The 57,671-nt window shown below is 58.5% G+C and carries 47 protein-coding genes, 1 rRNA gene, 1 other RNA gene and 2 pseudogenes (1 of these 51 running past the window's edge); 26 read left to right on the top strand and 25 right to left on the bottom strand.

The annotated features are described in order from the left end of the window. From AC1D19_RS10635 to AC1D19_RS10575, 13 genes are all read left to right on the top strand, one after another. Nucleotides 1-750, top strand: partial view of a (Fe-S)-binding protein gene (locus AC1D19_RS10635; RefSeq protein ID WP_477763175.1) — the 3' portion only. 75 nt of this gene lie to the left of the window's left edge; 750 of the gene's 825 nt are visible here — the last part of the coding sequence; the start codon falls outside the window, past its left edge; the stop codon is at nt 748-750. Beyond that, the gene (locus AC1D19_RS10630; protein ID WP_477763174.1) at nt 747-2,201 is read left to right on the top strand and encodes a LutB/LldF family L-lactate oxidation iron-sulfur protein; all 1,455 of its coding nucleotides are present in this window, start codon (nt 747-749) and stop codon (nt 2,199-2,201) included. Before AC1D19_RS10635 ends, AC1D19_RS10630 begins: the two co-directional genes overlap by 4 nt. Further along, entirely contained in the window at nt 2,201-2,872 is a 672-nt protein-coding gene (locus tag AC1D19_RS10625) for a LutC/YkgG family protein (RefSeq protein WP_477763173.1), read from the top strand. The genes AC1D19_RS10630 and AC1D19_RS10625 overlap by 1 nt, the downstream gene beginning before the upstream one ends. Continuing rightward, a complete protein-coding gene (locus AC1D19_RS10620) occupies nt 2,869-5,679 on the top strand; it encodes an FAD-binding and (Fe-S)-binding domain-containing protein (RefSeq protein ID WP_477763172.1) in 2,811 nt (936 codons plus the stop codon). The genes AC1D19_RS10625 and AC1D19_RS10620 overlap by 4 nt, the downstream gene beginning before the upstream one ends. Nucleotides 5,680-5,880: 201 nt before the next feature. After that, on the top strand, nt 5,881-6,156 hold the full coding sequence (locus AC1D19_RS10615; protein ID WP_477756288.1) for a hypothetical protein: 276 nt from the start codon (nt 5,881-5,883) through the stop codon (nt 6,154-6,156). 326 nt (nt 6,157-6,482) lie between these two features. After that, nucleotides 6,483-6,761: a hypothetical protein gene (locus tag AC1D19_RS10610; protein ID WP_477756287.1), complete on the top strand. Its 279-nt coding sequence runs from the start codon at nt 6,483-6,485 to the stop codon at nt 6,759-6,761. Nucleotides 6,762-6,855: 94 nt separating this feature from the next. Next, nucleotides 6,856-7,249: a transfer-messenger RNA gene (gene ssrA / locus AC1D19_RS10605) on the top strand. Between the two features lie 186 nt (nt 7,250-7,435). Continuing rightward, nucleotides 7,436-8,692, top strand: coding sequence for an integrase domain-containing protein (locus tag AC1D19_RS10600; protein WP_477763171.1), 1,257 nt, complete (start codon nt 7,436-7,438; stop codon nt 8,690-8,692). 1,030 nt (nt 8,693-9,722) lie between these two features. Next, on the top strand, nt 9,723-11,123 hold the full coding sequence (locus tag AC1D19_RS10595; protein WP_477763170.1) for a YfjI family protein: 1,401 nt from the start codon (nt 9,723-9,725) through the stop codon (nt 11,121-11,123). Further along, nucleotides 11,107-11,466, top strand: coding sequence for a hypothetical protein (locus AC1D19_RS10590; RefSeq protein WP_477763169.1), 360 nt, complete (start codon nt 11,107-11,109; stop codon nt 11,464-11,466). Before AC1D19_RS10595 ends, AC1D19_RS10590 begins: the two co-directional genes overlap by 17 nt. Then, nucleotides 11,444-12,424 carry an integrase domain-containing protein gene (locus tag AC1D19_RS10585; RefSeq protein ID WP_477763331.1) on the top strand — a complete coding sequence of 327 codons (981 nt, stop codon included), beginning with the start codon at nt 11,444-11,446 and terminating at the stop codon, nt 12,422-12,424. Before AC1D19_RS10590 ends, AC1D19_RS10585 begins: the two co-directional genes overlap by 23 nt. Beyond that, nucleotides 12,421-12,717, top strand: coding sequence for a hypothetical protein (locus AC1D19_RS10580; RefSeq protein WP_079301747.1), 297 nt, complete (start codon nt 12,421-12,423; stop codon nt 12,715-12,717). Before AC1D19_RS10585 ends, AC1D19_RS10580 begins: the two co-directional genes overlap by 4 nt. A 165-nt stretch (nt 12,718-12,882) precedes the next feature. Then, a complete protein-coding gene (locus AC1D19_RS10575; protein WP_436263424.1) occupies nt 12,883-13,899 on the top strand; it encodes a hypothetical protein in 1,017 nt (338 codons plus the stop codon). Between the two features lie 268 nt (nt 13,900-14,167). Here the strand turns inward: AC1D19_RS10575 and AC1D19_RS10570 are convergent, their stop codons facing one another. From AC1D19_RS10570 to AC1D19_RS10550, 5 genes are all read right to left on the bottom strand, one after another. Next, nucleotides 14,168-14,875 carry a M48 family metallopeptidase gene (locus AC1D19_RS10570; RefSeq protein ID WP_477763168.1) on the bottom strand — a complete coding sequence of 236 codons (708 nt, stop codon included), beginning with the start codon at nt 14,873-14,875 and terminating at the stop codon, nt 14,168-14,170. After that, nucleotides 14,876-18,139, bottom strand: coding sequence for a type I restriction endonuclease subunit R (locus AC1D19_RS10565; protein ID WP_477763167.1), 3,264 nt, complete (start codon nt 18,137-18,139; stop codon nt 14,876-14,878). After that, entirely contained in the window at nt 18,136-18,297 is a 162-nt protein-coding gene (locus AC1D19_RS10560; protein WP_477763166.1) for a Fic family protein, read from the bottom strand. Before AC1D19_RS10560 ends, AC1D19_RS10565 begins: the two co-directional genes overlap by 4 nt. A gap of 170 nt (nt 18,298-18,467) precedes the next feature. Further along, nucleotides 18,468-19,766 (bottom strand): restriction endonuclease subunit S, encoded by a 1,299-nt coding sequence (locus AC1D19_RS10555; protein WP_477763165.1) that lies wholly within the window; start codon nt 19,764-19,766, stop codon nt 18,468-18,470. After that, nucleotides 19,759-22,299, bottom strand: a complete 2,541-nt coding sequence (locus tag AC1D19_RS10550; RefSeq protein WP_477763164.1) for a type I restriction-modification system subunit M — start codon at nt 22,297-22,299, stop codon at nt 19,759-19,761. The genes AC1D19_RS10555 and AC1D19_RS10550 overlap by 8 nt, the downstream gene beginning before the upstream one ends. Nucleotides 22,300-22,502: 203 nt before the next feature. Between AC1D19_RS10550 and AC1D19_RS10545 the strand changes: the two genes are divergently transcribed. After that, nucleotides 22,503-23,423 carry a restriction endonuclease gene (locus AC1D19_RS10545; protein ID WP_477763163.1) on the top strand — a complete coding sequence of 307 codons (921 nt, stop codon included), beginning with the start codon at nt 22,503-22,505 and terminating at the stop codon, nt 23,421-23,423. A 462-nt stretch (nt 23,424-23,885) separates the two neighbouring features. On the opposite strand, the gene AC1D19_RS10540 is transcribed toward AC1D19_RS10545, so the two are convergent. Continuing rightward, a complete protein-coding gene (locus AC1D19_RS10540) occupies nt 23,886-24,149 on the bottom strand; it encodes a hypothetical protein (protein WP_477763162.1) in 264 nt (87 codons plus the stop codon). Nucleotides 24,150-24,432: 283 nt separating this feature from the next. Here AC1D19_RS10540 and AC1D19_RS10535 point away from each other — a divergent pair. Further along, a pseudogene (locus AC1D19_RS10535) lies at nt 24,433-24,851 on the top strand (isochorismatase family protein). Between the two features lie 71 nt (nt 24,852-24,922). Here AC1D19_RS10535 and AC1D19_RS10530 read toward each other — a convergent pair. After that, a complete protein-coding gene (locus AC1D19_RS10530; protein WP_095942455.1) occupies nt 24,923-25,174 on the bottom strand; it encodes a helix-turn-helix transcriptional regulator in 252 nt (83 codons plus the stop codon). Between the two features lie 416 nt (nt 25,175-25,590). Here AC1D19_RS10530 and AC1D19_RS10525 point away from each other — a divergent pair, with 416 nt between their 5' ends. Beyond that, the gene (locus AC1D19_RS10525) at nt 25,591-25,941 is read left to right on the top strand and encodes a DUF6124 family protein (RefSeq protein WP_477763161.1); all 351 of its coding nucleotides are present in this window, start codon (nt 25,591-25,593) and stop codon (nt 25,939-25,941) included. A gap of 1 nt (nt 25,942) precedes the next feature. Beyond that, complete coding sequence (locus tag AC1D19_RS10520; protein WP_150727517.1) at nt 25,943-26,191, top strand: hypothetical protein; 249 nt, start codon at nt 25,943-25,945, stop codon at nt 26,189-26,191. 54 nt (nt 26,192-26,245) lie between these two features. Here AC1D19_RS10520 and AC1D19_RS10515 read toward each other — a convergent pair whose 3' ends face one another. Further along, nucleotides 26,246-27,154: a YeeE/YedE thiosulfate transporter family protein gene (locus AC1D19_RS10515; protein ID WP_477763160.1), complete on the bottom strand. Its 909-nt coding sequence runs from the start codon at nt 27,152-27,154 to the stop codon at nt 26,246-26,248. A gap of 141 nt (nt 27,155-27,295) precedes the next feature. Between AC1D19_RS10515 and AC1D19_RS10510 the strand changes: the two genes are divergently transcribed. Then, nucleotides 27,296-28,702 (top strand): DUF2252 domain-containing protein, encoded by a 1,407-nt coding sequence (locus AC1D19_RS10510; RefSeq protein ID WP_477763159.1) that lies wholly within the window; start codon nt 27,296-27,298, stop codon nt 28,700-28,702. A gap of 154 nt (nt 28,703-28,856) precedes the next feature. Here AC1D19_RS10510 and AC1D19_RS10505 read toward each other — a convergent pair whose 3' ends face one another. From AC1D19_RS10505 to pmrG, 3 genes are all read right to left on the bottom strand, one after another. Then, nucleotides 28,857-29,867 carry a metallophosphoesterase gene (locus AC1D19_RS10505; protein ID WP_477763158.1) on the bottom strand — a complete coding sequence of 337 codons (1,011 nt, stop codon included), beginning with the start codon at nt 29,865-29,867 and terminating at the stop codon, nt 28,857-28,859. 329 nt (nt 29,868-30,196) lie between these two features. Then, complete coding sequence (locus AC1D19_RS10500; protein WP_477763157.1) at nt 30,197-31,030, bottom strand: phosphatase PAP2 family protein; 834 nt, start codon at nt 31,028-31,030, stop codon at nt 30,197-30,199. A gap of 34 nt (nt 31,031-31,064) precedes the next feature. Beyond that, the gene (pmrG, locus tag AC1D19_RS10495; RefSeq protein WP_477760550.1) at nt 31,065-31,736 is read right to left on the bottom strand and encodes a lipopolysaccharide core heptose(II)-phosphate phosphatase PmrG; all 672 of its coding nucleotides are present in this window, start codon (nt 31,734-31,736) and stop codon (nt 31,065-31,067) included. Between the two features lie 259 nt (nt 31,737-31,995). Here pmrG and AC1D19_RS10490 point away from each other — a divergent pair. Next, nucleotides 31,996-33,057 (top strand): annotated as a pseudogene (locus AC1D19_RS10490) (methyl-accepting chemotaxis protein); the annotation flags it as partial. Next, on the top strand, nt 33,052-33,915 hold the full coding sequence (locus AC1D19_RS10485; protein WP_477763330.1) for a methyl-accepting chemotaxis protein: 864 nt from the start codon (nt 33,052-33,054) through the stop codon (nt 33,913-33,915). The pseudogene AC1D19_RS10490 and the gene AC1D19_RS10485, both read left to right, overlap by 6 nt. A gap of 73 nt (nt 33,916-33,988) precedes the next feature. On the opposite strand, the gene AC1D19_RS10480 is transcribed toward AC1D19_RS10485, so the two are convergent. The 7 genes from AC1D19_RS10480 to mdaB form a co-directional block, all read right to left on the bottom strand. Next, complete coding sequence (locus AC1D19_RS10480; RefSeq protein ID WP_218429176.1) at nt 33,989-34,294, bottom strand: helix-turn-helix domain-containing protein; 306 nt, start codon at nt 34,292-34,294, stop codon at nt 33,989-33,991. After that, nucleotides 34,287-34,652 (bottom strand): type II toxin-antitoxin system RelE/ParE family toxin, encoded by a 366-nt coding sequence (locus AC1D19_RS10475; RefSeq protein WP_477763156.1) that lies wholly within the window; start codon nt 34,650-34,652, stop codon nt 34,287-34,289. Before AC1D19_RS10475 ends, AC1D19_RS10480 begins: the two co-directional genes overlap by 8 nt. A gap of 168 nt (nt 34,653-34,820) precedes the next feature. Further along, entirely contained in the window at nt 34,821-36,278 is a 1,458-nt protein-coding gene (locus AC1D19_RS10470) for an N-acyl-D-amino-acid deacylase family protein (protein ID WP_477763155.1), read from the bottom strand. Between the two features lie 65 nt (nt 36,279-36,343). Beyond that, the gene (locus AC1D19_RS10465; protein WP_477763154.1) at nt 36,344-37,789 is read right to left on the bottom strand and encodes a SulP family inorganic anion transporter; all 1,446 of its coding nucleotides are present in this window, start codon (nt 37,787-37,789) and stop codon (nt 36,344-36,346) included. Nucleotides 37,790-37,990: 201 nt separating this feature from the next. Further along, nucleotides 37,991-38,884 carry an NAD-dependent epimerase/dehydratase family protein gene (locus AC1D19_RS10460; protein WP_477756487.1) on the bottom strand — a complete coding sequence of 298 codons (894 nt, stop codon included), beginning with the start codon at nt 38,882-38,884 and terminating at the stop codon, nt 37,991-37,993. 103 nt (nt 38,885-38,987) lie between these two features. Next, nucleotides 38,988-39,899, bottom strand: a complete 912-nt coding sequence (locus AC1D19_RS10455; RefSeq protein ID WP_477763153.1) for a LysR family transcriptional regulator — start codon at nt 39,897-39,899, stop codon at nt 38,988-38,990. A 66-nt stretch (nt 39,900-39,965) separates the two neighbouring features. Beyond that, on the bottom strand, nt 39,966-40,556 hold the full coding sequence (mdaB, locus tag AC1D19_RS10450) for an NADPH:quinone oxidoreductase MdaB (RefSeq protein WP_477763152.1): 591 nt from the start codon (nt 40,554-40,556) through the stop codon (nt 39,966-39,968). Between the two features lie 163 nt (nt 40,557-40,719). Here mdaB and AC1D19_RS10445 point away from each other — a divergent pair, with 163 nt between their 5' ends. Continuing rightward, complete coding sequence (locus tag AC1D19_RS10445) at nt 40,720-41,034, top strand: putative quinol monooxygenase (protein ID WP_477763151.1); 315 nt, start codon at nt 40,720-40,722, stop codon at nt 41,032-41,034. Here AC1D19_RS10445 and AC1D19_RS10440 read toward each other — a convergent pair. Further along, the gene (locus tag AC1D19_RS10440; protein ID WP_477763150.1) at nt 41,024-41,788 is read right to left on the bottom strand and encodes a sulfite exporter TauE/SafE family protein; all 765 of its coding nucleotides are present in this window, start codon (nt 41,786-41,788) and stop codon (nt 41,024-41,026) included. The genes AC1D19_RS10445 and AC1D19_RS10440 overlap by 11 nt on opposite strands. Nucleotides 41,789-41,991: 203 nt before the next feature. Between AC1D19_RS10440 and AC1D19_RS10435 the strand changes: the two genes are divergently transcribed. The 4 genes from AC1D19_RS10435 to AC1D19_RS10420 all read left to right on the top strand — a co-directional run bounded on the left by AC1D19_RS10435 (nt 41,992) and on the right by AC1D19_RS10420 (nt 44,369). Further along, nucleotides 41,992-42,876, top strand: coding sequence for a LysR family transcriptional regulator (locus AC1D19_RS10435; protein WP_477763329.1), 885 nt, complete (start codon nt 41,992-41,994; stop codon nt 42,874-42,876). 42 nt (nt 42,877-42,918) lie between these two features. Then, nucleotides 42,919-43,497: an NAD(P)H-dependent oxidoreductase gene (locus AC1D19_RS10430; RefSeq protein ID WP_477756020.1), complete on the top strand. Its 579-nt coding sequence runs from the start codon at nt 42,919-42,921 to the stop codon at nt 43,495-43,497. A gap of 49 nt (nt 43,498-43,546) precedes the next feature. Next, on the top strand, nt 43,547-43,918 hold the full coding sequence (locus tag AC1D19_RS10425) for a MerR family transcriptional regulator (RefSeq protein WP_477756019.1): 372 nt from the start codon (nt 43,547-43,549) through the stop codon (nt 43,916-43,918). 106 nt (nt 43,919-44,024) lie between these two features. Then, nucleotides 44,025-44,369 (top strand): cupin domain-containing protein, encoded by a 345-nt coding sequence (locus AC1D19_RS10420; RefSeq protein WP_007988984.1) that lies wholly within the window; start codon nt 44,025-44,027, stop codon nt 44,367-44,369. A gap of 140 nt (nt 44,370-44,509) precedes the next feature. Here the strand turns inward: AC1D19_RS10420 and mmsB are convergent, their stop codons facing one another. Both mmsB and AC1D19_RS10410 read right to left on the bottom strand, forming a co-directional pair. After that, a complete protein-coding gene (gene mmsB, locus AC1D19_RS10415; protein WP_150728379.1) occupies nt 44,510-45,397 on the bottom strand; it encodes a 3-hydroxyisobutyrate dehydrogenase in 888 nt (295 codons plus the stop codon). A 10-nt stretch (nt 45,398-45,407) separates the two neighbouring features. Further along, complete coding sequence (locus AC1D19_RS10410) at nt 45,408-46,934, bottom strand: CoA-acylating methylmalonate-semialdehyde dehydrogenase (protein WP_477756017.1); 1,527 nt, start codon at nt 46,932-46,934, stop codon at nt 45,408-45,410. 150 nt (nt 46,935-47,084) lie between these two features. Here AC1D19_RS10410 and AC1D19_RS10405 point away from each other — a divergent pair, with 150 nt between their 5' ends. After that, nucleotides 47,085-48,032: a LysR family transcriptional regulator gene (locus AC1D19_RS10405; RefSeq protein WP_477756016.1), complete on the top strand. Its 948-nt coding sequence runs from the start codon at nt 47,085-47,087 to the stop codon at nt 48,030-48,032. A gap of 7 nt (nt 48,033-48,039) precedes the next feature. On the opposite strand, the gene recD is transcribed toward AC1D19_RS10405, so the two are convergent. The 4 genes from recD to rrf all read right to left on the bottom strand — a co-directional run bounded on the left by recD (nt 48,040) and on the right by rrf (nt 57,547). Continuing rightward, complete coding sequence (recD, locus tag AC1D19_RS10400) at nt 48,040-50,142, bottom strand: exodeoxyribonuclease V subunit alpha (protein ID WP_477763149.1); 2,103 nt, start codon at nt 50,140-50,142, stop codon at nt 48,040-48,042. Next, a complete protein-coding gene (gene recB, locus AC1D19_RS10395; RefSeq protein ID WP_477763148.1) occupies nt 50,139-53,828 on the bottom strand; it encodes an exodeoxyribonuclease V subunit beta in 3,690 nt (1,229 codons plus the stop codon). Before recB ends, recD begins: the two co-directional genes overlap by 4 nt. Beyond that, nucleotides 53,828-57,277 carry an exodeoxyribonuclease V subunit gamma gene (gene recC / locus AC1D19_RS10390; protein WP_477763147.1) on the bottom strand — a complete coding sequence of 1,150 codons (3,450 nt, stop codon included), beginning with the start codon at nt 57,275-57,277 and terminating at the stop codon, nt 53,828-53,830. Before recC ends, recB begins: the two co-directional genes overlap by 1 nt. 154 nt (nt 57,278-57,431) lie before the next feature. Then, nucleotides 57,432-57,547, bottom strand: a 5S ribosomal RNA gene (gene rrf / locus AC1D19_RS10385). Nucleotides 57,548-57,671 lie beyond the last annotated feature (124 nt).

The following is a 57,671-nucleotide window of genomic DNA, read 5'->3' as shown; positions in this document are numbered from 1 at the left end:
CCCAGCGAGAAACCGTCACGGGTCTACCTGTTCGGGACCTGCGTGGTCGATTTGTTCTACCCCGAAGCCGGGATGGACGCGATCCACCTGCTTGAACGCGAAGGCATTCGTGTCGAATACCCGCAAGGGCAAAGCTGCTGCGGCCAACCGGCCTACACCTCCGGTTACACCGAACAGGCACGGACCGTGGCGCGCTCGCAATTGGCGCTGTTTGCCGGCGACTATCCGGTGGTGGTGCCGTCAGGTTCTTGCGCGGGCATGCTCCGCGAACATTACGCCGACTTGTTCAAGGACGAGCCGGACACGTTGAAACAGGTTCAGGCCTTGGCTGCCAGAACCTACGAACTGGCCGAGTTTCTGTTGTTTGTCTGCAAGGTGCAGCTCAAGGACAGCGGCGAACCGGTAAAAGTGGCGCTGCACACCTCGTGCTCGGCACGCCGTGAAATGAACACCCACCTGCACGGCCGCGAATTATTGGCGCAGTTGAGCAACGTGGAACGGGTCAACCACGACCACGAAAGCGAATGCTGTGGCTTCGGCGGGACATTCAGCGTCCGTATGCCAGACATTTCCGGCGCGATGGTGGCTGACAAGACCCGGGCGTTGAAGGAATCCGGCGCGCACAAGATATTGAGTGCCGACTGCGGTTGCTTGATGAACATCAACGGCTCGCTGGAAAAACAGCAGGAAGCGTTGCGCGGTCAGCATCTGGCCAGTTTCCTCTGGCAGCGTACCGGAGGTGCCCGATGAGCACTTCCGCGATTATTCCTACGGTTGCCGTAGAAGAAGATTTTCGCACCCGCGCCCACAAGGCGTTGGGTGACGCGCAATTGCGAGGCAACTTTCGCAAGGCGATGGATTCACTGATGAGCAAACGGGCAGCGGCGTTCAGCGATGCCCATGAAAGAGAACACTTGCGCGCACTGGGCAATGCCGTCCGTGCCCGCGCGCTCTCCAAGTTGCCCGAGCTGCTCGAGCAACTGGAACAGAACCTGACCCGCAACGGTGTGACAGTGCACTGGGCGGAAACGGTGGACGAGGCCAATGGCATCGTCCTCTCGATCATCCGCGCTCACGAGGGGCGGCAAGTGATCAAGGGCAAATCGATGGTCAGCGAAGAGATGGAGATGAACCATTTCCTCGCTGAACAGGGCATTGAATGCCTGGAATCGGACATGGGCGAGTACATCGTCCAGCTCGACCACGAGAAGCCTTCACACATAATCATGCCGGCGATCCACAAGAATGCCGGTCAGGTCGCGTCCTTGTTCCACGACAAACTTGGGGTGGAATACACCAAGGACGTTGACCAACTCATTCAGATCGGTCGCAAGGTCTTGCGGCAGAAATTCTTCGAAGCGGACATCGGCGTCTCCGGTGTCAACTTCGCCGTAGCCGAAACCGGCACCCTGCTGCTGGTAGAAAACGAAGGCAACGGCCGCATGACCACCACGGTGCCGCCCGTGCATATCGCCGTCACCGGCATCGAAAAAGTCGTCGAGAACCTGCGCGATGTGGTGCCGTTGCTGTCATTGCTGACCCGCTCGGCCCTGGGCATTCCGATCACCACTTACGTCAACATGATCTCCGGCCCGCGCAAGGAACATGAACTCGACGGCCCGCAGGAAGTGCACCTGGTACTGCTCGACAACGGCCGTAGCCAGGCCTTTGCCGACAGCGAACTGCGCCAGACCCTGAACTGCATTCGCTGTGGCGCCTGTATGAATCATTGCCCGGTCTACACCCGAATCGGTGGTCACGCCTATGGGGAGGTTTACCCCGGGCCTATCGGAAAAATCATCACCCCGCACATGGTTGGCCTGGCGAAAGTCCCGGATCACCCGAGCGCCTCGTCGCTGTGCGGCGCCTGCGGTGAAGTCTGCCCGGTGAAAATTCCGATCCCTGCTCTGTTGCGTCGCCTGCGGGAAGAAAACGTCAAGGCCCCCGACAGCCCCCATCAAGTGATGCGCGGTCAGGGCAGCAAGTATTCGCGCAAGGAGCGGTTCATCTGGAATGCCTGGGCGAAGCTCAACAGCTCGCCGACGCTGTATCGCCTGTTCGGATTCTTCGCCACCCGTTTGCGCGCCCTCACGCCGAGCAATGTCGGTCCGTGGACGCAAAACCACAGCGCACCCAAACCCGCCGCCCGCTCACTGCATGACATGGCCCGCGAGCATTTGGCCAAACAGGGAGACCGTTGATGAGCGCCAAGCAAAATATCCTCGCCAAACTGCGTAAAAGTCTGACAGGCACCACGCCAGTGGCCGATAACTTCGATATCGATCTAGTGACCCAGCCTTACACCTACGCGCCTGAGCAACGCATTGCGCAACTGCGCAAACTGATGGAAGCGGTGCACACGGAAATTCATCTGACGTCCGGCCAAGAATGGCCGACGCTACTCGCGCAATTGCTGCGCGAGCGCCAATTGCCGAGTCTGCTGATCGCACCGACAACGCCCCACGGTCAACGGATCACACAGCACTGGGCGAACAATCCCGATTTACCGAAGCTCAAGGCCTACGACCGCCCGGTTGAAGAATGGAAGGCCGAACTGTTCAACGACACCCCGGCGAGCCTGACCGCCAGCCTCGGCGCCATCGCGGCGACCGGTAGCCTGATTCTCTGGCCGACGCGGGAAGAACCGCGCCTGATGAGCCTCGCACCACCGGTGCATTTCGCCCTGCTCAAGGCCAGTGAAATCCACGACAACTTCTATCAGGTGCAGCAGGAGTTCGAATGGGCCCAGGGCATGCCGACCAATGCGTTGCTGGTGTCCGGCCCGTCGAAGACTGCCGACATCGAGCAAGTGCTGGCGTACGGCGCCCACGGTCCGAAAGACCTGGTGGTATTGATCCTGGAGGACCAATGAGTCTACCGGCTGCTTTCCTGCGTGATGCACAGCAACTGATTCCACAAGAGCGACGCTTCGACGACCCGCTGTCGACCCTGGCCTTCGGCACCGATGCCAGTTTCTATCGGTTGATTCCGCAACTGGTAATCCGCGTCGAGTCCGAAGACGAAGTGGTGGCGCTACTGAAACTGGCGCAGCGCGATCACGTCCCGGTAACTTTCCGCGCCGCTGGCACCAGCCTCTCTGGTCAGGCCATCAGCGATTCGGTTTTGATCGTGCTTGGGGATAACTGGAACGCGCGTGAGATTCGCGGGCAAGGCACACAGATTCGTCTGCAACCGGGCGTGATTGGTGCCCAGGCCAACGCCTGGCTGGCACCGTTCGGACGCAAGATCGGCCCGGACCCGGCCTCGATCAACGCCTGCAAGATCGGCGGTATCGTCGCCAACAATGCCAGCGGTATGTGCTGCGGCACGGCGCAAAACACCTATCACACCCTGGCCGGCATTCGTCTGGTGCTGGCTGACGGCAGTCGTCTCGACACTGAAGATGCCACCAGCGTCGCAGCGTTTCGCCAAAGCCACGCCGCTCTGTTGGAGCGTTTGACAACCCTGGGACGCGAGACCCGCGCCAACGCCGAACTGGCTGCGAGAATTCGCCACAAATACCGTCTGAAAAATACCACCGGCCTGTCGCTCAATGCCTTGGTGGATTTCGACGAGCCTGTGGATATCTTGAGCCACTTGCTGGTGGGCTCCGAGGGCACGCTAGGGTTCATCAGCGCGGTGACCTACGACACGGTGATCGACCATCCGAACAAGGCCTCGGCCCTGATTGTGTTCCCGGATGTCGAGACCTGCTGCAACGCGGTCACCGTACTGAAAAGCCAACCGGTGTCGGCCGTGGAACTGCTGGACCGGCGCAGCCTGCGTTCAGTGCAGGACAAACCCGGCATGCCGCCTTTCGTACAACAGCTGTCGAACAATGCCTGCGCCTTGCTGATCGAATCCCGCGCCGCGTCGTCCAACTTGCTGCACGAACAACTGGCGCAGATCATGGCGTCGCTGAAAACGTTCCCCGTGGAAAAGCAGGTCGACTTCACCGAAGACCCGCAGGAAAACGCCCGACTCTGGGCCATCCGCAAAGACACCTTCCCGGCCGTCGGCGCGGTACGCAAGACCGGCACCACGGTGATCATCGAAGACGTCACCTTCCCGGTCGAACAACTGGCCAGCGGCGTTAACCGCCTGATCGAACTGTTCGACAAACATCACTACGACGAAGCGATCCTTTTCGGACACGCGCTGGAAGGCAATCTGCACTTTGTCTTCACCCAGGGCTTCAACAACGCAGAAGAAGTCGCACGCTATCAGGCGTTCATGGACGACGTGGCGCAACTGGTGGCAGTGGAGTTCGGCGGTTCGCTGAAAGCCGAACACGGCACCGGGCGCAACATGGCACCCTTCGTTGAGCTGGAATGGGGCAGCGATGCCTACCAATTGATGTGGCAGCTCAAGCGTCTGCTGGATCCCAACGGCATTCTCAACCCGGACGTGGTACTCAGCGAAGATCCGCAGATCCACCTCAAGCACCTCAAGCCCTTGCCGGCCGCCGACGAGATTGTGGATAAGTGCATCGAATGCGGCTTCTGCGAACCGGTCTGCCCGTCGAAAGGCCTGACCCTGAGCCCACGCCAGCGCATCGTGATCTGGCGCGACATTCAGGCGAGAAAACGCGCCGGCATCGACACCACCGAACTCGAAGCTGCGTACGAATACCAGGGCATCGATACCTGTGCCGCCACCGGCCTGTGTGCACAACGTTGCCCTGTAGGCATCAATACCGGCGAACTGGTGAAAAAGCTGCGTAGCCGGAAGGCGACGCATACGAAAACCGCCAACTGGCTTGAAGGAAATTTCGCCACGGCACTGCAAGGTGCACGCTTCACCCTGCACGTGGCCAATGGCGCGCGGATGTTGCTGGGGGCACCAAGATTGGCGAAGTTGTCGGCGACGTTGACGCGCCTGTCCAAGGGTCAGGTCCCGCAATGGACCAACGCGATGCCGCAACCGGAAAAAGCCATTCGCTTCAGTCCGGCGGTGACCGACGCGCGTCCGCGTGTGGTCTATCTGGCAGCCTGTGTATCCCGCGCCATGGGTCCGGCGGCGGGCGACACGGAACAAATGTCGCTGCACGACAAGACCCGAGGCCTGCTGGAAAAGGCCGGTTATCAGGTGGTTTTCCCGGACAACCTCGACAACCTGTGCTGCGGTCAGCCGTTCGCGTCCAAAGGCTACGCCGAGCAAGCCGAACACAAACGCCAGGAGCTGATTGGCGCGTTGCTGCACGCCAGCCGCGGCGGGCTCGACCCGATCTACTGCGACACCAGCCCCTGCACCTTGCGTCTGGTTCAGGACATGAGCGAAAACCGTCTGGACCTGTACGACCCGGTGCGCTTCATTCGCACGCACTTGATGGATCGCCTCGACTTCACACCGCAGGATGCGCCGATTGCGGTGCACGTCACTTGCAGCACTCAGCACCTTGGCGAAAGTCAGGCGCTGATCGATCTGGCGCGCAAATGCAGCAAAAACGTGGTCATTCCCGAAGGCATTCACTGCTGCGGCTTCGCCGGCGACAAGGGTTTCACCACGCCGGAGTTGAACGCCCATTCCCTGCGCACGCTCAAGGACGCGGTGCAACAATGCAGCGAGGGGATATCGACCAGCCGCACCTGTGAGATCGGTCTGACGCAACATGGCGGCATTGACTACCACGGACTAGTCTATCTGGTGGACCGCGTTACCCAGGCTAGGGTGCCCTGATAGCAGGATCTACAGGAAGGTGCATAGACGTGCATTCCTTAACGCTACTTGCCGGAATCGACAGCTCTACAGTAGAAAAGCAGAACCCTGACGTGCCGCCGCAGTCCACTGATCAAGTCCCGCTAATGCGGGACTTCCTAAAACTCGGTAGACCGTTTTGATGGCCAGCAATGACTGGTCCTTCAGTCCAAGGAGATACACATGAATCGTTCTGTGCTGTTAGGTTTGTTCGTTGTTGCTTCCATGATGGCTTCCACTTCGTTTGCGGCCGAAAAAGACCAGTGCGCGGTCAACCTGCAAACCATCGAAAACGGCAAGGCACAGATTCCCGGGGAAATGCTTGACCAGGTGGAGGCCTCCGTCAAGAAAGCCAAAGCCGACCAGGCAAAAGGCACCAAGGCAGGTATTGATGATTGCATCGCCGAGACCAACCAAACCATCATGGACGTCACGAACGCGCACAAAGGCGCGAAGTAACTCAGTTCAAGGCCAACCTTCGGGTGGGCCTTGTTGGTGTACATCAACAACGGAGTACTGGCAGCCGGGAGTTCAAAGCCCGGCCGCGTCCGATACGAAGCAAACCAAAACCCGCCAGTTGCGGGTTTTGTTGCATCTGGGGTCTGGAAATGTGTAACCGTCCGCATCGCTGGAAAAAGCTCGACACGTTTTCTGAAAAAACCGAATTCTTGCGTTGAATCGTAGTCTTTGAGGTAAGCCCCATCAGATCGTGGCTGATTTTTCGGGCTCGGCTTGGCCGTCCACTCATACGGCAGCACCGAGACCATCAGCTCAAGGAGATACCCATGAAACGCACCACACTCGCTGGCCTGTTCATTGCTGCTGCCATGCTGGCCTCTCCTGTATTTGCTGCGGACAACAACCTTTGTACGAGCAAGCTGCAAGAGCTCAAAGGCAAAGTGAATGCGCTGCCGGCGACCTCCGGAAGCACCACAATGGAGATCAAAAGACTGATGTCCAGCGCCGAAGCCTCACAAGCCTCCGGAGACGACAAAAAATGCGTCACCGAGGCCACCCAGGCAATGGCACTCGCTGACAGACAGAGCAACGAGCCCAACCCATAATTTGTGGTGGCCAACCTTCGGGTTGGCCTTCTGGGTCACGTTGACGTACACTGTACAGGCTTGTTGCTCACTTGATTCAAAGAGCACCAGGCTCGGGGCCGTTTAGGATTCGACGCCGGTTGCGAAACTTTAGGTGCATGCCGAGTTGGTAACAGAACTCGTAAATCCACTGTTGCAACTTCCTATAGTTGCCAATGACGAAACCTACGGGGAATACGCTCTCGCTGCGTAAGCAGCCTTAGCCCTTCCCTCCTGGTACCTTCGGGTCCAGCAATCATCAGGGGATGTCTGTAAACCCAAAGTGATTGTCATATAGAACAGAATCGCCGTGCAGTACGTTGTGGACGAAGCGGCTAAAACTTACACAACTCGCCCAAAGCACCCTGCCCGTCGGGTCGCTGAGGGTTAACTTAATAGACACGGCTACGCATGTAGTACCGACAGCGGAGTACTGGCGGACGGGGGTTCAAATCCCCCCGGCTCCACCACTTCATCATCTAAAGACGTCCACGGACGTCTTTTTTTGTGCCTGAAATCCAGTAAATACGCGGCTTCCAGGGCTTCCGAGGACTTTTGAGGATTTCTGAGTTCCAGCCGCTTTGGTATCCCAGGTGGTATCCCGGGCTGCCAAATGCTACTTTCAGGATACCAAAACGGTGCTGGAGGTAGCCCCCATGCCTACTAACGCAACCCGCCTCTCCGATCGCCAGCTCAAGGCAGTCAAGGCAACTGGTAAAGACTTCGTCCTCAGCGACGGCGACGGCCTTCAGCTTCGAGTACGCGCCAGCGGCTCGATGCTGTGGAATTTCAATTATCGCGAGCCGTTGACCAGAAGCCGTCTTAATATGGCGCTCGGCCCATACCCCGACCTCTCATTAGCGAATGCTCGGAAGAAAGCAGTCGAGGCGCGAGAGCTACTTGCTCAAGGCATTGATCCCAAAGCCCAGCGCGATGAGCAAAGGCAAGCCAGACTGGCTGAGACCGAACACACCTTCGAGAAGATAGCCACAGCCTGGTTCGAACTGAAGAAAGACTCAGTGACGCCAGCGTATGCCGAGGACATTTGGCGTTCACTCATGCTGCATGTTTTTCCGAGCATGAAATCGACGCCGCTTTCTGAAGTCAGTGCTCCTATGGTGATCAAGCTCCTTCGCCCGATTGAGGCCAAAGGCAGCCTCGAAACAGTGAAGCGGCTGAGCCAACGACTCAACGAGATCATGACCTACGGGGTCAATTCAGGACTGATCTTTGCGAACCCCCTCAGTGGCATTCGGGCGGTGTTCAAGAAACCCAGGAAAGAGAACATGGCCGCGCTACGACCTGACGAGCTTCCGGAGCTCATGATGGAAATCGCGAATGCCAGCATCAAGCGAGTCACGCGCTGTCTGATCGAATGGCAGTTGCACACGATGACCCGCCCTGTCGAGGCAGCCACCACTCGGTGGGCAGACATCGATTTCGACAAACGCATTTGGACCATCCCACCGGAGCGCATGAAAAAGCGTCGCCCGCATACCATCCCGCTGACTGAACAGGCACTCGCGTTACTGGAGACACTCAAGCCCCATAGCGGCCACAGAGAATACGTGTTCCCGGCAGATAGAAACCCGCGTACCCACGCTAATAGCCAGACCGCCAACATGGCGTTGAAACGCATGGGCTTTCAGGACCGCTTGGTCAGCCACGGCATGCGCTCCATGGCCAGCACCATCCTGAACGAGCATGGGTGGGATCCGGAGCTGATCGAAGTCGCGCTGGCGCATGTCGACAAGGACGAAGTCCGAAGCGCTTACAACCGAGCGGACTACATCGAGCGCCGGCGTCCGATGATGGCTTGGTGGAGTGAGCACATCCAGAAAGCGGCCACTGGCAACCTGTCGGCATCTGCGATCAATCAAACCAGGGACCACAACGTCGTGCCGATACGGTAAGCGCTCACCGGACGCCGCCAGTAACCGAGAATGACTCCCCAGATGGAGTGATGCTTGATTTGGCGACAGCGGCGACACCGGCGACAACCCGCGTAATACCTGGCCTGCTGCATGGCGACAGAAGTGGCGACTGTCGCCGTTACAAGTCTCGCTCGTGGGGCTTTCTCGGCCAAGCCCACGCGAGCGGGAAGGCTCCGCATTCCCACTCGCATGGGCTCACATTAAAAACCGACGAACGACCACCCGGCCATGGAAAACCACCGGTTTCCAAGGTCTTCCAGCGTTACCGATTGGCGCAACAACTGCCCCCAAAATACGGTTGACCGCGAGCAGAACGAGCGCTAAACCAGAACCGTACCAGCGCTGTCCTCGACAGCACCCAGGTAGCCAGAACCTTTGAGGCTACGCCATACCGTGGTGGTTCACCCTCAAGTGCGATTAGCGTCCGGCGGCTCGCACGGTCACAGCGATGTGATGGATGCCACTTCTTTCAGAATGCCCACTGCGGCAGCTCATACTCTCCCTGGCTGCTCTGCAGCAACATATCCGCTTGGCCATTTCTTGCGCCAACCTGTTGCCCGTCTCTTTGCCCCCTAAAGAGACGGGCGCTCCTACCACTGCTGCAGCCCCGCTCGCATGGGGCTTTGCGGCTTTCCCCCTCGTGACAATCGGCGTGACAAACACCGAATGCTCACTCGCCACAGCGATGCCGATGATGGTGCCGCAGCCCACGGAATGGACTGCACCTGACTGACAGTCAGGCATGCCCCAGTCATCGCTTCGCTGCCTTCACCTGACTCAGGATCTCGCGGCACCGGCTTCGTCAGCCAGTGCAGCCTCCACCCGCCCACTTCTACGGAAGTGTTCAGGAGGCCAGATCATGAGATGCCCAAGCTCCCGGCCGTAAGGAGCCGTCAGTCCTGCGTGAGTGGACAAACCTCACAGGTCGCAGGGGCCTTGATCCCTGAAAACACTCAACAACCGTGGCGGGATGAGTGAGGACGAAGTCGATAATCTCAGGAGAATGGCGATGCAACTGTGCGAAGCGTTCGTGCCACCACAACCATTGCTGGAATACCAGCAGGCGCCACTGCCCTACCCGGTCGAAGCACTCGGGGATCTGTTGGGCCCTGCGGTCGAACGACTGGCCGAGGTGATCGGCGTACCCTGCGCCATGGCTGCACAGTCGGTGCTGGCCAGCGCCGCTTTGGTGAGCCAGGGTCATGCCAATGTCCACCTCGACGGTCGAACCTATCCGCTGTCCCTCTACCTAGTAACGGTGGCGTCCTCGGGTGATCGCAAAAGCGCGGTGGATCATCTGGCACTGAAGGCCGCGCGCGACTGGGAACGACAGCAGTGGACCCTGTATGCGGAAAAGCTCAAAGCCTATCGCGCCGCTACCAGTATCATGGCCAAACCCAAAACCTCAAAGAACCACGCAGAGGCGGAAGGCAGCGAACTATCCGAGCCGGTACCGCCGAGACTGATCATTGCCGAGCCCACCATTGAGGCCCTGGTCAAAAGCCTGTGCCATGGCTTGCCCAGCATGGGCTTGTTCAATGATGAAGGTGGCCAGTTCTTGGGCAGCAGCACCATGAGCAAAGAGAACCTGCTCAAGGCGATCACCACCTTGTCGACATTGTGGGATGGCAGCCCGATCGACCGGGCCCGCTCTATGACAGGGGAAAGCCTGCGGGCCTATGATCGCCGCCTCAGCCTGCATCTGATGCTGCAGCCCTACCTGGCCAACCAACTGTTCAAAGACCCGGTGATCAATGGTCAAGGCATCCTCGGCCGTTGCCTGATCAGTTGGCCTGAACGCCTGGCCGGCCAGCGACTCTACAAGGCGATCGACCTGACCCGAGATGCCAAAGTCCAGTGCTACCAACAGCGGATCACCGCCCTGCTGCAAAAGCCCTGGTCACTTCACAAAGATGGCTCACTCAATCCCGCCACGTTGGAGCTGACTCCCCGCGCCCGTCGTGCCTGGATTGATATTCACGACACCATCGAATGTCAGTCTGGCGAGTTCGGCGAGCTGGCCGGTGTCCAGCCTGTCGCGGCCAAGGCGGCGGCGAATGTACTGCGTATCGCGGGCGTGCTGGCCATGGTTGAAGAGGCCAGTGCGTTGGACGAAGGACACATCCAGCGCGCCTCCACGTTGATGGATTACTACCTGGCCGAGATCCAGCGCCTGACCGAACAGGAGCCGGTCAATAGCCGATGCGAAGAGGCGGATCGGCTGTTGCGTTGGCTGGTGCAGAAAGGCTGGACCCACTTCACCATTCGCGACATCAATCGCAACGGCCCTCGTTTTGCCCGCAAGAGCGCTGACCATACCGCCTCTTTATTGGTCGTGCTGATCACTCATCGCTGGCTGAGCAGCCGCGACGGAAAAACTTTCGAGGTCCGCCATGTTTCGCCTCAATGACGCGGTGCGCCGCTACCAGGCACAACATCAATTGCAACCAGAATCGCGGCATGTCGCCACCTCTGTCGCCACCCTGTCGCCACGCCCCAGGCCAGAAACGACGCGGGTTGTCGCCACTGTCGCCGCTGTCGCCACACCACACCTGGAGCCTGCCCACCTCGCCCTGCTGATCGAGCAACTGCGTGAGGAAGGGGCACTGCTGCAACACCAGGAGAACGCCCTCCTGATCCGCCCGACACACTGGCAACAGATGGACAGGCTCAGCCTGCACTGGAAAGCCCTGCTGCTCTTTCTACAAACAAACGAAAACGGTGATGAAAGTGGCTTTGGTCGGTCGGCGTGAGGGTCGCAACTTTGGCTACGGTCGCCAGCTAAGTTACGCCGGCCCACAAGCGCTAGAGGATTTGTTTGCCGGCGGCCACTTCGCCACGGTCAAAGCGCATAGTGATCGCTGGCAAGCGTTCGTGCGTTGGTGTCGGTCAGAGGACGGCCCCGGTTACAACGATGCACGCCAGATCGATCGACAGACGCTGCAAGACTACGCTGCGCATCTGCGCCAGCAGATCCAGCAAGGTGAACTCGGCATCGCTACCGCGCAGAACCGCCTAAGCAGCGTCAACCGTACCCTCGCCGCGCTGCGCGGTGATCAGGATGTGAGGATCGCCAGCCCGAGTCAGGTGTTGGGACAGAAGCGCTCGAGCGTACGCACCCGCGCGCCGGATGGCCAAGACCACCAACAGGTGCGGCGAGTACTCGAGGCGCTTGGCAAACAGCAACACGAGCGGGTGGCCGCGATTGTCCTTTTGGCCCGATCAACCGGTATGCGCCTGCGCGAAGCGATCCTGGCTGACCTGCCACGCTTGCATCGCGAAGCTGAGCACTTAGGCCGCATCAATATCCAGGACGGCACCAAAGGCGGCCGCTCAGGCGCTTCCGCGCCGCGATGGGTTGTGGCTAATGACGAGGTGAAGGCGGCGCTGCAGTTGGCTCGTCATGCGTCGCCACCCCATAGCCGCAACTTGCTGGCCCGAGACGAAAGCTACGCCGCATTCCTGCAACAGACCGTGCTCCCCGCCCGTGAAACGCTGCATGAACACGGGCTGAAGGGCTTTCATGAACTGCGAGCGGCTTACGCCTGCGAACGTTACGAGCAGCTCACTGGCCACGCGGCCCCGATCAATGGTGGTCACTGCTATCGCATTGACCGCAACCTTGATCGACAGACGCGGCAACAGATCAGCGTTGAACTCGGGCATAACCGGATCGATGTGGTTTCGGCCTACATTGGAGGTCGAGCGTGACCAAGATCTTTGATATGACGCTGTTCCTGAGCGGCGTACTGACCGGCTCGAAGGCCACTCAGCAACGCCACCTTCGCCATGCCCGAATCATGCAAGCGGCCATTCAACAACGATGGCAACGCGATAATCCCTGGACCTGGCAGCTCAAGCATGTGCGTTGGTTTTTGGCGCAACACCTCAAGGGTCGTTCCAAGGCTACCCGATATTACTATCAGCTCACGGCCCTACTGATCTGGAGACGGATGGGAAACAGCCCGCTGAACGGTGGGGATGGGGCCGATTGGTTTTGCTAAGTACGCAGCTAGGTTTCATCTTTGTAACCGCTGAGTGGATGAATGATAGTTAGGGAGTGGCATGCAAGGTTGCTGCATCTGTGCCATGGGACGTAAAGTCCCTCAACAGTCTCTCCGGCAGCAATGTGGAGGGCATTCACAGACTTGGGCTACGGACGACCAAACATGAGCGAATCCCCCTTTCTCAGATACAAGGACGTGCTCGTCAATGACCACAGTGCCTCCGCTAAATGTTTACGGTCGATCGTACTGTCGATGCGTGGACCTTACAGGTATGCCGTGGCCGCAGATGATCTGGGGCAGCTTAGTCCGGAGCATTTTGATGCGGCGCAAGCCCTATTGAGCGTTTACAAGAAAGGGTTGGACAAAGACCCTGAGGCCGGGGATGTGCTCCGTGAGATTGAGCAGCGCTGGCCGGATTATAGGAAGGTACCTTTTGGGCTGTACCCGTTCCCGGACCCCGAGACAGTTTTCGTGCCCGATCAGGCCGACCTCATCGAGCACTTGCAACCGTTTTTTGGCATTGACCTCAATGTGGTTAACCGCGAGTGGTCTGGGTATCTGACCATGCTGGGGCCGTTGGAGCCGACAGAACATAAATTCGTTGGCCAAGCGACCGAAGATACCCCGTGGCATTCCATGCTTTTGCATACTAACTGGATTGGCTTCAAGGTCGAGGAAGGGCGGTACCGCCTGATGGGCGACCCGCGCTATTTCTTCCTCCATGCGGATAACGAGCAATTGGGCGACCCGTATGAGGGCGCGCGCGAAAGTTTGCTTGCGCTGTATGCTGATCAGAAAGCTGCCTATGAGGCGGCCAAAAAGCTTTATCACGATTCGGGGCGCTTGTTCTTCCCATCAGCGTTAGCGGAGAGAGTCCCCCTGTACGACGTTGAGCCGATGACGTTTGTTGAGCAGATTGGCGGTGTGGCGGACTTCTCAAAATTCCCGAACTCCAGCCTGTCGCTTAGTTATGTGGAAAGCGCGAAGAACGGAGTCACAGCGGGATACCCGCGCAGCCCCGCTGGCCGTCTGTTTCATCACGTGGCCAGCGTGCCCGCACATCATTACCAGAGTTGGGGGGCGGATCTGATAATGATGTTTTATGAACCGGTGGAGCAGTTGGTGCTATTTACGTTTTATTGGGAGGCTAGCGAGGACGAAGGGCGTGCCGGATATTAGCCTAACCGACTGACCTACGATCTCTTTTGGTTTTCGGCTCGGCCGCACGTTGGGCGCGCTTAGAGTTCTCTTTGCTGGCGGAAAACCCGGCCAGTAACTGACCTGGGGTGAGGTGGCCAGTCATACGTTCGTGGCGTTTACAGCCGCAGACTGTGCGTAAGGACCACGCCATAGGAGCCGCTACCGCCAAAGCGTACTGCTGATAGTTAGACGTCTGGGCAAAGTTGAGATGGCAACGCGCATGCAAAGGTAAATCTTCGCTTACTCGTTAAAGGTCAAGACCAGCTCCACGCCCCCGCAGCCATTCCTTCCGGTCGCGATAATCGGGTAGCACCTTGTCGACCTCATTCCAGAACGCATCAGAATGATCACGATGATGCAAGTGACACAGCTCATGAACGACTATGTAGTCAATGATGGTCAGCGGAGCCATCAGGCACTTCCAGTGAAAATGCAAATCTCCATTTTTCAGACAGGATGCCCAGCGGTAACCGATATCTTTAACGTGAACATTGCCCGGCGTCACCCCCACCTTGCTGGCGAAGAAAGCGACCCGCTTGCTCAGCCGGGCAAGACCTTTTTCCTTATAGAAGGATTCAAAGATCTGCTGCGCAAGTTCGTGCCCCCCCGTTTCTACAACGGACCGCAACAGGCAGAACCGTCCATCCTTGAGTTTCAGAGGCTCATCCTGCTCTTGCACCAGCTGCAAGCGATAGCTGCTGCCCAGGTACAGAAAAGACTCGCCACCGACCCACTCACGTGTCACGCGAGTGGCGTTGAGGTCACGCCAATCGGCAAGGTTGCGATAGATCCACATACGTTTGCTGAGTACGGTTTCATCCACCTGCTCAGGGGTCATACGCCTGGGTGGGCGCACTGTGATCAAACCATCTCGCTCAATCACGATATCTGTAGTCTGGCGGTCTGAGCCTGGCAGTAACTGATACTCGATGTCTCGAACCTGACGAAGTTGCATTTATGCGTCTCCACGGCGCAGGGCTCGGATTAGCTCATCATGACGGTTCTTGGCCAATTTCATGACTTCAATTGCCACGCGTTCACGATTCTGCTTGAGTTCCTCGATGCCCGCTTTAGTGATTTCAGCCTTGAGCAGTCCTCGAACACGCTTTTGTTTGTCCGGATTTTGCCAAAAATCAATGCTGGCAATCGTTTCCTGCAAAATCTCCACCGTAACGCCCATCAATGCTTTGAACTTGGGTTTATCCCCACCTTCAACCGTGCCGTTTGGAAAGCCAACCTGGACGATATGCTCGTAGAAGGTCGTCACCTCCTTACTCATCCCCTCTTCGCCCTGCTGACGGCCAGCGATAGCTTGGTTTCTAAGTTCGGCCAATTTTTCCGCTAACAAATCCCACTCGTCGTGGTGCTTCTCAATGAGGGCATCAACCTTTTCCGACAAGCTCTTGAAGAAGGATGGATCCTCATCATGATGGACAGTGCAATGCTTACGGATGGCATGCTCCATCTCACTGGCCTTGGCCTCACTGTTTTTACCAGCATGGGCATTGAGTTTCTCCAGGAAGTCCTCGGCTAATAGCTCCACCGGTTCAATCTTGGGGTTAATGCCTAGGCTAATTAAGTGCTCGTTGATTAACGCCTTCACTTTTTCACCTGCGCTGCCCAAGTCGAGGCTGGAATCTTTGTAGCGCTCCTTGGTGACTTGCAGGATATAACCAAAACGCTTGGCGGGGACGCGGTAGAGCTGTGCAGACGAGTGAGGCAAAATGATGTCCAGGCTCATCAAAAATTTCTTGAGGTAAACCTCGAAATCCGCCCGTTGCTTTTCATCCTTCAGGGCCTTGACGGCCTCATGCACCACCGCTGCATCCGCATCCAATGTGGGTAAAGCACCCGTGACAAAGGCCTTGATGTTATTCACACCCAAGGTTGTGAAATGTTGCAGTAACCGCTGATAACGCTCCTCCAACACCGGCAACTCGGAGGTAATGTTTTGCATACCGTCCTGCAGCTCTTGTAGCTCATCACTGGCCGCGTACAGCGTCAGCGCATCGGTCAGATGGTTGGCCAAGCCGATGTAATCGACGATATAGCCGCGCTGCTTGCCCCTCTTGACCCGGTTAGTACGGGCAATAGCTTGAAGCAAGGTGTGCTCGCGCAGTTTCTTGTCGATGTACATCACCTGCTCGATGGGCGCATCGAAGCCCGTCAGCAGCATGTCGCAGACAATCAGAAACGCGATGCCGGTGTGCTCTTTGTCCGGATCGTCAAAATCGAAACTACGGCAAAAATTATCAACCGCGTTCATCCGCACGGCCTGTTTGCGCGCATCAGTGATAAACGCCGCCTCATTAGTGCCGTCTGACGACACCACGACGGCTGTTTTCAAAAAACTCAGCCGTCGGATCAGTTCTGCGTCAGGCAGTGCCCGGGCCTGTTCTTGTACGATGCGGTCGGACAACGCTGCTTTGATACCTGCTTGATAGCGCACACAGGCCAGCTTGGAATGGCACACCACCTGCGCCTTAAAACCGTTGGGCAAGATGTTGTCGACGTAATGCTTAACTAGGTCGCGGGCAATTGCGTTGATGCGGTTCTCGGCCTCTAGGATGTCGCCGGTAGCGCCGTACTTCTTTTTAATCGCTAGTAGTTCTTCTTCGCTGCGGTCGCGGAACAGGTCTTCAAAGGCCTCATCAAAAGCATGTTTTTCATTCAGTGCGCTATCAGCCGTTTTACCCTCGTACAAAATCTGCAGGGTGGCGCCATCCTTGACCGCATCCATCAGCCGGTAAGTGTCGATGTACTCACCAAAGCGTTTGCGGGTTTTGCGCTCACCGTGTCGCTCCGTCAGCAACGGAGTACCAGTGAAGGCCAAGCGAGTGGCATTGGGAAAAGCCTCAAACAGGTTTTCACCCAGGTCTGAGCTTTGGGTGCGGTGCGCCTCGTCGATCATCAGGATGATCCGTTCCGAAGGGTTTACCACACCAAAAGTCTTGCCTGCTGGTATAGCCAAGTAGGTGCCCAACGCCTCAGCCACGGTATTACTCAGGATCTGTTTGTGCTCCTGAAACTTGTGCACCATGACCATATTGATGTCGGAGCTGTCTGTGGCCAGGTGCTGGCGTAACTCTTGACGGTTCTCGATCACATTGACCCGACCACCAATCAACGTGGCGGTTTTTCCTAGTTGCTCTTCCAGATCTTGCCGATCATTGACCAACACAATCTTGTAGTCAGCAAGATCACGGCTAGCCCGCAGCATCCGCGCCAGAAACACCATTGTCAGAGATTTTCCCGAGCCTTGGGTATGCCATACCACACCACTGCGCTCCATGGCCGTGGAGCCGCTACGCAAGCGCGCCATGACTTTGTTCGCAGCACGAAATTGCTGGTAGCGACATACCACCTTCACACGAGGGCCACCATCAGCGTCCATCACTACCGAACTGGTGCGCAGGATCTGCAGCAGGTTGGCTCGACTCAACATCCCCGCGATCAGTTGCTGCTGCGGGTTTAATCCTTCGAGTGCCGCATCGTCCTGCGGATAGAGCGTCTTCCAGGTATAGAAATGCTCCGCCTCTGAGGTAATGGTGCCGTAGTCTGCTTGCAGGCCACTGCTGCGGATCAGTAGCAGGTTGCTATGAAACAGCCCCGGTTCACCCTCCTTCAACCCAACGCTTTGCGTTTCCGGGCGTTTGCGCATATAGCGCTGTAGCTGCACGAATGCTTCCTGCATCGGGTTGGCGCAGATTTGCGAGGCTTTTTTGCATTCCACCACTCCGAGAGGGATCCCATTCACGAACAGCACAATGTCCGGAATGATGAAGTCCTTTACGCACCCTGGCGTATCAATACGGAACTGATTGATGGCATGGAACTGGTTATTCTCAGGCGTTTTGAAATCGATCAGCCGCACTATTGGATCGGCCTCTCCAGTCAGCTCATTCACATCCACCTGCGCCTTAAACAGCAAAGCCTGAATCGCTTCGTTGGCCTCTAATAGTGTGCGATTGGGCTGATGCAACACTTGGCCACGTAAATCGTCCAGCTGCCGATCGGTCAGCCACGGCAGACCTTCATCTGTGCGGTTGTTTGCCCGGACGGCGTTATTGAATACTTCGGGCAACAACCATTGACGAAAGTGAGTACGCAAGCTGCCATGCGCGCTCTGCGGAATACCTGCTCCTTGGTCAATCACCGTCCAACCTTGTTCTGCCAACTGCTGCAGAAAGGGTTGTTCGACTTCGCTGTACTCACTCATCGTGTGCTTCTTTGGCTATTGGCCTGCAACCAGTGCTGACCTATGGTTGTTAGGCGGTAACGTTGCAACCGACTGTTGGGTTGCTCGGGCAATGTCCTTTCTAGCCGGGCCGCAATGGCGGCTAGACCCACCGAAGGCAATAGCGGCTGCCCTGCCATCACAATCCTGCCCAATCACCACGTTACCGCCGCCCAGATTTTAAAAGTCATCGGCGAAGGTGCAAAGCGTGCGAATAATGGCGTCCGGATTTCAGCCCGTCTTGTATTCGATACGCTCGCCTTTGACCGCGCGTTGGCGCAGGAATTGATTGAGGTTGATGGGCAGTTTGTCAGGCATAGGTAGTCTCCGGGGTACCGACGTTGACGGCGACTTTGCCGGTTAGGAGGTCTTGCATTAAACCAAGCTTTTGAGCTCGTAGTTTTTCCAAAAAGGCACGATCAATCGACAGTTTGCTCGCGACGGCATTAATCTTATTTTGTATTTTTATTTGCTCGTCTGGGTTCGGAAGAGCAACGAGCAATTCTCGCATTTCCCCAACATTAAAGTGCTGCTGCGCCATCCCACCCTGTTGACGAAGGACTTGACCTTTCCCAAAGGATGAGTTTATCCAGTAGCAAAGATACTCCGAGCTGATTTGTTCACTCGGTGTTGAGATAAGAATATCGATGCAGTTCGCACCTTGAAACTCTGGAGAAATAATCGCGCTGGTGCCCGGATAGCCAGTGCGAACAGAAACAATATCTCCAGCTTTTACTTGGCTTTTTACAAGTAGCTGGTTAGACGCCGCTGAAATATAAACGAGGTTACTTGGATCAATACCATCTTCACGGACGTTAGCCGATCTGAAAGCGGGAATACCCTCTTCTACATAGTACTGTGTTGGTTGAATGACTATTCCGACACAAATTCGTGTGCACAAATCAGCACAACGCTTTAAATCCCACTCCCTGGGAATCCACCCAATCGCCGTTTCTTGATACAACTCCGGAGCGAGTTCGCGCGTGGGGCGGAGTTGGCCATTGGGCAGCACACCGCGGGTGAACAAGTCATGCATCAACCCGGCCTTGATCTGCTGGTATTTGGCGACCAAGGCTTTTGTTTTTTCGATGGCGGTGTCAATGCTTACGAGAACACTTGAAATGACTTTCTGCTTCGCTAGCGGTGGTAGTGGAATGGGAGCGTTCGCTAACGCCCCCTTAGAAAGCCCATAACGTGTTGAGCCCGCAGCGCGTTGACCAAAATACCTAGCAACTCGCTCGCTTCCCAATTGCTTGCCAAGAAAGACGGGATCGACAAAATCCTGCTTGGTTTTTAGCAACGCCAAGTGGTAACCACAAACGAAATTCTCACCCTGCATCATGACAACAGCAGGGATCCCAATGTCATCCGGAGATTCAGAGTCTTTGGTTATGACTACATCACCGAGCTCAATCCTAAACTTTGAAATCTCCATATCAGTAGCAGTAGCTTCCATGAATACAATATCCGAACGGATGTAGTCGTTCGCATAAGCATCCATGTAGTTGCATAACAACACCGGCTTCTCGCCAGGCGAGGACTTTTTATCGACGTTACTTATGCGAATATCGGCCAGCTGACTGAGTGGCCGGATGTTCCACTCACTCATACCCAAGCTCCACAAGAAACTTCTGCAATACCTGAGCAGCCTGATCGCGCTCCGATTCAATCTGCCTAGCTGTAACCGCGTATTTGCTCCACAGGTTCTCAATCGCCGTAACGCAAGCTCGCTGATCGGCCCGCAAGTATTGACGATAACTGTCAAACAGCACCTTGCCCAGCCTCTCTACAATCACTACGCGGGCTTCGTCGCGGTTGATCTTCCCTCGGGCTTTTTCCACCAACGCATCGCGGCTTTGCTCGGTCGCCTTGATCTGTGCTTTGAGATTTTTCGCTTCGTCTTCCAGCGCCTTATGGCGAGCCAGTTGTTCCTCAATGCGTTCTGCTTCGCGCTGGTGACTTTTCCAGTCGCCAAAGCTGGTATCGCGCTTGGCCAGTTTCATCAGCCCACGGGCTTCTTTAAGGCTAGCTTTGAGGGTTTTTACCTCATCGGATGGCAGCACACCACCATCATCGGCATCCTCGAAGTCTTCTTCACCCGCAGCGGCGAACATCGCTTGCAGTTCGGCCAGACGGCTGTGCTGTTGTTCCAGTTCTGCCAGTACTTCTGGGAACTGGCTTTGCAAAATATCAGCGTTGGGAATCAGCTCTGGCCCCCAACCACTGGCAGCGATGGATTTGAAATCGGCGGCCAGCAGCTTGTAATAGTTGGCGAAGGCACCGCGCACTTGATATCGATTTAGCAGGTGCTGACCCGCAAAGGTGCGCTCAATACTGTCCAATAACGTGGCGCGCATCTGGTAGACATTGTTGGCCCGTGCTTGCTGGTTCGTGGTATCCGGCGCCAGTGCTTCGACAACGGGTAAGTGCTGTTGCCACCAATTGTGCAGTTCGGCCATAAACTTGGACTGGCACTGAACAACGCCAGGGTGTGCGATGACGTAATCGGCGATGGCGCGCTTATCTAGAAGCCCAGTCGAGAAGTCGGCGTAGGGCACGGCGTTGACCGGCGCTGAGCGGGAGACAAAACAATTGTCACGTAGCCCAGAATAATTTTTCCAGAAGTGTTCCAACGCATCGATCTCCCTGACCGGCACACCGCCTTGTAGATGGGCCCGCACATCGTGAGGCTCGGGAGGCGGCGCGTTGTCCACATAGCGGCGAATATTGCAGTTGTAGTCTTCCGCGCTAATGGCAGCCACCGGAATTCGCTGTGCATAGCCAGGAATATCCTGCCCTGCACGATAGGCATGCACAATCTTATCGATGTCTTCGGGTCGCAGATGGTTCTGGGCCTTGCCTTCGCGGTACTCACGATCGGCGTTGATAAACAACACATGGTCACGCTCGCCCGCACCGGCCTTATTCAGTACCAGAATGCAGGCAGGGATCCCGGTGCCATAGAACAGGTTGCTTGGTAGCCCGACTACAGCTTCGAGATAACCCTTTTCTATAAAGTACTTGCGCGCTTCGCGCTCCTCGCCACCACGGAACAGCACGCCATGGGGCATTACCGTCGCCATCCGGCCATTGCTTTTGAGCACAGCAAGCATGTGTTGCACGAACATCAGGTCAGCTTTTTTGCCTTTTTCAGGCATCCAAACTGGGAAACGCCCTGGGAATTTTATGTCTTTCTTGATGTAGTTCTGGCTGAACGGGGGGTTGGCCAGCACGCGGTCAAAACGCTTGAGCTGACCATCTTCGGTCTGATGTTGGGGCTCGCGCAGAGTATCTTGCTGGCGAATCACCGCGTGGGAGATGCCGTGTAGCAACATGTTCATTTTGCAGATGGACCAGGTGGTGCCCATCTTCTCCTGACCGTACAAAGCCAGCTCGGAGGCATCAGCGCCGCACTCCCGCAGATAATCACGCGCCTGGATAAGCATGCCTCCCGACCCTACAGTCGGGTCGTAAACGCTCATGTTTTCCTGGGGGTCACAGATCTCGACGCAGATACGCACGACTTCAGCCGGGGTATAGAACTCGCCAGCCTTTTTACCTGCAGAGTCCGCGAAGTGCTTGATCAACCATTCATAGGCGGTGCCCAGTAGATCTGGGAATTCGAAGTCTTCGTCACGCAGCGGGATTTTTTCGAAATTTTGGATGAAGTTGACCAAAGTGTCGTCATCCAGCGTGTTCTGGCCGATCCTTTTGTTGAAGTTGATGTGTTTGAGCACATCCTGCAAGGCCTCGGGGTTGGCTTCTTCCAATGCTTCCAGCGCTTTATTGAGGGCCGTGCCAACGTTTTCTTTAACGTGTTTGAGAGCCGGATGCAGATTCCAGGCACTATCGACCCAGCCTTGATTCCATCGGGCTCGCTCCGGCACGAAGAAATATTTGCCAGAGTATTGATCCGGATCTTCTAGGTTGAGTTGGATATCAGAATCGCTCAGGCCTGCAGCCTTACCTTCTGCGGCGATCTCTTCGCGGCGCTGATCAAACAGATCGCTGGCACGCTTGAGGAACAGCATGCCGAAAATGTATTCCTTGTATTCGCTGGCATCCATATTGCCGCGTAAGTCGTCACAGGCAGTCAGCAGCAGGCTCTCAAGCCGTGCGAGTGTCAATTTGGCGTTTGCCATAAGTATTCAGGTTCCTGTCACAACGTCGAACGGTGTGCTAATTGGGTGCAACGAAGCACCTTTGAGATGTCCGTGCAAAAATGCCATAGGATACCCCACTAAGTTAGTAGAGACAGCTCAACTGGTCGCCCGAGATTTCACTTACGCCTGCAGACTGACCAAGTGACTCAACCCAACAAATTCCTCCGTCAAAGGAAGACCAAATGCCCGTTCCCACTTATGACCAGTTCATCGAGCCTGTGCTACGTTTTTTAGCGACCAAGACCGAAGGTGCACCTACGCGGGACGCCCAGGAAGCAGCCGCGAAAGCTCTGCACTTGACCGAAGAGCAACGGCAGGAGCTCATCACTAGCGGTCAGGCAACCTACAAAAACCGCGCGGGTTGGGCGCATGACCGGCTGAAACGTGCGGGTTTGTCCAGCAGCGCAAAGCGTGGGTATTGGAAGCTGACGGACACCGGAATAACCTATGCTGAAAGGAACGCGGCGCCACTCCCTCACGAAGAAGTGGAACGTTTGGCTATCGGCTATATGAATGTGAAACTGAAAGTCGCAACCGATGCCGCCCCATTGGATGATCAGACTCAAATTGAGCCTGAAGTCACTTCAGCCACTGCTAGTCCCGACGACCGTCTTGAGCAGGCGTTGCAAGAATTGCGCGAAGCTACCGCCAGCGATTTACTGGATAACCTATTACAGGTGACTCCAAACCGCTTTGAGGTGATTGTGCTGGATGTTCTGCACCGCCTGGGCTACGGCGCCAGTCGTAATGACCTGCAGCGTGTAGGTGGCTCGGGCGACGCAGGTATCGACGGCATTATCTCGCTCGACAAACTTGGGCTTGAGAAGGTCTACGTTCAGGCCAAACGCTGGCAAAACACGGTTGGCCGGCCTGAGTTGCAAGCGTTCTATGGAGCTCTAGCAGGGCAGAAAGCAAAGCGCGGCGTATTCATCACCACTTCTGGCTTCAGCGCCCATGCTATTGATTTTGCCAAGTCCGTTGAAGGAATCGTACTCGTGGACGGCAGCCGCCTGGTGAATTTGATGATGGATCATGAGGTCGGGGTTACCTCACGACTGATAAGACTTCCTGCATTAGATCGTGATTATTTCGACGATGAATAAGAGAAGAGGCAAAAACGCAAGCGTAGATCGAGGGACTGCTGGATCGCATTCAGATCAACTTTCCCCAGCAGAGGACACTCAGAAGAAGGCCAGCTTGACACGGTTGGCCGGTGATTACTTCACCATGCGGGTATCACTATCAATACTGTTATCTATGACTTGAAGGCCCCAACGGCACTTGCGTCTCTGCCGATATCGTTGCGAGGAGTGTTGGCCATTCGATGCTACTGGTAATCATATCGAACGCAAACGGGGGTTCAAGCAGAGTGCAGTATTCCATTTGGTATTCCAGCCAAAAATAAATATACACATTAACGCTATAAATCAGTAGGTTAATGCACTAATTCAACTTACCCCGGCCCACCAATTGAAACACCAACGAAGCCCGCCCAGTGCGGGCTTTGTTGTTTCTGGCTGTATCGCAAGCCCTGCAACAGTCTGAAGCAGGACCCACGCTAACGATCAGTACTTGATGTCCCGGGCTGTGCGACGGGTATCTTGCTTGGTACTGCGCTTGTCCTGGCGACAGTCTGCATTGCTCTTGTCATTGCCCTGTCTACAATCATCCTTGGTTTGCCGGGCAGTGGAGCGCCCTTCCTGCCTGGTATCGCGAGCTTCACGCCGTTGTTGACCCTGCTCGGTCGCGTAGGCGGGTAGCGTCACCCACTGCACGCCAGTGGCGATGAGCAGCGTCGCCAGGGCTTTCAAGTAGTGCCTGCGAATCATGATTTTTCTCCAATCCCATATCACTCAGTCGCTTCGTTCGCGCCCCCAGGAATTCAGCGAAAACGTGAGTTACATCGTACGCTCACAACTCACAAAAGCACTTCGTGGCAGGTGAAATCTGACGATAGGGTCCACATAGACGTTCACGTAAGACCGCTATGTGCATGGTTGCAACATGGACATCGGCCACAACTAAGCTTTGCAGCTGGCCTGCCAGCGAGACCATCCACAATATTTTGCATCCACGGTCGCCCCTATCACTGCCACCTCCTCGGAAAAGCCCATGCGCCAAGCCCTCCTCATCATCGACGTACAACCCGGCTTCGCCCCGCCGCCGTGGCTGATCGACGGTATCCAGGCGCTCATCGGCACCCTGCCCAGGGTCGCCACAGTCGAGCGCCACGACGAGTCATAACCCCCTTCGAAAAACAGCTCGGCTGGCACCCCGCGCCGGACGATGACAGCCTGATCCCGGCCGACCGCATCTTTATCAAGCACGGCTACGCGCCCACACCGGAAACCATCGACTACCTGAAAAGCCTGAACGTCGAGCGCGTGCTGGTGTGCGGCCGGCAGACCTAAACCTGCTGCCTGGCGGCGGGGTTTGCACTGTTTGATGCGGGTTTGCAGCCTACGTTGATCAAGGATTTGACGGTGGGGTCGTCGCTGGACCGGACGGGTGGTTTGGGAGTCCGGCTATAGGAGCATCATTTCAAGCACACGGTAAAACTGGCGGATTTGTAAGCTGTTATGTTCACGCAAAAGCCATCGTTTCACTCGAACAATTCACCTAGTTCTTCAAGCGTTGGCAGTGCTGCCGGAATCACAGAAAGCTCACAATCCAATGCGCACAAAACTCGGGCATACGCGACCATCGCAACGGTGGATGTACCCTTTTCCACGGCAATAACTTTCTGTCGCGGCAACCCGGAAAGCTCGGCAACTCTTGATTGCGTCAGTCCGTGACTCTTACGCTTTTCACGTATTTGGTGTCCCAGGCGGGATAGCAGAAGAGATTGATCCATGTTCGGTTACCGTGACATTGGTGATCGAATGTATTGCATACAGGACATTACTACGAATCGATTTGACTCAGCATCCAAGCTGTTACCCATCTCGACGCCTTCCTCACGTCCTAGGATATTTCCCGCAAAACGCATCGCCTTTCATGAACTGGCGGAAGCAACTTCTCGACGATAGCCTTCGAGGGTCGCTGAACATCAGCGATCGGCTTTGACAGGCTGAAAACAGGAACCTTCCACTCGCCCCAATAAAACGGCATGCTTTCGCGCGTGCAGTTTTCCATGGTGGCTGTGCGTGGGGCATCTTCGGATGCACCGGTTTCCTGGGTTGCCGGTCTGTCAACCTGCGTACAGCTGCCACCCACCTTGTTTGACAGCAGGAGAATGGCGGCTCCTCTAAACAAACCAGGAACTCCATCATGAAAAAGCACAGCCCTAATCCGCCAGATTCAACAACCGAAACACCCGACTTATCAAACCTCTCCAAAACCACCGAACCCGCCATCAGCGCCCGTCTCCGCAACCCCATTCACCTCGACCCAGTCAGCCACGTCTTCACGATCCGCCCCAACATCGACACACCGTCCCTGCTCACCCACGCCAGCGAAACCCTCGCCTCGCTCAACGTCATGAGCACCGACCTTGCCTGCGAGCTTGAGAGTTCGCGTCGCAACATCGCCCTGGCGATCCAGCAGTTGGCCGTGCTGGCACAATTGTTGGTAAACCGGGCTCTGGACAACATCGCGCCTCTCGACGAAGTGGAGGCCTGAAATGGATCGATACATGCCGATGACCGGCATCGACTGCACCATCGCTTCGCTGCTGATCGACACCGAGGCACCGCTGGATGTGCTGCACGAAACAGCCGCCTATCGCATTCGAACCGCGACGCAATTGCTGGAGAGTTTCGCGGCTGATGAGGGTGTTTACAGCGAACTGGCGCGGGTGCTGGTCACGTCCCTGCGCGATGGATGCGATTTGCTGGATGTGGTTGGGCGACGGCTGCAAATGCAGGTTTGATCCTTGAAAAATGGACGGTCTCATTGAGGTCGTCCAACTCCAGAGCCGCGATCATCAAGCACGCAGTCGCCTCACCCCAACCCCCACCAATATCCCCAACACAATCGACACCAACGGCACCGCCCCCACCCAGGTCAGCGTCGGAAACACCAACAAAATCTGCGAGTCATTGCCGCCCAGCATCATCGATGCACCGGTCCCCATCAACACACCCGCGAGCAAATGCCTGACCGCTGTCGTCGCCGCAAAGCGCTGATAGTTGAACGTGCGGCGATACAAGGTGTAACAGAGCATGCCCAGCATCAGCATGGCGAACACCGCCACACGCGGGGTGGTCAATGATGTGTCGCCCGAGACCCAGAACATGTGCGAGAGATCGTAGAAAAACACGCTGGGCGTCCACAGTGGTTCGAAGGTGTAGAGGGCGCCGGTCAGGGCACCCAGCAGCAGGCTCGACAGCACCAGGTGTCTGTCGCCGTGAATCCGGATCAGGAACAGCAAAATCAGCAGCACGATGCCGATGACCAGCCAGTAATGACGGCTGGTGATCATCGGCATTTGCAGCGCCCGGTGTTCGGTCAGCATGTTCAGGTGATGCCACAGCACGATGCCCAACACCCAGCCGAGGATGGTGAAGACCTTGTTGAGGTTGCCGCTGGCGAGCTTGGTGAGGGTGCCGACACTGCATCCGTCGTTGAGCACCGACGCGAGGCCGAACAACAACCCGCCACCGACCAGTGACAGATAGCCAACCTCAGGGATGAACAGCGGCTGACTGACGCCAGACAACGCGTAGAACGGAGCGAGCAACAGACCGAACAGACCGCAACTGACCAGCGACACGAACAGGGTCGGCCGGCGTTTGAGCAGCAGCCCCATGGCATTGACCAGGCACATGCCCATGCGCTGGGACACCCAGCCAATGAGGAACGCCAGCAGCAGTGAAACCGGCAATGAAAACACGGGGCTCCCTGTTTCCGGGTGATGGCGTCGAGTCGATGCCTGACAGACAGATTAGTCGCTGGGCAAACACTTCGGATGAACCCGCAAAGCCCTTCTACACTCAATTCGCAATCGTCCTATAACCCTGTCGAATAGGCCTCCATGACCACCCTCACCGACCGTTTGAAGCAAGGCAAGGATGCGCGCAAGAAGTGCTCCCGCAGTTCGCAAGCAGCCTTGGGTAAGGTCGACCGCGACCCAATACCGCTGATCAAGGCGTCGAGTGAAGGACGCGTCAAATCCCTGGTGGAGTTGCGCTACGGACGCATGCTGGTGTCACCATTCACCTTTTATCGCGGCAATGCGCTGCTGCAGGCCCACGACCTGGCGGGCACCTCGAGCATGGGGCTGGTATCGCCGATTTGCGGTGATAGCCACCTGATGAATTTCGGGGGATTCGCAACGCCTGAACGCAACCTGCTGTTCAGCGTCAACGACTTCGATGAGGCCCACCCCGGGCCGTGGGAGTGGGACTTGAAACGGCTGGTGGCGAGTTTCCTGGTGGCGGCTCGCGATCTGCGTCATGGGGAAACGGTTGAAGAAATGGTCTGCCATCAGGTCGTGGGCGCCTATCAGAAAACCATGCTCGAATGCGCCGAACAAAGTTCGCTGGAAACCTGGTACGAATCCATCAGCTATGACGACCTGCTGGCGCAGGCCAACAAAAGCACTCTGGAACATGTGCAACGCGCCGTCGAAAAGGCCGAACGTCGCACCCATGCCGAACTGCTGCCAAAAATCAGCGAACGCGACGCCCATGGTCGTCTGATCATTCGCGATGACCTGCCGGAAATTTTCCACCTGCACAAAAACACCACGCTGCTGGATGCCGATGATGACTGGTTGCGCCTCTCGGACTGGCGTCCGCTCTACGACACCTTCATGCGCGACTATCGCGGCACCCTGCAAGCGGACCGCCGTGATCTGGTGTCGCGTTTTCACGTTCAGGACATGGCGTTCAAAGTGGTGGGCGTGGGCAGTGTCGGCATCCGTTGCCTGGTGGCGCTGCTGACCGACGATCAGGAGTTCCCGCTGTTCCTGCAATTCAAGGAAGCGCGACGCTCGGTGCTCGCCGGCTACGTGAAGACCAGGTCGCGGGTGCGGCATGAAGGGCAGCGGGTGGTCGACGGGCAGCGATTGATGCAATCGGCCAGCGACCTGTTCCTCGGCTGGACCACCGGTCCCAGCGGGCGACATTTCTATGTGCGGCAATTGCGCGACATGAAAATCTCCGCGGAACTCGAGACCTTCGATGGCGACGCATTCGCCGCCTATGGCCGGCTCTGCGGCCGGGCCCTGGCTCGCGCCCATGCCAAGTCTTCCGGGCACGCGGCGGTGATCAGCGGCTACATTGGCAAGAGCGACGCACTGGCCGATGCGCTCTATAAATATGCCCAAGGCTATACCGAGCACAACGAGCGCGATTTCGAGCGGTTCCAGCAAGCCTGCCGCAAGGGCCGCTTGCGTGCCCGGTCGGAAGCTGACTTTGCCGCGGATCATTTGCCGTAGCGGTGTCGCAAGCTCTGGTACGGGGCATTGAGCGAGATGAATTTTTCTTCACCCCACCACCCCGCGCCAGCCTGTACATTTCGCTCGCTCATTCAAGAAACTACGGTTTGCCCGCTCTCCCGCGGGCTTTTTTTTGCCTGCGGGTTTGCGCCCATCACTGTGCCACCTGCGCGACGCTCCCTTGCGATGGCTCGGGCAGCAAACAGCCTTTGGCCATCCACTGGCAGTCTCTGACCCAGCGAAAGCCGGATTCCAGATCGCCGCGGTCGTTGTAATACCCCAGCCTGAGTTGAGTGGCGCTCAGATCGAGTTTGGCAAAACCAGCCCGCGAGTCAGTAAAGGTGCTATCCGGTGTTGGCGTTTGCAAGGCAGACAGCCTCTTGCCACCGGCCCCGGAAATCACCCAAGCGGGTTCGCCTGCACGCAACAGCAATTGCTGGTTGTGATCATGACCCGACAAAAGCAGATCGACGTGGTTGCGTTGCAACACTGGCAAGAGCCATGTGAGCAGATTCGACTCCTCGTCATGCTTGCCTTGATTGCGCACCGGGTGATGGGACGCGGCTATTCGCCATACCGGTGCCGGTCCGGGTGCCTGGTACGCCTGATCGATCAAGTCGATTTGCTGCTGCAAACTCTCACGTGGCGCCGAGGTGTCGAGGAATACCATCCGCACCAATGGCCGCCCGTCAACGTCACCGAAATCCTTGACGTAGAAATTCGCCGGCATATGCCAACGGCCCGATCCCTTGTGCTGTTGGCCGTACTCGATCTCGTATTTTTGCGACACCGGGTAATCGTGGTTGCCCAGCACCGCGTAGAACGGCACATGGCTGAGCCAATGACCCCAATAGACACGCTCGAATCGGGTTTCCCAGTGGAGATCGTGGGTGCTGGTCAATGGCTTGCCATAGAAGTTGTCGCCGAGGAAAACCACCATGTCCAGGCGCCCCTCTTTGGACGCAACCCGCTCCATGGCTTGCCCCACCCGCCACTGTTGCAAGTCACCGCTGCCCTGATCGCCCACCGCGATCATCGACACCGATGCAGGGTCCAGACCATTCAACGGAACGTACGGCGATGGCGGCGTAAACAGCCAGTAACCACCGGCCGCCAGTAGAAGAGCGAAGGCAATACCAAAGCCAAGCGCGATCCTCCGGAGCACCAACCGTTTTGCAGAAATCGAGGTGGAATTTGTGCGCTTCAATCAGGAACTCACTGGGCTTGGAAAGCCAGACAGGGTGGCGAAATGAAGGTCGACCTTCACCCTCAATAGATCACAGCAGTTGTTCACGATTTGTTAAGAAATCGTTCCGTACACTTTTTTCCAGCCTGTTTTTTTGGCCTTCCTTTTCCGGTAGCCAGAAGTTATGTCGCGCCCTGTCCCATCGTTGATCGCAGTCGCACACAAACCCTGAGCTCACTGGAGGTTTCCTCGGGCAAGAAAAAACCCGCCGCCCTTTCGGGTTGCGGGTTTCACCGTTCAAAGCGGACTCAATTCACTGGTTCAGTCTGAGTCGCCGGTACCGGTTTTTGCGATTTGGAGAGCACCGGCTGTTCCAGCCTCGCTCGCCCGTAAAACGCCAGCGCCGTCAGCAAACACGCCAGCCACACAAAGATCCCGGCCCAGAGGGTGTGGGACATGTAGTGCCAGCCTTGCAGCACCCGCGTTGTGCCGTAGATGAAACCGAGGGTCAGCGAGCCGTACATGATCGCTTTGGAATAGCGCCAGCGATAACGGCGAGCCACGAAGTACAACGCCAGCATGGTGAACCCGCCCGATGCGTGTCCGCCCGGCCAGCAGCGACCGTCACCGGCGACTTTCAGCAGGTCGAAATTCTCATACCACTCAACGTGCTCCTTTTTGCCGCCGTACTGGGTCGTCTCGATCGGGCAATACACGCTGGTGTGGCCCTTGAGGTAGTGAATGACCCCGGTGCTGATGGAAAACGCGAACACCACGTAGAGAAAATCGCGACGGTGCCGGGTGGCAAAGCGCAGCACCGGTGCGACTTTGATTTTCTCCAGGAAAGCGATGATTTTCGAATGTTTTTCGGCCTTCAGGCGCGGCCAGAGAAATGACAGCAAGGCACCGATAATCGCAATTTCGCCGGTCCAGTTGGGAATGATCCGCGCCCATTTATGGGTGATTTTTTCGAACAGATGGACATGGTCCAACGGGTACGTCTGCGTTACCGGATCAAAAAAGTAATTGTTGAAGGCGATGTCGATGCTGGTCATGTCGAACATCAGAAACACCACGACCGCGCAGGCCAGCGGAATACCGAAATTCACCCAGTAAAAGCGGTAGCGAGAAGCGGTCAGCATTGTGAATCCTGATTAAAAAAGAGAAGGAAAAAACTCAATGAGTGCTCACCGAGCTCCAGTCGGAAGCGTCGATGAAGCCAAGCAAGCGCGGAGTCTGCGGGGTTTCGGCGGAAATAAACAGTGAAGCGCCATAACCCAGGGTCGAAGTCGGTAACTTGAGGTCTTTTTCCAGTTGCTCCATGCACTCGCTGTGGGTCACCAGAATCAGGTTACGCCCAGCCACTTTATGCCCAAGCGTGTCGCGCAGCATGGTGCCCTTGCAACTGATCAGCCAGTTTTCACCCGTGCCAACCTTGTTGAACATGAAGTTGGCGGTCTGCGCTGTACGCAATATCGGGCTGTTGTAGATATCGGCCTTGTCCAGGCCCAGGTGCTTGAACTGTGCCCCGAGGCTCTCGGCAACACTGCGAGAGCGCTCGGTAATGCCATCGTTGCCGATCAGGCAAGGCGCCGAGGAGTGATCGCAGCGCTCGACGTGACGCACCAGCACGATCATGTCGCCCTTGGCCCATCCCGTCATCAAAGCCTGTGCACCGGCTAAATTGCCGTGAGCCAGGTCCGGTGCGGTGGCGGGACGTAACAAAAATACGGTCAGCGGGATGACCAGCAGCGCCGAGGCCAACACCACGGCGGCATTGCGATAGCGAGCATAGCGGTTCAGATCGATCGAGCGTTTTTTCCCGAAAAGACTCAGTCTCAATTCCACATCAAGCCGCCTCACCGGCACGCAACACCTCATTAGATCCCGAAAGGCTAAAGAAACGTGCGTTGCCGGCGAGTGAAAGACATGTGAAAAAAAGCTTAAAGCATTGTAAAAACCTTGTTACAGAATCCGCCGCACAAAAACCTTTCAGCTCCCGGGATTGCTGCCGATACATCCTGCTTACACAGCTTGGCGGCCCCCAAAAAAAACAATCTTCCAGCCAACCGACGATAGAGAAGCACTAAGTTCCTGGAGGAATGTGATGAATAGCTGGTTCGGCAACATCAGCGTGAACCTGAAACTGGGCCTGGGATTTGGCCTGGTCCTGGCACTGACCTGCATCCTCGCTCTGACCGGCTGGACCAGCCTGGGCGGGTTGATCGACCGCAGTAACTGGATGAGCGACATCACCCAGCTCAACGCCGGCCTGACCAAGCTGCGCGTGGTTCGCCTGCAATACATGCTGACCAACGGCGACGAAACCGCCGCACAGAGCGTGCAGACCACCCTCGACGCCTTCTTGGCCCAGCAGCAAGCCCTGCTGGCGAAGTTCAAGAGCCCGGAAAACCTCAAGCTGCTGCGAGAGCAAGGCGCCGTCATCGACGCCTACAAGACGTCCCTGGGCAAGATGCGCAGCGCCTATCGCGCCGGCAACAGCGCCCGCGACGCCATGAGTGCCAACGCCGAAACCGCCAACACGCTGATCAATGACATCAATACCCGCGTGCAGCAAATGCCGCTGAGCGACCAGCGCTTCGAACAGTTCCAGACCATTACGGCTGCAAAGGAGGCGTTCCTCCTGGCCCGATACGAAGTGCGTGGCTACACCGCCAGTACCGATGCCGAGACAGAGCAAAAAGCCGTCGGCCAACTGGACGCCGCCATTGCCAGCCTGAAACCGCTGAATGCGCATTTCGCCGATTCGCAGCAAGACGCCCTGCGTCAGCTGGAAACGGCGCTTGGCAACTATAGCGGTGCCTTGCAGGCCTACAAGGCCGCCAGCAATGACGCGGTGCAAGCGCGCAAGGAAATGACCGACCAGGGTGCCGCCATCGTGGCCCAGAGCGATCAGCTGTATCAGACTCAGCTCGATCGCCGTGACGCCGAAAGCGCCCAGGCGCGCACCCTGCAACTGATCAGCACATTACTGGCGTTGCTGGTGGGCATCATTGCCGCCGTGGTCATCACTCGCCAGATTACCCGTCCACTGCGCGAAACCCTGGCGGTGGTCGATCGCATCGCCAGCGGTGACCTGTCCCAGAACGTGGTGGTCAGCCGTCGCGATGAACTCGGCGTGTTGCAGCAAGGCATTGCGCGCATGGGCGTGACCCTGCGCGACTTGATCAGCGGCATCCGCGATGGCGTGACCCAAATCGCCAGCGCCGCCGAAGAGCTGTCGGCTGTGACCGAACAGACCAGTGCCGGGGTCAACAGCCAGAAAGTCGAGACCGATCAGGTGGCCACCGCCATGCACGAGATGACCGCCACGGTGCAGGAAGTCGCGCGCAACGCCGAAGAAGCCTCGCAAGCCGCTGCGGCGGCGGATGGCGAAGCCCGTGTAGGTGACAAAGTGGTCAACGAAGCCATCGCCCAGATCGAGCGTCTGGCCCGCGAAGTGGTGCGTTCCACCGAGGCCATGAGCGTGCTGCAACGGGAAAGTGACAAGATCGGCAGCGTCATGGACGTGATCAAGGCCGTGGCCGAACAGACCAACCTGCTGGCGCTCAACGCCGCCATCGAAGCGGCCCGTGCCGGTGAAGCCGGTCGTGGTTTTGCCGTGGTGGCCGACGAGGTCCGCGGCCTGGCCCAGCGCACGCAAAAATCCACCGAGGAAATCGAAGGCCTGGTGGCCGGCTTGCAGAACGGCACGCAACAAGTGTCGGCGGTGATGAACAACAGCCGCACGCTCACCGACAGCAGCGTGGCCCTGACCCGCAAGGCCGGCGAGTCGCTGGAGAACATCACCCGCACGGTGTCCAGCATCCAGTCGATGAACCAGCAGATCGCCGCCGCTGCCGAACAACAAAGCGCCGTGGCCGAAGAGATCAGCCGCAGCATCATCAACGTGCGCGACGTGTCTGAACAGACGGCTGCTGCGAGTGATGAAACGGCTGCGTCGAGTGTTGAACTGGCGCGGTTGGGGAATCAGTTGCAGATGATGGTGAGTCACTTCAGGGTCTAGGCCGAACACGTCAGCGCGTTGCCAGGAAGCCCTTTGAATAAAGGGCTTCTCTCATTCCAGGCAGTCGAGCTGCCTATTTGGCGAAGTTTTCGATTTTTACCTGGCCTTCAGGAAAGGTGGCGATGATTTCCAACTCGCCACCCATCGCGCGGATGTAGTTGCGCAAGGTGCTGATGTACATGTCTGTGCGCCGTTCCATTTTTGAGATTGCCGCCTGGTTGATGTGCAGGGCCTTGGCCAATGTTTCCTGGCTCAGTTCCTGGGCTTTTCGAAGCTCATGCAGAGGCATTTCTTTCAAGTGTTGTCGGAGCAACTGCTCTGCATCGGCACGTGACTCAGGCGACATGCGTGCTTGAAGCTCAGCGAATTTTTTAGCCATCGTTGCGGCCCTCTTTACCCAGTGTTTCCAAATGTTCGTCATACAGCTTTTCGGCCACGGGGACATGAACTTCATACCAGCGATCCTGACCAGTCTTATCGCCACCGATCAGCAATAACGCACATCGACGCGGATCAAATGCATACAACACGCGATAAGGGCGACCACCATGCTGTATCCGCAGCTCTCGGAGATTGCCATGTCGCGAACCCTTGATGTCGCTGCTGTGGGGAAATCCGAGACCCGGTCCGAAGAGCTCCGGCAAGTCGACATTCGCCGATACTGAAGCCTGCTCCTTTTCATTCAGATTGCCCCACCAATCGCCAAATTCATCCGTGTATTCAACGTCCCATTTCATACAAATATGCCACCTGCGGAATATAACCTCAAGGGAATAACTGTATGAGTTTCAGCGACCCTTCGACTAGCCTTGAGCCTCCACACAATTGTTAATGATGATTGCTGGTGGAACCTGGATGTCGTCGAGTTCTAGAGGGCGCGCGAGTGCTGGCGCAGTCCTTGAAACTCACTGAAACCCCGTACGCAAATCCCCTTCCCGTGCCAGGAACCGCCCTTCCCTGCGCCCGTTGGCCTGACCATCGCGGTAGCTCAACACACCGTTGACCCATACGCCCTCGATACCTTGTGCCGCCTGCTGCGGATCGTTGAAGTCGGCGATATCGCGGATGGTTGCCGGATCGAACAACACCAGGTCCGCCCAATGACCTTCGCGGATTTCGCCGCGTTCCTTCAAACCGAAGCGCGCCGCCGATAGCCCGGTCATTTTGTGCACGGCGGTGTGCAGCGGGAACAATCCTACGTCACGGCTGAAATGTCCGAGCACCCGGGGGAATGCGCCCCACAAGCGTGGGTGCGGAAACGGGTCTTCCGGCAAGCCGTCGGAGCCGACCATCGACAGCGGATGCGCGAGGATTCTGCGCACATCCGCCTCATCCATTCCGTAGTACACCGCACCGGCCGGTTGCAGTTGGCGAGCGGCCTCCAGCAACGGCACATTCCATTCGGCGGCGATGTCCATCAGGTCGCGGCCGCCCATTTCCGGGTGCGGGGTCGACCAGGTGATGGTGATACGGTGGGCATCGGTCACCTGCTTGAGGTCCAGGGTCGATGAGCTCGCGGCGTAGGGATAACAGTCGCAACCGACCGGGTGGGTTTTCGCTGCCTGTTCGAGGGACGCCAACAGTTGCGGACTACGCCCCCAGTTGCCGGCACCGGCACACTTGAGGTGGGAAATGATCACCGGGCTTTGTGCATGGCGACCGATCTGGAAGGCCTCGTCCATGGCCTCCAGCACCGGTTCGAATTCGCTGCGCAAATGGGTGGTGTAGACCGCCCCGAACGCGGTCAACTCTTCGGTCAGTTGCATCACTTCGTCGGTGGATGCCGAGAAGGCGCTGGCATAGGCAAGACCGGTGGACAGGCCCAGCGCACCGGCCTCAAGGCTTTCGCGCAGTTGCTCGCGCATCGCGCTGATTTCATCGGCACTGGCGGTACGAAACAGGTCGTCCAGATGATTGCTGCGCAACGCCGTGTGGCCGACCAACGCAGCAACGTTCAGCGTGGTGTTCGCCGCTTCGACCGCCGCGCGGTAATCGCGGAAGGTCGGATAAACGAACGCCGCAGCCGTACCGAGCAGGTTCATCGGGTCCGGCGGATCGCCACGCAAACTCACCGGCGAAGCACTGATCCCGCAGTTGCCGACGATCACCGTGGTCACGCCCTGGCTGAGCTTGGGCAGCATCTGCGGCTGACGAATCACAACGGTGTCGTCATGGGTGTGCACGTCGATGAAACCCGGCGCCAGCACATGGCCCTGCGCGTCGATTTCCTCGCTGGCGTGGGCATCGCGCAAGTCGCCAATACGCTCGATGCGCCCGTCGAGAATGGCCACGTCGGCGGGGTAACCGGGGCTGTTGCTGCCATCGATGATCAGGGCGTTGCGAATCAGCGTGTCGTACAGCATGTCAGTCTCCCAGCGGTAACTGATCGTCGCCGCCGCGGTATTCGTCGAGGACGAGTTTATTACGCTCAGTCGTGTTGCATCCTGGCGCGTTTGAGCAATTTCTTGCAACGCTCGGACAAATGCAGCACCCGCAGATGCTTGCCGGCCTTGGCGTAGCGCTCGCGCAAGGTGCCCAGCGCGGCGATGGCCGAGTAGTCGACAAAACTCAGATGCTGGCAATCCAGCGTCACTTGCACCGGGTCATTGGCCGTATCGAACTGATTGAGAAACGGTGTGGTCGAGGCGAAGAACAGCGTGCCATGCACCCGGTACAGCTTAGTGCCGTCGTTCTCCAGGTGGCTGTCGGCATACAGCTGACGGGCCTGCTGCCAGGCAAAGTTCAGCGCCGCAATGATGATGCCGCAGAGCACCGCAATGGCCAGATCGGTGAGAACGGTAATCACCGTCACCGCGATGATCACCAGCACGTCATTCAGCGGCACTTTGTTCATCACCCGCAACGAGGCCCAGGCGAAGGTCTGTTGCGACACCACGAACATCACCCCGACCAGCGCGGCCAATGGAATGCGCTCGATCAGCGGCGAGAGAAACAGAATGAACAGCAGGATCGACACCCCGGCCACCAACCCGGACAAGCGCCCGCGCCCGCCAGAACTGAGGTTGATCACGGTCTGGCCGATCATCGCGCACCCGCCCATGCCGCCGAACGCACCGGACACCAGATTCGCCGCCCCCAGCGCCACGCACTCGCGATCCGGGTAACCACGGCTCTCGGTGATTTCGTCGGTGAGGTTCAGGGTCAACAGGGTTTCCAGCAACCCGACCAGCGCCATCAGGATCGCATAGGGCGCGATGATCCGCAGGGTGTCCAGATTCCACGCGATGTCCGGCAGCGCCAGCGTCGGCAAGCCACCGGCAATGTGCGCCATGTCGCCCAAGGTGCGGGTCGGCAGGCCAAGCAGATACACCGCCAGGCCCACACCGAGAATCGCCACCAGCGCCGGCGGCACGGTACGGGTCAGGCGCGGCAGCACATAGACAACGGCCATGGTCACCGCGACCAGCCCGAGCATCATGTACAGCGGCGTACCGCTCAACCAGGCCTCACCGCTCTTGAAGTGCTCCAGTTGCGCCAAGGCAATGATGATCGCCAGGCCGTTGACGAAGCCGAGCATCACCGGGTGCGGCACCATGCGCACCAGCTTGCCGAGCTTGAGCAGTCCGAACGCCATCATGATCAGCCCACCCAGCAACACCGTGGCCAGCAAGTACTGCACGCCGTGTTGCACCACCAGCGCGACGATCACCACCGCCATCGAGCCGGCCGCGCCGGACACCATGCCGGGTCGCCCGCCGAACAGCGCGGTCAGGGTGCAGATGATGAACGCGCCATAGAGCCCCATCAGCGGATTGAGATGCGCCACCAGCGCGAAAGCGATGCATTCGGGCAACAGGGCGAAGGACGTGGTAAGTCCGGCCAGGACATCGGCTCGGAGATGTTTTGGTTTCATGGAGGACCGCATGCAGGGGAAGCAGGAAAAGAGTGTGCGGATGTTACGGAATCAGAGGCAGCCCGGCCAGCAGATGGGCCAGTGGAAACGCAATCGCGAGCAGGCTCACTCCTACATTTAACCGCGTTCCATCAGAAGGAATGCAATCAAATGTAGGAGTGAGCCTGCTCGCGATGAACGATAACGCGGTCTAAAGCGAGCTCACACCATCTCGCCGCGAATCCACTCAACCACCGAAGTGCGCTTCGGCACCCAGCCCAACAATTCCCGAGCCTGTTTGCCGCGCACCCGACTGTTGGAGCCAAGGCCATAGTTGGCCATTTCATAGCCCCACTCGGCTTCCGCGTCCTTGAGCGGCCAGTCCTGCGGTTCGCCCAGGTTCAGCGCCTGGGCCATCGCGGTGGTCATGTCGATGAACGACGCTTCACCGCTTTCAACGAAGTAGAAGGTGCCGGGTACGTTTTCAGTCAGCGCCAGCAGGTACAGGGAAACCACGTCTTCGATGTGCACATTGGACCAGATGTTCCGGCCCTTGCCGACATGGCGTACCACGCCGCTTTTGCGCGCCTGTTTGAGCAGGCGCGGCAACTGCACGCTGTCGCGATGGACGCCCAGGCTGTGACCGTAGATCAGCGTGTTGCAGATCACCGCCGAATTCACCCCATCCATGGCCGCCGCCAGGATCAGATTATCGATGGCCACGCGCGCAGCCTTGTCGACGGTCGGCTCCGGCAGATTGTCTTCGAAGTAGATGACATCACTGGACTTACCGCCCGAAGCATCACCGACGATGCTCGAACCGCTGGTGTGCAGGAACACTTTGCCAGCACCGCGCAGGGCATCGAGCAGAGCTTCCACCGCACCACGATGATCACTGCTGGCCGCGTTGATCACCGCGTCGGCAGCCAGCGCCTGATCGGCCAACAGGGCATGGTCTTCCAGACTGCCCACCACCGGAGAAATGCCCAGTGCGCGCAGTTCATCGGCTTGTTCGGCGCTGCGTACCAGACCGGTGACGTTGTGGCCGGCCTGGACCAGGCCCGTGGCGATGGAGCCGCCGATAAAACCGGCAGCACCGGTAACGAATACGTTCATGGAGAAACTCCCTGCGATGATTGGTGATGCAAGGAGTATCAAGGAGCGATCACTGCCGAAAAATGCCCTCTGACCCAATTCACTTTTGCGCAGGAATCACGAATCAGCCCTTGAAATCTGCGCTCGCATAATCCACCAACTTGCCCTGGATAAAGTCCAGGAAGCATTGAATCCGCAGGGCCAGCTGCGAATTGCGGTAGTACACCGCGTTGATCGGCTGGCGATAGCCGCTGTTGAATTCGGCCAACAACACTTTCAAGCGCCCGGCACGAATGTCCTCGATGGTCATGAAATGCGACAGGCTGGCGATGCCCTGGCCGTCCAGTGCGAGATGGCGGATGGTCTCGCCGCTGGAGGCGCTGATCGATGCCTGGATCGGCCAGCGATCGCCATGCACGTAACGCAGCGGCCATTGGTTGAGGCCTTCGTTCTGGGTGAACCCCAGTAACGTATGGTGGGCCAGGTCAGCCACGACTTGCGGCGTGCCATGCTTTTCCAGATACGCCGGACTGGCGACGATGTGCAGCGGGCTGCAACCCAGGGAGCGGGCATGCAATGTCGAGTCGGTCAAGGTGCCGATGCGGATGGCGATGTCGGTGCCCTGCTCCAGCAGGTCGATGATCAAGTCATTGCTGTTGAGTTCGAGCTGGATGTCCGGGTAAAGCCTGCGGAACTCATCGATGTAGGGCACGATGGCGTGCAGCATGAAAGGCGATGCCGCGTTGATCCGCAGCCGCCCGGACGGCGTTTGCTGGCGTGAGGACAGGCGCTCCTCGAGTTCGTCCATCTGATCGAGAATCCGCTTGGCGTGCTCGAAGAAGTACTTGCCCTCTTCGGTCAGGTCCATGCGCCGCGTGGTGCGATTGATCAGCGTGGTGTCGAGCTTGGCCTCCAGCCGCGACAGCGTGCGACTGACCGCCGAAGGCGTTTGCCCGACCTGCTCGGCCGCCGCAGAAATCGACCCGCATTCAATCACGCAGACGAAAATCTGCAATTCATCGGATCTGGCTTTCACGTGTGTCCTCGTTTGCGAATCGGCGCTGCGATCTTCCTGGCCGTTGCATCGGATAGTAGCCGAGCGTTAAGCCTTGAGGCCAAACACCTCAGCCAAATGCTGCTCATAACGCGCCACGTCGCCTTCGATGTTCGGGCGCTTCATCACGTCCACGCAGAGGAACGTCGGCAACCCGGTCATGCCAAGGAACTCGTTGGCCTTGTGGAACGGGAAGTACACCGCGTCCACGCCTTTGGCCTCGAAGAAATCGGTCGGATCGTCGAAGGCTTGATGCGGGGCGTTCCAGGTCAGCGACAACATGTATTGCTTGCCGTGAATCAGGCCGCCGCTGCCGTATTTCTGCGAGGCGTCGGAGCGAGTGCGACCGTCGCTGGCATAGAGGCTGCCATGGCCTTCGGTAAAGACTTCATCGATGTACTTCTTCACGGTCCACGGCGCGCCCATCCACCAGCCGGGCATCTGGTAGATGATCACGTCGGCCCAGAGGAACTTGGCCACTTCTTCGGCGACGTCGTAGCCCTCGTCGATGAAGGTGGTTTTGACATCCACGCCGCCGCGATCCAGCACGCTCAACGCGACTTCATGCAGGGTGGTGTTGTAGCGGCCGTCGGAGTGCGCAAATTTTTTGCCGCCATTGAGCAACAGGACTTTTTTCATGAGAGATCTCGGGAAGGGTCGGGAATCGGATGGCGGCAGAGTACCGATCAGCCTCGCGCGGAATAAGCGCCGATTTGGCAAAATTCATTTGACCTACAGGCACGAATCAACAGGCGATTATTGCCTTAGACTGACGCCAATTCTGACTTGATGAGAGATGTAGATGAGTGAAATCCAGGGCTTCATTCTGCACGCCAAGACCCGCCCGGAAAAATCCGATGCCTTCGAAGCGTTTTTCAGCGGCTACGTGCAAGCGAGCCGAGCCGAACCCGGTTGCATCGAATACCACATGTTGCGCGACAAACAGGACCCGACCCTGTTCATCTTCTACGAGATCTGGCAATCCCGGGCCCACCTCGACGTGCACTCGAACCTGCCGCACATGAAGCAGTTCCTCGAGCAGCGCGATGAATACCTGGAGCGGGACTTCGAGATCCGCGTCATCGACATGATCAGCCCGTCGTCCGCTAGCCGCTGATCAGCAAATGGCCACCGAGCAAACCCAGGCCAATGAAGAACACACGCTTGAACAGCAGGACGCTGATCCGCTGGCGCAGCGATTGCCCCAGCCACATGCCGAGCATGGCCGGGATCAGCGCCAGCAACGATGCGCTCAACTCGCCCCCGCCGAGCGCGCCACGCCATAACAAGCCACCGGCCAGGGCCAGGGTCGAGACGGTGAACGACAGGCCCAGCGCCTGCACCAGCTCGTCCTTGCTCAAGCCCAGCGCTTGCAGATAAGGTACCGCCGGAATCACGAACACGCCGGTGGCCGAAGTGATGACGCCGGTCAGCACACCACACAATGGACCGAGCCAGCGTTCGCTGTGAGGCCCCACGCGCAAGCTCGGCAGGCACAATCCGCTCAGCGCATACAGCAACAACGCCGCTCCCAACCCTCGCACCACCCAGTGACCACCGCTCATGCCGATCCACAGCGTGCCTGCCCCGGTGCCGATGAAGATCGCCAGCAACATCGGCCACAACCGTTTGACTAGCCCCGACAGATGCCCGCCGAATGCCAGTTGCCAGACGTTGGTCAGGGTCGCCGGAATGATCAACAGCGCCGCAGCCTGCGTCGGTGCCATAGCCAGACCGAGCAGGCCCATGGCAACGGTCGGCAGGCCGAGGCCGATCACGCCCTTGATCATGCCGGCCAGCACAAAGGTGCCGATAACCAACAGCGAAAGGGTTAAACCGAGATTCTGATAAAACGCCGAGAGAGTGTTCATGGGGCTATGGTGAGCCCGCAAAGGTTGATTGAAAATCTGCCATATACTGAGGCTGCCTCTTGTGTTGACAGAGGCTGAGTATTTCGCTGAAACGACTGGCCTCTTCGCGGGCAAGCCCGCTCCTACAGGTGACGCGATCCACTGTAGGAGCGGGCTTGCCCGCGAAGGCGCTAGTCCAGACAGCAAAAAATCCGGGGATGACAATGCACTTCGACCTGACCGACCTGCGCCTGTACCTGAACATCCTCGACTCCGGCAACATCACCGCCGGCGCCGCACACAGTCATTTGTCCCTCGCGGCGGCCAGCGCGCGAATTCGCGCCATGGAGGCGTCGCTGGGCGTCGAGTTTCTACTGCGCAATCGCCGTGGGGTCAGCCCGACGCCGGCCGGCAATGCCCTGGCCCGACACGCCCGGGTTCTATTGCAACAGGCCGAACGCCTGCAACAGGAACTGGCCGAATACGCCCAGGGCGTCAAAGGCCAGGTGCGGCTGCTGTGCAACACCACGGCGATCACCGAGTACCTGCCAGAGTTGCTCGCGGATTTCCTGCGTAGCCATCCCAACCTCGACATCGACCTGCAGGAACTGCCCAGCACCCGCATCACCCACGCCTTGCGCCAGGGTGCGGCGGACCTCGGCATCGTTTCCGACGCGGTGGACACCGATGACTTGCAGACCCAACCGTTCCGCGATGATCCGCTGGTGCTGATCATGCCCCGCGAACATCCCTTGGCACAGGCGACCTCGGTGAGCTTCACCGACACGCTGCATCACGACTACGTCGGCCTGAATGCCAACAGCGCGCTGGCGGTGTATCTGGAAGAACAGGCGCTTCACGCCGGCTTGCGCATGCAGATTCGCATTCGCGCCGACGGTTTCGATGGTGTGATGCGCATGGTCGCCCGTGGGGCAGGACTGGCAATCGTACCGCTGGCCGCAGTCAAACGCAGGTCAGGCAGACTGTCCTTCAAAAGCTGCGCCCTGCAAGAACCCTGGGGCCAACGCAAACTGTTGCTCTGTGCCCGGGACTTCGCCGCATTACCCGGCTATGCCAAGGCTCTGCTGCACGCCTTGACTCTCCCCTGAGGGGCAGACTTTATCCTTGAGGTTTGATCTTCAAGGACAGCGATGATGGGCAAACGAATACTGGTGATACTCGGGCATCCGTCCGGCAACAGCTTCTGCGCCGCCCTCGCCGAACGTTACACGCAGTCGGCAGTGCGCGCCGGGCATGAGGTGCGTCAGTTGTTTCTCGGCACAATGAATTTTGACCCGGTGCTGCGTGAAGGCTATCAACAGGTCCAGCCGCTGGAGGCCGACTTGCGTAACGCCCAGGCCGACATCCTGTGGGCCGAACAACTGACGCTGGTTTATCCGATCTGGTGGGGTGGAATTCCGGCCTTGCTCAAGGGCTTTTTCGACCGGGTGTTCTTGCCGGGTTTTGCTTTCAAGTATCGCCAGGGCAAAGCCTTTCCCGACAAACTCCTGCGCGGCCGAACCGCCCACCTGCTGGTGACCATGGACACACCGCCCTGGTACTACCGATGGATCTACCGCATGCCCGGTTTGCATCAGGTCCGCAAAACCACGCTGGAATTCTGTGGCATCAAGCCAACCCGAACCCTCACCTTCGGGCCAATTCTCGGCGCCAGCGCAGACCGGCATGCGGCCTGGTTACGGCAAGCCGAAGCTATCGCCAGCGGGTGAGTCTGTCGATAATGCACCGAGCTTTACCCTCGGAGAAAAGGACCTTCCCATGTACATCGGCCAAGCCGCGCAACGTTCCGGAACCACTGTCAAAGGCATCCGCCACTACGAGTCGATTGGCCTGCTGCCTGCCGCTCGCCGCCAGGGCAAGTACCGCATCTATGACCAGCACAGCGTCGAACTGCTGATTTTCATCAAATGTGCGCAGCAGCTGGGTTTCAGACTCAAGGAATTGCAGTCAATCTTCGCCGGACATCTGGGCCCACAGTTGCCATGGGAACGGGCACATCAGGTCATCGCCAGCAAAAAACAGGAAATCGGCGAACGGATAGCGGCGCTGTCGCAACAGCACTCGCAATTGGTCGAGTTCGAGAACAGCCTCGAACAATCCCGGCTCGACTGTCCACTGAACCGTATTTGAGGGTCGTGCGTTTCTGGACAGCTCAGTGTCGAGCACAGACAACTGATGGTTGGGCAGGCGCTATAGGGTGCGACTTCAGTTCTTGAGCCCACTGCCCGGAGTCATCATGACCGCACCGATTACCGTTCTTCGCGACACCCACCCGTTGCCCGTGCTCGACGCCTGCAAATGGGAAAAGCTCGAAGGTGACCCGCACACCGTCAATCTCAACGCCTACACGAGTGAAGACGGCAGCAAGATCATGGGCACCTGGATCTGCACGCCGGGCAAGTGGTACGTGGAATATGTGAAGTGGGAGTATTGCCATTTCCAGGAAGGCTACTGCGTCATCACCCCGGAAGGCATGGCGCCGATCCACCTGCGCGCCGGTGACATTTTCGTCATCGAGCCAGGCATGAAAGGCACCTGGGAAGTGGTGGAAACCGTGCGCAAATATTTCGTGTTTGCCTGATAAAGCAAAAGATCGCAGCCTTCGGCAGCTCCTACGGGGTGTATACATTCCCCTGTAGGAGCTGCCGAAGGCTGCGATCTTTTCTTTCTGCCAAATAAAAAACCGGGAACCCGCCCGACGCGGATTCCCGGAAATATCCCTTATTGCGGTTTGCGATAACCATTGATGATCGCCGAGAAGTCCTGACCACCCTCCCCACGCAAACTCATCGCCTGATACAACTGCTGCGCCACCGCGCCGAGTACCACCGGCTGGTGCGCCTGACGTGCCGCTTCAGTAGCCAGCCCCAGATCCTTGAGCATCAGTTCGGCACCGAAACCACCGGTGTAACCGCGCGACGCCGGCGCTGTTTCAACGATGCCCGGCCACGGGTTGTACATCTCCGAACTCCAGCAACGCCCGGTTGAGCTATTGATGATGCCCGCCAGCACCTTGGTGTCGATGCCCAGGGCATCGCCCAGCGCCATGGCTTCGCTGACGCCGACCATGGAAATCCCCAGCAGCAGGTTGTTGCAGATTTTAGCGATTTGCCCGGTGCCGACCTCACCACAATGGACGATGTTGCGGCCCATTTGCGCCAGTACCGGTTGCAGGGTGGCGAACAGTTCGGGAGTGGCGCCGACCATGAAGGTCAGCGTCCCGGCGGCTGCACCACCGGTGCCGCCAGAGACCGGCGCATCGGCCATGGCCACGCCCTGTTTGGCCGCGGCGGCGGCCACGTCCCGCGCGGTCTGTGGATCGATGGTGCTGCAATCCACGGTCGGTACACCTTTGCCGATACCGGCGAGCACGCCGTCTTCACCCAGCCACACGCTGCGTACATGCACCGCGGCTGGCAGCATGGTGATCACCAGTTCGGCGCCCTCTGCCGCTTCACGGGCCGATGCGCTGATACTGCCGCCCAGTTGTTCCAGCTCCGCCAGCACGGCTTTGTTCAGGTCTACCAGGCGCAGAGCATGGCCGGCCTTGATCAGGTTGCGCGCCATCGGCGCGCCCATGTTGCCCAGACCGATAAAAGCGATTTTCATGTCCGGCTCCTTATCGCAGGTTGATGGTGGTGTTCACACCGTCATTGACGCTGTCGTCATCGAACCAGCGACTGGTGACGGTCTTGGTCTGAGTGTAGAACTGCACCACTTGCTTGCCATACGGGCCGAGGTCGCCAAGCTTGGAACCGCGCGAACCGGTGAAACTGAAGAACGGCACCGGCACCGGAATCGGGATGTTGATACCGACCTGGCCAACATCGATTTCGTTCTGGAATTTGCGTGCCGCCGCGCCGCTCTGGGTGAACAGGCCCGTGCCGTTGCCGAACGGGTTGGCGTTGACCAGGGCGATGGCCTCGTCGAGCGTATTAACTTCCAGCACCACCAGCACCGGGCCGAAGATTTCCTGGGTGTAGATCTGCATGTCGGTGGTCACGCCGGAGAACAGGGTCGGGCCGACAAAGTTGCCCTTCTCGTAACCGGGAACCGAGATCTCGCGACCGTCCAGCTCCAGTTTGGCGCCTTCCTTGATGCCGCTCTCGATCAGGTCGAGAATCCGCGCCTTGGCCTTTTTCGAGATCACCGGACCGACATCGGTGCCCGGCTCGCTGCCGGCATTGACCTTGAGCTTTTGCGCCAGCGCCTTCAGATCCGGCAACCATTGCTTGGCCGCGCCCACCAGCACCACCACCGAGGTGGCCATGCAGCGTTGACCGGCGGCACCGAAACCGGCACCCACCAGCGCATTCAGCGCTTGTTCGCGATTGGCGTCTGGCAGCACCACGGCGTGGTTCTTGGCACCCATCATCGATTGCACGCGCTTGCCGTGTTTGCCCGCCAGGTCATAGACGTGAGTACCGACGGCGGTCGAACCGACGAAGGAAACCGCCTTGATGTCTTTGTGGGTGCAGAGCCCGTCCACCACGTCCTTGCCACCGTGCACGACGTTGAGCACGCCAGCAGGAATGCCGGCCTCAATCGCCAGCTCCACCAGCAGCATGGTCGACATCGGGTCCTGTTCGGACGGCTTGAGCACGAAGGTGTTGCCACAGGCGATGGCCATCGGGAACATCCACAGCGGAATCATCGCCGGGAAGTTGAACGGAGTAATGCCTGCGCACACGCCGATCGGTTGGCGCAGGGTGTAGGTATCGACGCCACCGGCGACGTTTTCAGCGAATTCGCCCATTTGCAGGCTGCCGATGGAGCAGGCGTGCTCGACCACTTCCAGTCCACGGAAAATGTCGCCTTCGGCGTCGGCAATGGTCTTGCCCTGCTCGGCACTCAGGACCGCAGCGATGCGCTTGGAGTGTTCGCGAATCAGTGCCTGGAGCTTGAGCATGATGCGCATCCGCGCGCCGATGGGCGTCAGCTTCCAGGTCTGGAAAGCGCGATGGGCTGCGCTGATGGCCGCGTCGACTTCTTCGGCGGTGGCAAACGGCACTTTGGCCAGCACTTGCTGGGTCGCCGGGTTGATGATGTCGTGCCATTCGGTGGTCTTGGATTCGACCCACTCGCCGTCGATCAACAGCTTGACCTTCTGCACGGTGGTTTCGTTGGGCGTGAGCGATGCGTTCATGTGGGTCTCCAGATCTTTGTTTTTATCTTGGGAGTCAAGGCGAGAAAGTCGCCTTGAGATGAGGCGTGTGCCGCGAATTGGTTAACGGACTGTTTTTGGAGTATAGATGTGCAAACTTCTAATAAGAACGCACATAAAAACCGGTCCAACATGCAAAAAAACATCACCTCCCTCGGCTCATTGAACTGGGATGACCTCAAGTTTTTCCTTGAAGTCGCCCGCACCCGCAAGGCCAGCACCGCGGCCAAGCGCCTTGCGGTGGACTACACCACGGTGTCGCGACGCATCAGCTCCCTGGAAACCGCGTTGGGCACATTGCTGTTCGAAAAATCCCGGACCAACGGCTTTATCCTGACCGCCGAAGGCCAGCGGTTGATGGGGTATGCCGAGTCGATCGAAAGTACCCTGCACATGGCGTGCGAGCAGGTTTCCGGGTCTGGCGTGGCCCTATCGGGTCACGTGCGCATGGGCTGCACCGAAGGCTTCGGCAGCTTTTTCATCACGCCGCAGCTGAGCCACTTCGTCGACACCTATCCGGCCATTTCGGTGGATATCCTGCCGCTGCCGCACTTCATCAGCCTGTCCAAGCGCGAGGCCGACATTGTCATCGCTCTGGAGCGTCCGGAGCATGGCCCGTACGTCTGCTGCAAACTATGCGACTACCGATTGCAGCTGTATGCGACCCAGGATTATCTGGACAACCACCCGCCGATCCGCAAACCAGCCGATTTGGCCAAGCATTCATTTATCAGTTACGTCGACGACCTGGCCTTCAGCTCGGAGCTGTTGTACCTGGCCAACGTATTGCCCGGCGCCAGCGCCAACCTGCGCAGCACCAGCGTGATCGCGCAGTTCGTGGCCGCGCAGCAAGGACGCTCACTGGCGATCCTGCCGTGCTTCCTCGCCACCCAGGACCCGCGCCTGCTGCCGGTGTTGCCGCAGGAAATCAATATCACCCGACAATTCTGGATGTACTGCCGCGAAGACCTGCGCAAGCTCAAGCGGATCACCCTGTTATGGGATTACATCCGCGAGGTCACCGAGCAGAATCAGGGTCTGCTGATGGGTGAAAGCCGGGAGATGCTGTTTGCCGATTAGTGACCTTTCAGCCTGTCGGCTCGCTGGCTTCCTTTAGCTCCAGCATCAGCCCGCTCAAGCGTTTGACCCGGCGTTTCACCGCCTCTTCAAACACGCCCGCACGCGACTCGATCAAGGTGAACCAGTCCTTGGCCCGGGTAATTCCGGTGTAGATCAGTTCCTTGGTGAGCACTGGATTCAAGGCATCAGGAAGAATCAATGCGGTATGCGCGAACTCCGAGCCCTGGGATTTATGCACGGTCATGGCGTACACGGTTTCGACATCATTCAGACGGCTGGGCAGGACAAATCGCACGCCACCCTGGCCATCATTGCGTGGGAATGCCACGCGCAAAACCTGTTTTCCGTGGCCTTCCTGCTCCGGGAGCTTGAGGGCGATGCCGATATCGCCGTTCATCAAACCCAGCCCGTAATCGTTGCGGGTCATCAGGACAGGGCGACCTTCGTACCACTGCTGGTCACTGTCGATCAGGCGCGCCCTGAGCAATGCCTCCGTCACCCGCTGGTTCAAGCCCTCCACACCCCACGGCCCTTTGCGCACGGCACATAACAACTGGAATGCGTCGAAGGCCAGCAGCACTTCTCGAGCCCAATCAATCCAGCGCGAATCTTCCAGCGGGCTGTCCAGTGGCGGCCGCTGATTGCGCAGCACGCTCAGGTAATGTCGATAACCCTGCGGCCCCTCACCGTGGCCGTCGAGAAGCAAGCGTTCCAGGGCCCGGTCCTGCTCCCCCTTGAGGGCCAGGCAATACACATCGTCATGGCTGCGCGCCGACAACAACTTTCGGGCTTCTTCGGGTTGCTGCTGGTTGACCCAGCGAGCCAGTTGGCCAATGCCGCTGCCCTCACCGAATCGCCGGGAATGGCGCAACATCACGACCTGTTGGGCCAATGGATGAGTGCCCTGCATGTCCTCCTGCAATCCGCTGGCCTGCAGGTTTTCGCCACTGACGGTTTCCAGCCACTGGCGCGTCTGGGAGCTGTACCAGCCAGCCTCCGCGTCGCGACACAGATCCCCCAATACCGCACCGGCCTCTACCGAAGCCAGTTGATCCTTGTCCCCCAACAGCACGAGGCGCGCATGGGCCGGCAAGGCGTCGAGCAGGTTGGCCATCATTTCCAGGTCGATCATCGAGGCCTCGTCTACCACCAACACATCCAGCGGCAGGCGATTGCCCGCGTGATGCCGGAAATGACGAGTCCCGGGGCGGCTGCCGAGCAGGCGGTGAACGGTGGTGACGTCGGAGGGGATCTTGTCTCGTATGTCTTGGGTGACCTTCAAGGTCCGGACTTGCTGGCTGATGGATTCTGTCAGACGCGCCGCGGCCTTGCCGGTCGGCGCGGCGAGACGAATGCGCAGGGGCATGCCGGCCTCGACTGCCGGCGCCTGGAGCAACGCCAGCAAGCGCACGACGGTGGTGGTCTTGCCGGTTCCCGGCCCCCCCGTCACGATGCTGAAGGCGCTGCGGGTCGCCAGTGCGCACGCGAGCTTCTGCCAGTCGATTACGTCACCGGACCGGGCAGGACCAAACAGCCCGGTGAGGCGCTGGAGCAAGTCGTTCGGCGTGGACTCGTGTTCCGTCAAACGCTCGCGCAGTGAAAGGTCAATCCGCCGCTCGTAGGCCCAATAGCGGCGCAGGTACAAGCGTTTGCCCGATAAAACCAAAGGTCGGTCGCGCACGTTGTCACGGCTGTCAACGGCCAGCGCGACTAGGTTGCTGGCGGCCAGCACCTTGCACCAGTGAGCACCGTCCAGCGATCCCAGCAATTGCGAGGGCAACAGCATCGCGCCGCCTTGCACGTCACCTTCGGGTGGTAACGACAGGGCGAAGTCCGGTTCTTTCAGCGTCTCGAACAGGTCGAGACAGACATGCCCATGGCCCAATTGGTGACTGGTCAGCGCGGCCGCCAGTAACACCAACGGATCATCCTCCGGAGCCAGTTCATGCAGAAACGCCACAAAGGCTTTGTCCAGCGCGCGCAACCAGCCACGTTCGACCCAGCGCGTGAGCAACAACAGCAAGTCGTCGGCACGACTCAGCGGCGCCAGATCGGCCAGGCTTTCGGCTGCCAGCGATGTGGGCAACAAATCGGCGAATGTGCGATTCATAACAGTACTCCCTGTTCCCAGGCGGGCTCGGCCTTGGGTTCCGGCTTGCCCTGGAACAGTCTGTCCAGACGCTCGATCAGCTCTCTTGGCGGCCGGGCGAAAAACACACCCTGGCTGGCCGCACGCGTACCGCGTAAAAACAGGTACAACGCACCGCCGACATGCCGGTCGTAGTCGTAATCGGCGAGCCGCGCCTTGAGCTGGCGGTGCAGGGCCAACAGGTACAACACGTATTGCAAGTCATAACGGTTGTCGAGAATCGATTGTTCCATGGCCTGCGCGGTGTAGGCCGCATCATCGACGCCAAGCCAGTTGGATTTGTAATCGGCCACGTAATAGCGGCCGTCATGTTCGAACGTCAGGTCGATGAAACCCTTGAACATGCCGTTGAGCAACACCGGTTCCGCGGCCACCCGGACCACGCCGTTATGGGTGTATTGGCACACCAGCGCATCGAGCTTGAGCACATCGACCTTATGGCTGGCGAACCAGAACTCCATCTCGACCTGATACTGCGTCAACTGGCCAAATACCACCGGCGCCTGACCGCCGCCCAGTTGCAACGGCGACTTGAGCAGATGCTGCAGCCAGTCACTCAAGGTGCTGATCCAGCCCTCCCAGCCTCGACGGTTGCAGCGACGGGCAATGGCGTCGATCACCTCTTGCGGTGCCGCATCAAAACCCTCGCCTCCCGCCCACTCGAGCAAGCCATGGAGGAAGGTGCCGGGATTCGGGCCGCGCGGGAAGCGATGGATATCGCCGCCACCGGTCACCACTTCCCTGGGGGCCTGCGGGTCGAGGCGTTCGTCATCGAACAGTTTTTGCGCCTGCGGGCTCTCCGGCGCCTCGTCGGTGCCGACACTCAGGGTGTCGCCAATGCGTAACGCGCTGTAGGAAGCGATCCACCAGTTTTCACTGGCCTTGCGTTTCGGAACCAGCGGAACCAGCAGTGCCGCGTCATTTTGCGGTGGCCGGTAATGCTCTGCAGTCGCTTCAGGCATCTCGGCATACGCCAGCGCCGGGCAGTCCTGTTGCAGGTCCCGCAACCAAAGCTGCAACGCCGGGGAATCGGCCAATGGCGCACCGCCGCCCAGCAGATAACCCAATGCCGACAGATGCAGCACCGAGCCATTGTTGTTGCCGCGCTTGAGGTCGGCCACCCCCAGCCAGCAAGCGTGTTGCGCCCGGGTCAGGGCGACATAGAGCAAGCGCAGATCCTCGGCCAGACGCTCATCGTCAGCCAGGGCAATCAATTCTGTCGTCGGCTTCAACGTGACCTGAGCATTGCCGGATTCATCGTGGTAGTGCAACGGCAGGCGGCTGCCATCCACCGGTTTCGCCGAGCAAATGAACGGCAGGAACACCAAGGGATATTCAAGGCCTTTAGACTTGTGAATGGTCACGACCTTGACCAATTGCTCATCACTTTCCAGACGCAGGATCTGCTCTTCGCCAGCCTGCCCGGACAACGCCAGATGCTCGGACAAATGCCGGATCAGGGCTTGCTCGCCATCGAGTTCCGCGGCCGCCTGTTGCAGCAATTCGGACAGGTGCAACAGATTCGTCAAAACCCGCTCGCCGTCACTGCGGGCGATCAACGCCTGGGGCAGACGGAAGTCATGCAGCAAGCGCCGCAGCATCGGCAGTACGCCCTGCTTGCGCCAGACTTCGCGATAGCCACGGAACTGCATGACCCGGGATTCCCAGGCCAACTCGTCCTGATTCAGCCGCTCCAGCTCAGTCAACGAAAGGTTCAACGTGATGCTGGCCAACGCGGCTCGCAGCGGGCGCTCGACATCCGGCTCGGCGCAGGCCTTGAGCCAGGTCAGCACGTCATGCGCCTCCTGGGCGGCGAACACCGAGTCCTTGTCCGACAGGTAAACACTGCGCACGCCACGGGCGGCCAATTGCGCACGAACCGCCTGCGCCTCCTTGCCGTCGCGGACCAGGATGGCGATGTCCGCCGGCAGCAGGCCCCTGAAGGCTTTGCCGTCTTGGCTGAACCCCGCTTGCCCCTGCTGCCCGCCATTGAGCAATGCTGTGATTTCACTGGCGCAGGCAGCCGCCAGATGTTGCCGGTACACCGCGCCGGACAACGGTTGTTCGGCCGGCAAGTGCCAAATGTTCAAGGCCGGGATTGCCTGGTCATTGATGCGCAAGACTTCTTTGCGGCCCTGGGAGGCAACCGGCGTGAACGGCACCGGGTTGTCGCCATTCTTCTGCCGAAAGAGGAAAGCGCCGCGTCCTGACTCCCGGGCTTCGGCGCGCTCGAACACATGGTTCACCGCGTTGACCATGCCGTGGCTCGAGCGAAAGTTGGTGCCCAAGGTGTGCAGGCGGCCAGTGGTGGCCTGGCGGGCGCGCAGGTAGGTATGGATGTCGGCACCGCGAAAAGCGTAGATCGCCTGTTTCGGGTCGCCGATCAGGAACAGACCGCACTCGGGGCTGTTCTCTTCAATGCGGTAGATACTCTCGAAGATCCGGTATTGCACCGGGTCGGTGTCCTGGAACTCATCGATCAGGGCGACCGGAAACTGTTCACGAATCAGGGTTGCCAGTCGCTCGCCGCCATCGGACTGCAAGGCCGCATCAAGGCGCAGCAACATGTCGTCGAAACCCATTTCCGCACGGCGACGTTTCTCTTCCTCGAATCGCGCCCCGACCCAGCGGGCCGCATGTTGCAGCACGGCGGCATCAGGTGTTGGCAACCCATCGAGACAGGCCTTGAGGCCGGCCATCGCATCGAGCCCCGGATGTCGAGGCGCTTCGCCCTTCCAGGCTTCGGCCATGCCATCAGGGGTCAGGCGCGTGAAGCCGGTGCCGATATCCAATTGCTCGAGGGATTCGTCTTCGGCCCAGGCTTTGATCTTTTCAAACCAGGGCTCGAAATAGCGAGCCTGCATCTTGCGACCGTCGACAGCCTTGCCGGCAACGCCCTGGTGACAGATCGCAAGCAACTCGTCCGCCCACTGCAGCCAGGGCTTCTTGAGTTCGATCAGTGCCGCCCGTCGTTCTTGCAGGCATTGCGAAATCACTTCGGCGGGCTCTTTCCCTTGCAGCGTATCCCGCTCGCTGGCGAACAGCGCACGAATCCGCGGCAGCAGCGCCGCCGGTCCGCCCCAATTGCTGCGTACCCAATTCAATGCGTCACCTTGCATCGGGTAACAGAACAGCCGCCAGTAATCGCGCAGGACTTCCCCCAGCAAGTCGCTGTGGTCGGTTTCCAGGGTCTGGGTAAACAGGCTGCCGCTGTCGAAGGCGTGCTCGCGCAACATGCGCTGGCACCAACTGTGGATGGTCGACACCGCCGCCTCATCCATCCACTGCGCCGCGATATCCAGGCGGTTTGCGCACCCGGGCCATTGCTCGGGCAAATATTGATCACGCAACTCGGCAATCAGGCTGTCGGGGGCAGGTGTTTCATCGCGGAAAAATCGCGCGGCCTCGGCGAGCCGCGTGCGAATGCGTTCGCGCAGCTCTTTGGTAGCGGCGTCGGTGAACGTCACGACGAGGATTTGCGGCGGCAACAGCTCACGTCCGAAGCCACTGTCCTCCCCGCCATTGCCAAGCACCAGACGCAGGTACAGCGCGGAAATGGTGAACGTCTTGCCGGTCCCGGCACTGGCTTCGATCAGTTGGCTGCCACGCAGCGGGAAGGCCAGGGCCAACGGTGTCTTCGTGCTCATCAGCGCGACTCCTCGCTGGACAGTGAACGCCAAGGAGCTTCAAGAAGCGGGCGATAGAGCGCGTCACACCAATCGGGGAACGTCTCATCGGCATTCAAGGCATCGTAATCGGCGAATTGGCGAGCGAGTGCCGGGCTTTCGCGACGCTCTCCGTCCGTCGTCTGCCCGTCGCCTTCATAGGCCTTGCGCGCAGCGGCATCGGCCTTGACCGGGTCGGTTTGCCCCAGCCACGCAAAGGCTGTCTTGACCGCGATCGGCAGAGGCTGGCGCATGCCCGACTGCCAGGCCATCAACAGGTCACCGAGAATTTTCTGCGCTGTGGTCTCATCCAGCGGAGCGAGCAGCAGGCTGTCGTCACTGGCCACCAATGCGGTGGTCAACGCCACGCCACTGGCACAAGCCACCAGATGAGTGAGCCACGGACGTGTCAGACGATGCCATTTGCGTGACTTGATCGAGCCGATACTGTTGGGGATCGTAGTGATAGACAGCAATCCACCATCGGCGCGCTGATGCAGGCCGCTGAGCCAGCCCTCAATGTGCAGGCCTTGCAGTTCAAGACTGACTGGCAACGCGCTGCTGAGCGGTGTAGGCCACAAAGCCAGGAGCTGTTGGTGGCGTTGCAGCAAGTCAGGTAATGGCTCGATCAATTCACGCTGCAGGCACTCACCGAATCCGGCCATGGGCAGCAGCCCGCTGTTTTGCAGGCGTTTCGCCTGATCCTCCAGTGCCTGTCCGGTATTTCCCGGGTCAGCCAGCGCCGCTTCGAGCAAACGGTCACTTAGGCTGTAACGCTGCAACGCATCCAGGACAAAAGGCTCTTCATCAGCCAAGGGCACTTCGGCCGCCTCGAAGAAGACCTTCAGGCGCTGGCTGAAAAAGTGCCGTACCGGGTTGCGCAGGAAATCCTGCAACTGACCGAGACTCAGTGGTTCGTCCTGAACGTGAGCCTCGAGCACTTCCGCGCTTGCCTGTTGCTCTGTCGCCTGATGAAGCACCTGCCATTCGGTGGCGTAGCTGAACGACTCATCCCCTTCGTGAAAGTAGCGGGCACTGAAAGGTTGCAACGGGTGTTCCCGGGTCATGGCCTCCAGCAGATCATTGTCGCTTTGTGACAATCGCCAACCGCTGGCCAAGTGGTCGCGTAACTGGCCGATCAGCACCGACGCAGGCCTCTCGCTGTTATCGCGGATGCTGCGGCCCACCCAACTGATGTAGAGCTGGTCCCGTGCCGACAACAAGGCTTCCAGTAGCAGGTAGCGGTCATCTTCGCGTCGGGAGCGGTCACCTGGACGGTAATCACTGCCCATGAGATCGAAATCCAGTGGCGGCTGCGCGCGCGGATAATCGCCGTCATTCATGCCCAGCAGGCACACCAGTTTGAACGGGATGGCGCGCATGGGCATCAAGGTGCAGAAGTTGACCGCTCCGGCCAGAAAGCGTTGGGACAAACGGCCCTGATCCAGACCCGCAAGCCAGGCTTCACGGACGACGGTCAGCGGTAACTCGTCCTGCAACCCGACCGACTCGCAGGTCTCGAGCCAGGTCTCACGCAGCTCTTCGAGCTGAGCCAGCAAGTAGTCATCGTGTTCGTTACTGGCAAGGAAGAACAACTGCACCAACGCCTGCAAGCGCAAGCCCCATTGCCCCGGCGATGCAGGCTGAGAAAGTTCGTGGTGAGCCACTTCCAGCGCGTCCAGCAGCGCAACCAGCGGGCCGATTAGCGCGGCGTCCAGGCCCCCGATTTCGTCGTAGGGCTCGATACCCTCATAAGCATCGGCGCTGCCAACGGCATAACCGAGCAACATCCGGCGCAAGCCGAAACGCCAGCTATTTTGCTCCAGTTCATTCGGCAGCCCGAGCCCGGCACGCTGCTCGGCGTTCATGCCCCAGCGAATGCCGGCACCTTCGATCCAGCGGTGCAGCGTCGGCAGATCGCGCTCCTCAACACCAAAGCGAGCACGCAGTGCCGGGACGTCCAGCAGATCGAGAATCTCACTGACGGGGAATCGGCTGTCAGGCAGCTTGAGCAGGTGCTCGACCGCAATCAGTAGTGGATCGCGGCCACGCTGGCCCTGGTCCGCCAGGGTAAACGGAATGAAGCGCGGATCCTGGCGGTCAAGCTGACCAAACACGGCACGAATGTGCGGTGCGTAACTGTCGATGTCCGGGACCATCACGATAATGTCCCGGGGCCGCAAGTGCGGGTCGGCGCTGAAACGCGCGAGCAGTTGATCGTGGAGAATCTCGACTTCTCGCTGGGCGCTGTGGGCGATGTGAAAACGGATCGATTCGTCCTTCGCAAGATCGATAGCGGGCCAACGCTCCCGAGTCTCATTAAGTGGACGCAACTCGAGGATGTCATCCTGCAACTGGTTGAGCACGTTCAGCGGCTGACCATCACTGAACAGGTCGATGCGCCCGTCGCGGAATGCCGAACGATAGCTGTTGGGATCGTCATAACTGTCGAGCAGGTTGATATAGTCCCGCCCCTGTTTACCCCAGGCAGCCAGCAATGGGTGAGCATGCTGGTGGAGGGTTTGCGGATCGATCACTACCGGCATGCCGCTTTTGCGGGCCTGACGCTTGTATTGATGCCGCAACAGGTCTTTATCGGCGACGATGTCCGCCCAATGGTGACGACACGGGTTGTGTACGCACAGCAGGACCTGGCTGAATCGTGCCAGTCCCGCCAGTGCCTCCAGGGCTTGCGCAGGCAGCGAAGAAATCCCGAAAACGATCACTCGTGAGGGTAATCCCTTGGGGGCGACTTCGAGATTGTTGATACGCTCGACAAATCGCTGATGGACCCCGGCACGGCTTTGCGCCATGCCTTCTTCTCCCACATCCAGCAAGAGTGCGCGCCATAACTCTGCCTGCCAGCAATTGGCCGGGGTCAGGGGTTTGGCTTCGCCCCTGCCGTTTCTTGTTTGATGTCGACCTTCTGCCCAGTCTTCCAGCCAGTCAGCCCGATAGACCTGGTATTGGTCGAACAGATCCGCCAGACGCTCGGCCAATTGATAGCGTTTGCGCAGATCGGTGTCATGGGTCAGGAAACGCTGCAGCGGCTCGAAGTGCGGTTGGTTGATCAATTGCGGCAGCAGGCGCATCAGACGCCAGGTCAGCGGTGCTTTATCGAGCAGGGACTTGACCGGAATTTCGTCACGGCCAAGTACCATGCGATAGAGCTGCCACATGAAACTACCGGGCAACTGCACGTCAATGGCCGCGGCGATGCCGCAGCCTCCCATGTCGCCGTCCTCAGAATCTTCCGCCAGTGCCAGCTTCAGCCATTGGGCAATGCCATTGCTTTGCACCAACGCGATTTCATTCTCCAGGGGAGCCAGCGGGTAGCGCCGCATCCAGCTGACCACCAGGCTGCGCAACTCATCCAGGCGGTTGCCGTGAACCACCATAAAACCAGCACTGAGGGACGTCGCGTCCGGCATAAAGGCTTCCTTGGAAAATACAAACGCCAAGGGCGAACCTTAACATTGTCGGGAGACTGTGACAGCGTGGAGCTGTCCGGTATTGCTGTATGAGTTTTTCTGCGGACAAAAACAAAACCCCAACTGCTTTCGCAATTGGGGTTTCGGAATTTAATCTTGACGATGACCTACTCTCACATGGGGAAACCCCACACTACCATCGGCGATGCATCGTTTCACTGCTGAGTTCGGGATGGGATCAGGTGGTTCCAATGCTCTATGGTCGTCAAGAAATTCGGGTACTGAGTCGTGACCAGATGGCCTCGCTTCAGCAAATTGGGTAGGTGATAGCTTTCGGTGTTTTGCGAGCGTCGAACTTTCGGTTCATTGCGTCTTCACACACCGCAATCTGATG

The sequence above is a fragment of the Pseudomonas sp. P1_C12 genome, assembly GCF_056406435.1.
Note: the sequence above shows the minus strand (reverse complement) of the source record. Positions and strands in the feature narration are given on the sequence as shown.

What these genes read in the sequence shown, in the direction of transcription:
- AC1D19_RS10550 (WP_477763164.1), bottom strand. Translation starts at nt 22,299, where the DNA reads ATGGCAAACGCCAAATTGACACTCGCACGGCTTGAGAGCCTGCTGCTG.
- AC1D19_RS10565 (WP_477763167.1), bottom strand. Translation starts at nt 18,139, where the DNA reads ATGAGTGAGTACAGCGAAGTCGAACAACCCTTTCTGCAGCAGTTGGCA.
- AC1D19_RS10465 (WP_477763154.1), bottom strand. Translation starts at nt 37,789, where the DNA reads ATGAAACCAAAACATCTCCGAGCCGATGTCCTGGCCGGACTTACCACG.
- AC1D19_RS10510 (WP_477763159.1), top strand. Translation starts at nt 27,296, where the DNA reads ATGACCACCCTCACCGACCGTTTGAAGCAAGGCAAGGATGCGCGCAAG.
- AC1D19_RS10540 (WP_477763162.1), bottom strand. Translation starts at nt 24,149, where the DNA reads ATGATTCGCAGGCACTACTTGAAAGCCCTGGCGACGCTGCTCATCGCC.
- AC1D19_RS10485 (WP_477763330.1), top strand. Translation starts at nt 33,052, where the DNA reads ATGGGCGTGACCCTGCGCGACTTGATCAGCGGCATCCGCGATGGCGTG.
- AC1D19_RS10420 (WP_007988984.1), top strand. Translation starts at nt 44,025, where the DNA reads ATGACCGCACCGATTACCGTTCTTCGCGACACCCACCCGTTGCCCGTG.
- recD (WP_477763149.1), bottom strand. Translation starts at nt 50,142, where the DNA reads ATGAATCGCACATTCGCCGATTTGTTGCCCACATCGCTGGCAGCCGAA.
- AC1D19_RS10575 (WP_436263424.1), top strand. Translation starts at nt 12,883, where the DNA reads ATGAGCGAATCCCCCTTTCTCAGATACAAGGACGTGCTCGTCAATGAC.
- AC1D19_RS10600 (WP_477763171.1), top strand. Translation starts at nt 7,436, where the DNA reads ATGCCTACTAACGCAACCCGCCTCTCCGATCGCCAGCTCAAGGCAGTC.
- AC1D19_RS10425 (WP_477756019.1), top strand. Translation starts at nt 43,547, where the DNA reads ATGTACATCGGCCAAGCCGCGCAACGTTCCGGAACCACTGTCAAAGGC.
- AC1D19_RS10615 (WP_477756288.1), top strand. Translation starts at nt 5,881, where the DNA reads ATGAATCGTTCTGTGCTGTTAGGTTTGTTCGTTGTTGCTTCCATGATG.
- recC (WP_477763147.1), bottom strand. Translation starts at nt 57,277, where the DNA reads ATGCCGGACGCGACGTCCCTCAGTGCTGGTTTTATGGTGGTTCACGGC.
- AC1D19_RS10430 (WP_477756020.1), top strand. Translation starts at nt 42,919, where the DNA reads ATGATGGGCAAACGAATACTGGTGATACTCGGGCATCCGTCCGGCAAC.
- AC1D19_RS10530 (WP_095942455.1), bottom strand. Translation starts at nt 25,174, where the DNA reads ATGGATCAATCTCTTCTGCTATCCCGCCTGGGACACCAAATACGTGAA.
- AC1D19_RS10470 (WP_477763155.1), bottom strand. Translation starts at nt 36,278, where the DNA reads ATGCTGTACGACACGCTGATTCGCAACGCCCTGATCATCGATGGCAGC.
- AC1D19_RS10610 (WP_477756287.1), top strand. Translation starts at nt 6,483, where the DNA reads ATGAAACGCACCACACTCGCTGGCCTGTTCATTGCTGCTGCCATGCTG.
- AC1D19_RS10625 (WP_477763173.1), top strand. Translation starts at nt 2,201, where the DNA reads ATGAGCGCCAAGCAAAATATCCTCGCCAAACTGCGTAAAAGTCTGACA.
- AC1D19_RS10435 (WP_477763329.1), top strand. Translation starts at nt 41,992, where the DNA reads ATGCACTTCGACCTGACCGACCTGCGCCTGTACCTGAACATCCTCGAC.
- AC1D19_RS10555 (WP_477763165.1), bottom strand. Translation starts at nt 19,766, where the DNA reads ATGAGTGAGTGGAACATCCGGCCACTCAGTCAGCTGGCCGATATTCGC.
- AC1D19_RS10520 (WP_150727517.1), top strand. Translation starts at nt 25,943, where the DNA reads ATGGATCGATACATGCCGATGACCGGCATCGACTGCACCATCGCTTCG.
- AC1D19_RS10480 (WP_218429176.1), bottom strand. Translation starts at nt 34,294, where the DNA reads ATGGCTAAAAAATTCGCTGAGCTTCAAGCACGCATGTCGCCTGAGTCA.
- AC1D19_RS10620 (WP_477763172.1), top strand. Translation starts at nt 2,869, where the DNA reads ATGAGTCTACCGGCTGCTTTCCTGCGTGATGCACAGCAACTGATTCCA.
- AC1D19_RS10500 (WP_477763157.1), bottom strand. Translation starts at nt 31,030, where the DNA reads ATGCTGACCGCTTCTCGCTACCGCTTTTACTGGGTGAATTTCGGTATT.
- mmsB (WP_150728379.1), bottom strand. Translation starts at nt 45,397, where the DNA reads ATGAAAATCGCTTTTATCGGTCTGGGCAACATGGGCGCGCCGATGGCG.
- AC1D19_RS10445 (WP_477763151.1), top strand. Translation starts at nt 40,720, where the DNA reads ATGAGTGAAATCCAGGGCTTCATTCTGCACGCCAAGACCCGCCCGGAA.
- AC1D19_RS10405 (WP_477756016.1), top strand. Translation starts at nt 47,085, where the DNA reads ATGCAAAAAAACATCACCTCCCTCGGCTCATTGAACTGGGATGACCTC.
- AC1D19_RS10440 (WP_477763150.1), bottom strand. Translation starts at nt 41,788, where the DNA reads ATGAACACTCTCTCGGCGTTTTATCAGAATCTCGGTTTAACCCTTTCG.
- AC1D19_RS10560 (WP_477763166.1), bottom strand. Translation starts at nt 18,297, where the DNA reads ATGGCAGGGCAGCCGCTATTGCCTTCGGTGGGTCTAGCCGCCATTGCG.
- AC1D19_RS10475 (WP_477763156.1), bottom strand. Translation starts at nt 34,652, where the DNA reads ATGAAATGGGACGTTGAATACACGGATGAATTTGGCGATTGGTGGGGC.
- AC1D19_RS10590 (WP_477763169.1), top strand. Translation starts at nt 11,107, where the DNA reads ATGTTTCGCCTCAATGACGCGGTGCGCCGCTACCAGGCACAACATCAA.
- AC1D19_RS10545 (WP_477763163.1), top strand. Translation starts at nt 22,503, where the DNA reads ATGCCCGTTCCCACTTATGACCAGTTCATCGAGCCTGTGCTACGTTTT.
- AC1D19_RS10595 (WP_477763170.1), top strand. Translation starts at nt 9,723, where the DNA reads ATGCAACTGTGCGAAGCGTTCGTGCCACCACAACCATTGCTGGAATAC.
- AC1D19_RS10410 (WP_477756017.1), bottom strand. Translation starts at nt 46,934, where the DNA reads ATGAACGCATCGCTCACGCCCAACGAAACCACCGTGCAGAAGGTCAAG.
- AC1D19_RS10630 (WP_477763174.1), top strand. Translation starts at nt 747, where the DNA reads ATGAGCACTTCCGCGATTATTCCTACGGTTGCCGTAGAAGAAGATTTT.
- AC1D19_RS10525 (WP_477763161.1), top strand. Translation starts at nt 25,591, where the DNA reads ATGAAAAAGCACAGCCCTAATCCGCCAGATTCAACAACCGAAACACCC.
- mdaB (WP_477763152.1), bottom strand. Translation starts at nt 40,556, where the DNA reads ATGAAAAAAGTCCTGTTGCTCAATGGCGGCAAAAAATTTGCGCACTCC.
- recB (WP_477763148.1), bottom strand. Translation starts at nt 53,828, where the DNA reads ATGAGCACGAAGACACCGTTGGCCCTGGCCTTCCCGCTGCGTGGCAGC.
- AC1D19_RS10460 (WP_477756487.1), bottom strand. Translation starts at nt 38,884, where the DNA reads ATGAACGTATTCGTTACCGGTGCTGCCGGTTTTATCGGCGGCTCCATC.
- AC1D19_RS10570 (WP_477763168.1), bottom strand. Translation starts at nt 14,875, where the DNA reads ATGCAACTTCGTCAGGTTCGAGACATCGAGTATCAGTTACTGCCAGGC.